The following is a 55,930-nucleotide window of genomic DNA, read 5'->3' on the forward strand; positions in this document are numbered from 1 at the left end:
CCCCCCCCCCCCCCCCCCCCCCCCCCCCCCCCCCCCCCCCCCCCCCCCCCCCCCCCCCCCCCCCCCCCCCCCCCCCCCCCCCCCCCCCCCCCCCCCCCCCCCTCCCCCCCCCCCCCCCCCCCCCCTCCGGTGTGCTGGTGCGGGTGCCGGCCGGCGCCCGCGGGTGTCCTAGCCGGCTTGCGCCGTGCCGTCGTAGAACGGGTAGTCCGTGTATCCCTCGGCGCCGGTCGAGTAGAACGTGGCCGGGTTCGGCTCGTTCTCCGGCAGGTTCTCCTGCCACCGGCGGGCGAGGTCGGGGTTCGCGATGGCGGGACGGCCGACGACGACGGCGTCGCCCACCCCGTCCTCGAGGATGGCGATGGCCTCGTCACGGTTCGTGATCACGCCGAACCCGCTGTTGATCAGGACGGGACCGCCGAAGCGCGTCCGCAGATCCTGGACCAGTTCCCCCGTGGGATCGGCGTGGAGGACGCTGAGGTAGGCGAGCTTCAGCGGGCGGAGGGCGTCGACCAGCGTGCCGTAGGTCGCGTGGACGTCGGCTGCCTCCGTCTCGAGCGCGTCCTGGATGTTGTGCGCCGGCGAGATCCGCAGGCCGACCTTCTCCGCGCCGACCTCTGCCACGACGGCCGTGACGAGCTCGATCAGGAACTGTGCACGCTTCTCGGGTGATCCGCCGTAGGAGTCCTCGCGCAGGTTCGACTCGGGGGAGAGGAACTCGTGCAGCAGGTAGCCGTTGGCCCCGTGCAGTTCGACGCCGTCGAATCCTGCGACGTCGATGGCCTTCCGCGAGGCGGTGACGAACTCGTCGATGATGCCCGGAAGCTCCTCGGTGGTGAGGGCGTGCGGCACCGGGTACGGCTGCTTGCCCGTGCGGGTGCGCGTGACGCCGTCGATGGCGACGGCGCTGGGGGCCACCACCTCGTGCCCGCCGTTCGTGTCGGGATGGGTCACCCGGCCCGCGTGCATGACCTGCGCGACGATCCGCCCGCCGTCCGCGTGGACGGCGTCCGTGACCCGCTTCCAGCCCGCGAGCTGCTCGTCCTCGACCAGGCCCGGCTGGCCCGGGAAGCCCTGGCCGGCGTGGCTGGGGTAGGTTCCCTCGCTGACGATCAGGCCGAGGGAGGCGCGCTGCCGGTAGTGCTCGACGACGAGGTCGCCCGGGATGCCCGCGTCCCCCGAGCGGACCCGGGTGAGCGGCGCCATCACCACGCGGTTCGGGAGTTCGAGCGTGCCGAGCGTGAGGGGGGAGAACAGTTTCACGAGGTCCTACTTTCCGGTCGATGTCTACTGGCGGCAACCGGGGCCCACCGGGGCGTATTCCGGATGTGTGCTGCGTCACGGGCTCCGGATGCGGGGACGACGAAGCCCCGGGGTGTACCCGGGGCTTCGTCGTGCATCGCGCGGTGGGCGCTACTCGCTGTCCTGCTCGTCGATCGCGCTCAGCGGGGAACCTCCGCGGTTCGCGGGATCGTCGCTGGCGTCGACCTCGTCGTCCTCCATCATGCCGAAATCGACGTCGGCGGCGGCCTCGCCGAGCATCGGCTCCTCCGGTGGGTACTGCTCGTCGCCGTGCTCGTACCGGGCCTCGGCGGTCTCGGTGCGGAGGGTCTGGTCGCTGAGGATGCCTTCCTCGCCGACGATGGCGGCGCCGTTCTCATCGGCGACGGCGCCGGTCACCCCGGGTTCGTCCTGCAGCAGGGGGTCCTCCTGCCAGTGGTCGGGGTCGACCTCCGCGGCACCCTCGTAGCTGTCCGGCCGGCCCTCGAGGACCGGATCGAACGCTTCCGGTGCGAGCGCATCGTTCGGCACCTCGGGCTCTTCGTCCAGAATGGTCAGTTCCTCGTCGGGAAGGTTTTCGGTCATCGTCTCTGCCTTTCGTCGGTGCTGCGCATCAAAATCATCAGCCTACTGATGATCGGGTCCGGGCGACAGTTCGCACTGTGGCCCGGACCGTCGAGCACCTGCTGGGGTGGGTCGACCTAGACGTGGTCGCGCCAGCTGTGCCTGGGCTCGTACCCCAACGTCCGCCGGGCCCTGTCGATCGAGAGGAGCGTCTCGTGCTCGCCCACCTCGCGCGTCAGTTCCACCCCTGGGAACACCTCGGCCGCCAGCTCCGCGCTGGCACGGCTCATGACGGTGTCGGCGGCCGCAATGATGAAGCGGTCGAAGCCCGGCGCCGCGTTCTCGAGGGCCTTCGCCACGGCCTGGGCGCCGTCCCGGCCGTCGATGTAGCCCCACAGGTTCCACTTCCTGGCAGTGGCATCCGCGTCGAAGGACGGGAACTCGGCATAGTCCTCCGGGTCCATGACGTTCGAGAAGCGCAGCGCCGTGATGCTCAGCTGCGGATCCCAGCGCGTCAGCTCGATCGCCAGCTGCTCCTCGAGGTGCTTGACGAGGGAGTAGGTGCTCTCGGGCCGGGCCGGGTACTCCTCGTCGACCGGGATGTACGGGGGCGGGGTGTCGAACGGCAGCCCCAGCACGGTCTCACTGGAGGCGTACACGACCCGCTTGATGCCGGCCCGCCTGCAGGCCTGGAAGACGTTGTAGGTGGCGGTCATGTTGTTGTGGAAAGTCGCGGCGTCCGCCTGGAGACCGGGAGCCGGGATGGCCCCGAGGTGCACGACGGCGTCGAGGCCGGAGTGCCGGTCGTCGACACCGAGGAGCGCATCGAGGACCTGGCCGTAGTCCCGCAGGTCGATGCGAAGGAAGGTAGGGGTGCGCTCGCCGTGCTGGTCGAGTTCGAGGACGGAGTGCCCGGCCTCGCGCAGGCCGCGGACGACACTGCGTCCCAGCTTCCCGTTGGAACCCGTGACCGCGATGGTCAGGGGGCCGGTCGCCGCCGCCATCAGACGGGCCGCGTCTCGGGGGAGACGGTCTTCGCCACGTCCGTCTCGGCGAGGTCACCGATCGCGTCGTCGATCGCCGCCAGGACGTCGTCCTCGAGCGTCACGCCCGCGGCGACGGCGTTCGACTTCACCTGCTCGGGCCGGGAGGCGCCGATGATCGCGGAGGCGACGTTCTTGTTCTGCAGCACCCACGCGATCGCCAGCTGCGCCATCGTGAGACCCACACCGTCGGCGATCGGCGCGAGCTTCTGCACACCTGTGAGCACCTCGTCGCTCATCCAGCGCTTGATCATGTCCGCGCCGCCCTTGTCGTCCGAGGCCCGGGTGCCCTGCTCGGGCTGGGCACCCGGCGTGTACTTCCCGGTCAACACGCCCTGGGCGACGGGCGACCAGACGATCTGCGACAGCCCGAGTTCCTCGGACGTGGGGACGACGTCGCCCTCGATGACGCGCCACAGCATCGAGTACTGGGGCTGGTTGGAGATGAACTGGAAGCCCAGGTCCTTCGCGAGGGCGTGGCCGTCGCGGATCTGCTGGGCCGTCCACTCGCTGACCCCGATGTACAGGGCCTTGCCCTGGCGCACGATGTCAGCGAACGCCTGCATCGTCTCCTCGAGCGGCGTCTCGTAGTCGTATCGGTGCGCCTGATAGAGGTCGACGTAGTCCGTCTGCAGGCGCTGCAGGGACCCGTCGATCGACTCCATGATGTGCTTGCGGGACAGCCCGACGTCGTTGTGCCCCTTGGGTCCGGTGGGGCCCCAGACCTTCGTGAAGATCTCGAGCGACTGGCGCCGCTCGCCCCTGAGCGCTTCACCGAGGACGGTCTCCGCCGCGGTGTTCGCGTACACGTCCGCGGTGTCGAAGGTGGTGATGCCGACGTCGAGCGCCGCACGCACGCACTGGGTGGCGACGTCGTTCTCCACCTGCGATCCGTGGGTGAGCCAGTTGCCGTACGTGATTTCCGAGATCTTGAAGCCGCTGTTGCCGAGGTATCTGAAGTCCATAGCGCCGATGCTAGCCACCCCGACGGGGCGAGTACAGGAAAAACGGTTCCCGAGGCAACCAGTGCGTCATGCGACGCGAAGAGGTAGTGCGCAGCCGCTAGACTTGTGCGCGTCCTTCGGTAGCCCCCACCCGTGAATGAGGAATCTTGGTCGACTTCAGCGCTCGCTTCGCCACCGGGACGGAGCAGCGGGATTGGGATTCGCTCGTGACCGGGAACCCCGGCGGGGGCAACATGCTTTCCTCCCTCGCGTTCGCAGAGGTGAAATCCCACCACGGGTGGCGGCCGCGCTTCGTGGTCCTCGACGGTCCGGGATACACCACCCACACCCTCGTCCTGGAGAAGAAGGTCCCCGTCACCGGGGCGCTGTGGTACCTCATCAAGGGCCCGGCGGTCCCCGACGCCGACCATGTGCCCGCCGCGGCACGCGCCGTCGCCGACCTGGCCCGCAGGGAAGGGCACAACGTCTTCGCGATCAAGGTGGAACCGGACCTCGTGGACGGCCCGGAGGTGCGGGACACGCTGCAGGCTGCGGGACTCGTCAAGACCTTCAACCTGCAGCCCAACGACAGCACGGCCATCCTGGACACCACCCCGGACGCGAACCAGCTCCTCCGGAACCTCCACTCGCGCGGTCGCAACGCGGTCCGCAGGGCCATCCGTGAGGGCGTCGAGGTCCGGCGCATGGAGCCCACGCAGGAGACCTTCCAGGCCATGTACTCGCTCATGGCCCACATCGAGGACCGATCGGCCGCGCGCATGCGCTCGTTCGAGTACTACAGCCGCTTCTGGCAGAACTTCGTCGACGCCGGGCAGGGACGCTTCTATTTCGTGTACGAGGACGGGCAGCCCTCGGTCGGCGCGTTCGTGGTCAACTACGGCACGAAGGGCACCTACAAGGACGGCGGGTCCCGCCCGGGGAGGACCCAGTACGGGGACTCCCATCTCGTGCAGTGGCAGGCCATCACGGACCTCAAGGACGAGTTCGGGATCGTCGAGTACGACTTCTGCGGCACTCCGCCGAGCGACCGGCTGAAGGACAAGGACCATCCGCACCACGGCCTGGGACTGTTCAAGACGAGCTTCACCAAGACGGTGACGGATTACGCCGGGTGCTACGACCTCGTGGTCAGCGGGTGGAAATACCGTGTGTGGAACACGATCGGGGAGCGTGTGGCGCGTCAGATCTACTGGCGACGCACGCATCAGCCGTTCTACTGAGCAAGGGCCCGCGGAGGGCGCGGTGATCGACGCATGAAAGGCCGCTGTGAAAGACGGTTCGACCCCGGCGGATGGGCCCCGGCCCCCTGATCCGTCGCCCATGGCGGAGGCGCTCCCGGTGATCCGGCGGCCCTTCGACCCCTCCGACGACGAGAAGCGGCAACTGGCGGCCGGCACGGGAGGGACCGGCCGGAAGGGCAGGCCCGCGGCGCCACCGAAGCGTCCGCCGTCGGAACCCAGACCCCCCCGGGCGTCCCGTCAGCGGCAGCCCGTCACGAGGCCCACGGATGCGCTGCCCACGACGCCGCAGAGCGTACCGTCGTCGAGCCGGTCCAACGCGGCGGCCCGGAATGTGCTCCGCCGCCTCGTGCAGGGCGAGGCTCCGCCAACCCAGGCGATGAGCATCGTGGAGCGGCTGGCCGGCAGCCCCTACGCGAACCCGACGATCCAGGTCGGCGGGCCCGACGCCGGTGCACGCAAGGCCCTCGACTTCGCCCTGAACCTCGCCGAGACCATGTTCCGGTACGGTGCGGGCGCCCTCGAGGTCGAGACGAGCATCATCGCGGTCACGGCCGCTTTCGGCCTCGACCACATCGAGGTGGACATCACCAACCAGTCGGTGATCATCAACTACTCGGCGAAGGACCAGACGCCGACGACGGTGCTGCGGGTGGTCCGTTCGTGGACGAACAACTACGCGGGGCTCACGGCCATCCACCGGCTCGTCTCCGACATCGCCGACGGCGGGGTCTCCCGTACCGAGGCCGCCCAGCGGCTCGACGAGATCACCCACCGGCCCAAACCCTTCCCGCGCTGGATGGTGACCGCCGCGTTCGGCATCTTCTCCGCGGCCATCGTGGCTTTCGTCGGCGGGACCCTGCTCGGCTCGCTCGTCGGCTTCATCAGCTGCATCCTCGTCGACCTGGTCAGCCGCAAGCTGGGGGAGTGGCGCGTCCCGGAGTTCTTCTCCGTGGCCACCTCGGCCGCGCTGGTCACCCTTATCGCGATGCTGTTCTGGTGGCTCCAGGTGCCTATCACCCCCGCCCTGGTGGTGGTGGGCGGCATCCTGCTGCTCCTGCCGACCGGCCGGCTCGTCTCGGCCACCCAGGATGCCATCAACGGATTCCCGGTCACGGCCGCGGGCCGGTACCTCTCGGCGATCCTCGTCTTCGCGGCGCTCGTGGCCGGCATCGCCGTCGCCCTCGTCGCCGGATCGGCGATCGGGATCCCCGCGCTCGACGTCTTCGAGGCGACCGGCAGCCAGTATCCGTGGCCTGTGGTGGCGGTGTTGACGTTCGTTGCCGTGGCCATGATCTGCATTGCCGAGCAGACCGACGTGAAGCTCGTGATCCCCACGTCGCTCGTCGCCGTCGCCGGATACCTCCTCATGATCAGCGCCGTGGCGGCGGGCGTCGGGTACCGGCTGGCGCCCGCTCTCGCGGCCATCCTGATCGGTGGACTCTCGCGTGTCGTGGCCCTCCGGCTCGGCGCCCCGCAGCTCGTGGTCGCGGTTCCCGCCGTGCTGTTCCTCTACCCCGGCCTGTCCATCTTCCGCTCGATGTACATGCTGACCACCGAGTCCGAGATCATGTCCGACGGCGCGCTCGGCCTCTTCAACGCCCTGACGGTGGTGCTGGCGATCGCGGCGGGCGTGGTCCTCGGGGACAACCTGGCACGACCGTTCACGCGCAAGCTCAGCTCCGACGAGCGGCAGCGGAACAGGCGGCGGTAGTCGGGCGCCGCGCCGCCGCGGGGCGCGAGCAGCTGGGTGCGACGACGGCGGTGGCACCTCTGGACGGGCGCGGCGGCACCCGGGTGCGACGACCGGGCGACGCCTGGGTGCGCCCGATGCCCTCTGCGGCCCGACTAGGTACGCGTCCAGTCGATCGGGTCGGCGCCCTGCCGGGCCAGGAGGGCGTTGGTGCGTGTGAAGGGCCGGGAGCCGAAGAACCCGCGGGAGGCCGAGAGCGGGCTGGGATGCACCGACTCGACCGTGGGCGTGGTGCCGAGCAGCGGCTTGAGGCGGAGCGCGTCCTTGCCCCACAGGATGGCCACGAGCGGCCCGCCCCGCGCCACGAGCGCACGGATCGCGGCGTCGGTCACGTCCTCCCACCCCCACCCGCGATGCGACGCCGCCTCGCCGGCGCGGACGGTCAGCACGCGGTTCAGCAGGAGGACACCCTGATCGGCCCAGCCGGACAGATCGCCCGACGCCGGCGGTTGCGCGCCCGTGTCGGAGGCGAGCTCGCGGTAGATGTTCGCGAGGCTGCGGGGAATCGGCCGGGTCCGCGGATCGACGGCGAAGCTGAGCCCCACGGCGTGACCGACGGTCGGGTACGGGTCCTGCCCCACGATGACCACCCGCACGCTGTCCAGCGGAGTGACGAAGGCGCGAAGGATCAATGCCGCGTCCGGCAGGACCCGACGCCCGCCGTCGAGCTCCTCCGTGAGGGACGCCGCGAGGCGGTGGAGGACCGGCTCCACCGGTTCGAGCGCTTCCGCCCAGTCGGCGGACACGAGGTCCCCGATACGGGCGGGAGCAGCGAAGGGGAAGGCGGACATCCCCGGCGCCTGCGGGCCGTCGTTCCCCGGGCCGGTGGTATCGGCGCCGCCACCGGCAGGGTGGTCCGGAAGGTCGAACAGGGTGGGGTCGGCGGGAGTCATGACCCCATTCTCGCCCGGGCGGCCGGACCGTGCCGGTCGAATGACAGTGGTGTCATTCCCTACTACCATGGAGTGACAGTTGTGCCCGCTGAAGGAAGGCGACAGGGGAGATGGCCGAGCCACAGCGGCATTCGGACGACGCGACGTCCGGGACGGACGACCGGCTGGCCCTGGGCGACCGCGAGCAGCGGATGCTCGCCCTCGAACGCGAATGGTGGAAGTACTCCGGCGCCAAGGAACAGGCGATCCGCGATCTCTTCAGCATGTCGGCCACCCACTACTACCAGGCGCTCAACGCCCTCATCGACACCGAAGCGGCCCTCGCGCACGACCCGATGCTCGTCAAGAGGCTGCGACGCCTCCGGTCCACCCGGCAGAAGGCACGCTCGGCCCGCCGGCTCGGCGCGGACATCTAGTACGTCCCGCCATCTCCGACGAGCGAAGGACCACCCACGCCCATGACTGATCACCCGCGGGACGAATTCGACCGCGTCCCCGCATCGTCCGCACGCCAGGGGGTCCACCGCGAGCGGCTCGTCCCGGCACGGTCGAGCGGCCTCGGACTCAAGATCACCGTCGTGGTCCTGGCCCTCCTGATCGGTCTGGGTGCGTTGTTCCTCCTTCCCCGCCTCGGCCTCACGGGAGGGAGCGACGCAGTGACGCCGTCGTCAAGCCCCGCGGTCTCCGCGACGGAGGGCCGAGAGGCGACGACGGAGCCTTCGGGTACAGCCTCCGCCGGTCCGACGGGCGAGCCGAGCGGGACGGCGACCGCCGGAGCGTCCGCCGATCCGGCGGGGACGGCGGACCGGGCCCAGACCGTCAACGTCCTCAACGGCACGGGCTCGCCGGGACTGGCGACGGTGGCGGCAGGGCGGCTTGCCTCGGCCGGTTGGACGTCGGCTCTCCCCGGGAACTGGGCGGGTGCCCCCGTGGACGCTTCCGTCGTCTTCTACAACGGCGAGGATCAGCGAGCCGACGCGGAAGCCGTGGCCGAGGACCTCGACATCACGAATCTCGTCGAGAGCACCGATGTCTCGCCCGCGATCTCCGTGGTCCTCGGCCCCGGGTATCAGTAGCGATAGCGCCTCCGGCCCCGGTCCGGCGTTCTGCAGGGCCGGGGCGACAGGGTTGGTGGCCCCGCCGCCCCTCAGGGCGAACCCTCTGCGGTGCCTTCTGCTGGACCCGCAGTGAGACGCATCATGAGTCGACCGCCTGATGATGCGCCCGGGCCACGGGGCAAAGTCCCCTGACGCCCTCCGCTCGGGTGGCCGTCCGCACAGGTGCCCGTCGGACGCCCGTGATGCGGGTCCGGTCCCGGGGCTGTCCGCAGACGCAGCGGGTGAATCGAGCACCACCGGGCGGCCCGGGCGGGTTGCACTCATAGGGTGGGAGTGCTAATTATTGAGTTAGCACTCGCGCGCGCAGACTGCTAAGACTGTGCGTGGCGCGTGAAGCAGGCAAACCTCTGTGGTGGGGGCGGGGCAGGAGCGTGAAAGAGATCGTTCCGGCGTCGCCCGGCCGTCGCGGGCACCACACGCAGGCAAGCATTCACATGCTGAAATGCAACCGTCCCGAAAGGACCTAAGCCGTTATGGCCAAGATCATTTCTTTTGATGAAGAGGCCCGCCGCGGCCTCGAGCGGGGCCTCAACATCCTCGCTGACGCCGTCAAGGTGACCCTCGGCCCCCGTGGCCGCAATGTCGTGCTCGAGAAGAAATGGGGTGCCCCCACCATCACGAACGACGGCGTGTCCATCGCCAAGGAGATCGAACTCGACGATCCGTTCGAGAAGATCGGCGCGGAGCTCGTCAAGGAGGTCGCCAAGAAGACGGACGACGTCGCAGGCGACGGAACCACCACCGCTACCGTGCTCGCCCAGGCCCTGGTCAAGGAAGGCCTGCGCAACGTCGCGGCCGGTGCCGACCCCCTGAGCCTCAAGCGCGGCATCGAGAAGGCCGTGCAGGCCGTCACCGAGGAGCTGCTCGCTTCCGCCAAGGAGATCGAGACCAAGGAGCAGATCGCTGCCACGGCCTCCATCTCGGCCGGCGACAACGAGATCGGCGCCCTGATCGCCGAAGCCCTCGACAAGGTGGGCAAGGAAGGCGTCATCACCGTCGAGGAGTCCAACACCTTCGGGCTGGAGCTCGAACTCACCGAGGGCATGCGCTTCGACAAGGGCTACATCTCGGGCTACTTCGTCACTGACGCTGAGCGCCAGGAGACGGTCCTCGAGGATCCCTACATCCTCATCGTGAACTCGAAGATCAGCAACGTGAAGGATCTCGTCGCCGTCCTCGAGAAGGTCATGCAGTCGGGCAAGCCGCTGCTCATCATCGCCGAGGACATCGAGGGCGAAGCCCTCGCTACCCTCGTCGTCAACAAGATCCGCGGCACCTTCAAGTCCGTCGCCGTCAAGGCTCCGGGCTTCGGTGACCGTCGCAAGGCGCAGCTCGCCGACATCGCCATCCTCACCGGTGGTCAGGTCATCGCAGAGGAGGTCGGCCTCAAGCTCGAGACCGCCACCCTCGACCTGCTCGGCACGGCCCGCAAGGTCGTCGTCACCAAGGACGAGACCACCATCGTCGAGGGTGCCGGCGACGCCGACGCCATCGCCGGGCGCGTGGCCCAGATCCGTGCCGAGATCGACAACTCCGACTCCGACTACGACCGCGAGAAGCTGCAGGAGCGCCTGGCCAAGCTGGCCGGCGGCGTTGCAGTCATCAAGGCCGGCGCCGCAACGGAGGTCGAGCTCAAGGAGCGCAAGCACCGCATCGAGGACGCCGTCCGCAACGCGAAGGCGGCCGTCGAGGAAGGCATCGTCGCCGGTGGTGGCGTGGCCCTCATCCAGGCCGGCGCCAAGGCGTTCGCGAACCTCAAGCTCACGGGCGACGAGGCGACGGGCGCGAACATCGTCCGCGTCGCCATCGACGCACCGCTCAAGCAGATCGCCTTCAACGCGGGCCTCGAGCCCGGCGTCGTCGTCGACAAGGTCCGCGGCCTGCCCGCCGGCCACGGCCTGAACGCGGCCACCGGCGAGTACGAGGACCTCCTCGCCGCCGGAGTCAACGACCCCGTGAAGGTCACCCGCTCGGCCCTGCAGAACGCGGCGTCGATCGCTGGCCTGTTCCTCACCACCGAGGCCGTCGTGGCCGACAAGCCGGAGAAGGCAGCACCTGCCGGCGGCGGCGACGACATGGGCGGCATGGGCGGTATGGGCGGCTTCTAGTCCCCACCGCCTGCGCGGAACCCGCGCAGAGCACGCACACAGGGCGGCATTCCCGGACACGGGAGTGCCGCCCTCTGCATGCCTGGACACTCTGCAGTACACCGGGCGAAGGCGCCTGCTGCGCGTACCACCGATGCCGCCGTGCCGGTCCGGCGCCACCGGGCTCGGTATCGCCCGTTCGGTTCCGCTCGGTTCGGTTCCGCCCGACTCAGCTATGCCCGACTCAGCTATGCCCGACTCAGCTATGCCCGGCTCGGTTCCGCCCGGCTCAGCTATGCCCGGCTCGGTTCCGCCCGCTCAGGTCCGCCCGGCTCGGTTCCGCCCGGCTCAGCTATGCCCGGCTCGGTTCCGCCCGCTCAGGTCCGCCCGGTTCGGTTCCGCCCGGCTCAGCTCATGAACATCCGGGCGTTGCTCTGCTCGGCGTCGGCGTACTGCTGCGTGGCGACGGTCAGCGCCTGATTGATGCCGGTCAGCGATTCCTCGACCTGCTGCTGCGTGGCCCGCCACTGCAGGATGAGCTGCTGGAAATTGGTGGCCGCCTGCCCGGTCCAGAGGCCCTCGAGTTCACGCAATCCGGCCTGCATCGAGTTCACCTCCGCCTGCAGCCTCCCGATGGTGCCCTGGACCTGGCCGCTCTTGGCGGCCAGGCTGTCGGTGTCTACGTTGAAGAATGCCATGTCGTGCTCCCGTGTTCGCGCTTCCCTGACGTCGTCGACGCTAGGGCACGGAGCCGGACGATCAGCGGGCGTCCCCCCGTTTGTGGACAACGGGCTTCGTCGGCGGAGCCTGGGGAGGAGTGATGGGGTTCGGGGGGTCCTGGTGGTCGGAGTCGGGATTCCGGGGCACGACCGACGCCTCGTCCGCCGTGTCGTCCCGCACCGGTGCGTCCTCGTCGGCGGTCTCCCCCTCCAGGGGGACGTGCGGAAGGCGGATCGACAGGGTCGCGCCGCCGCCCCGCGTCTCCTCGAGCCTCACGGTGCCGTCGTGCTGTGCCACGAGAGCAGCGACGATCGCGAGGCCGAGACCCGTGCCGCCGGTCTCGCGGTGACGGGAGGTGTCTGCCCGGTAGAAGCGCTCGAAGACCTTCGCGGCGTCGTCCTCGGAGATCCCGGGACCGTGGTCGCGCACCTCGAGGACCGAGTCGCTGTGACCGTGCAGCACGGGCGCGACACCCACCGCGATCTCGATCGGCGATCCGGCGGGCGTGTACCGCAGCGCGTTGGTCATCAGGTTCGCGACGACCTGCCGGAGCCGGGCCTCATCGCCCCGGGTGGGGGCGGGGCCGGGGCTGCCGCCGTCGAGCCCGATGACGGAGATGGTGCGATCGGGCGCAGTGGCCCGCGCGTCGAAGGCGGCATCGTGGCCGAGCACCGTGAGGTCCACGGGCTTCACGTCGGGGCGGCGCTGCTCGTCGATCCGTGCGAGCGTCAGCAGGTCCTCGACCAGCTGGCCCATGCGGATCGCCTCGCTCTCGATCCTGCCCATCGCCGCGGCGACGTCCTCGTCCTTCTGCAGGGCGCCGTGCCGGTACAGCTCCGAGTAGCCGCGGATGGTGACGAGTGGCGTCCGCAGTTCGTGGGACGCGTCGGCGACGAACCGCCGCATCTTGGTCTCCGACGCGGTCCGGGCGGCGAAGGCCCGCTCGATGTGCGCGAGCATCGCGTTGAGGGAGCGGGAGAGCCGTCCGATCTCGGAGGCAGGCCGTTCGACGGCGACGCGGCGGGACAGATCGCCGGTCGCGATCGCTGCTGCCGTCCGTTCCACGCGGGCGAGCGGGGCGAGCTGACGTTTCACCGTCACGAAGGCGATGAGTGAGGCAAGCGCCGTCGTGACGAGGCCGGAGGTGAAGATGATCTCCTTCGCCTCCTGCAGGGATTCGTTCACCGTGTTGAGCCGGGAGGCGATCGCCAGGTACCCGTCCGTATTGGCGAACCGGAAGACCCGCACGCGCCACTCCTGGCTGTCGGCGTCGGTGCTGGGCACGTCGAAACCGGCGCCGTCGAGGGCGATGATGCGTTCCTGCGTCATGCCCCCGAGATCGGGCACGTCGACGGCGTCGTCGGACTGGTTGGCCACGACCACGTCGCCGTCGCTGTCGAGCAGGGCGGCGTAGTACCGCAGCACGGCACCGTCCGCCTGGGGCTCGGTCGAGTAGATGTCGTTCGCGACGGTCCTGGCGTTGTTCCACAGGTCCTGGTCGACGCGGTCCACCAGCCCGTTACGCAGGAGGGAGACAGTGGCGAGGCCGGTGATGCCCACCGTGACGATCATCAGGAGCATGATGATCGCCACGAGCTGCGAGCGGAGGGACGCCGCGTTCCAACGCTTGATCAAGTCGCCGGTGCTACCGCTTGTCGGGGGTGCGCAGGAGATAGCCCACGCCGCGCTTGGTCTGGATCAGCGCGACGGCGTCGGGGTTCCGGTCGATCTTGCGCCGCAGGTAGGAGATGTAGGACTCGACGATCGACGCGTCGCCGTTGAAGTCGTACTCCCAGACGTGGTCCAGGATCTGGGCCTTGGACAGGACGCGGTTCGGGTTCATCATGAGGTACCGCAGGAGCTTGAACTCGGTGGGGGAGAGGTCGATCGTCTCTCCGTTGCGCCGGACCTCGTGTGCGTCGTCGTCGAGTTCCAGGTCGGCGACCCGGATCACGGCGTCGTCGTCCTCGAGCGGGTGGGTGCGGCGCAGGACGGCACGAATGCGCGCGACCACCTCGTCGAGGCTGAACGGCTTCGTGACGTAGTCGTCGCCGCCGACCGTGAGGCCCGTGACCTTGTCGTCGGTGTCGTCCCGCGCGGTCAGGAAGACGACGGGGAAGTGGCGGCCGGCGGCGCGGAGCCGCCGCGTGACGGTGAAGCCATCCATGTCGGGGAGCATGACGTCGAGGACGGCGAGGTCGGGATTGTGCGTCTCGGCGGCGGCGAGGGCGTCCCGGCCGTTGGCGGCGGCGACGACGTCGAAGCCGGCGAAGCGCAGCGACGTCGACAGGAGTTCGCGGATGTTCGGTTCGTCGTCGACGACCAGGAGTTTCGCTTCAGGGCCTGTTTTCTTCACTCCCCCAGTATCCTCATGCTGGCTGGGAATAGGCTGGACCGTCCCTGAAAGACTGCTTATCAGTCCCTGGGCTCCTTGTCCCCGATGCCCGCCGCGTCGAGGATGCGGTACGCGTAGCCCTGCTCCGCGAGGAAACGCTGGCGCTTCGCCGCGAAATCCTGGTCGAGGGTGTCCCGCGCCACGACGGTGTAGAACCGCGCCGCCCGGCCGTCGGCCTTCGGGCGGAGCAACCGGCCGAGGCGCTGGGCCTCCTCCTGGCGGGACCCGAACGAACCGGAGACCTGGATCGCGACGGACGCCTCCGGGAGGTCGATCGAGAAGTTCGCGACCTTCGACACGACGAGCACCGCGATCTCGCCGGTCCGGAAGGCGTCGAAGAGCCGTTGCCGCTCCTTCACGGGGGTCTCGCCCTTGATGACGGGGGCGTCCAGGCGTTCCGCGAGGTCGTCGAGCTGGTCGATGTACTGGCCGATGACGAGCAGTTGCTCGCCCTGGTGCACCGCAACGAGTTTCTCCACGACCCCGGACTTGGTGTCCGACGTCGCGCACAGGCGGTACTTGTCGCCGTCGTCGGCCATCGCGTATGCGACCCGCTCGTCCCGCGGCAGGTCGACGCGCACCTCCACGCAGTCTGCGGGGGCGATGTATCCCTGCGCCTCGATGTCCTTCCAGGGGGCGTCGTAGCGCTTGGGTCCGATGAGCGAGAAGACCTCGCCCTCGCGGCCGTCCTCGCGGACGAGCGTCGCGGTGAGGCCGAGCCGGCGGCGTGCCTGGAGGTCCGCCGTCATCTTGAAGATGGGCGCCGGGAGGAGGTGCACCTCGTCGTACACGACCAGGCCCCAGTCGTTGGCGTCGAGCAGTTCGAGGTGCGGGTACAGGCCGCCGCGCCGGGTCGTGAGGACCTGGTACGTCGCGATCGTCACGGGGCGGACCTCCTTCACGGCGCCGGAGTACTCGCCGATCTCCGCCTCCGTCAGGGACGTCCGCTTGATCAGCTCGTCCTTCCACTGCCGCGCGGACACCGTGTTGGTGACGAGGATCAGCGTGGTGGTCTGGCTCGTGGCCATCGCGGCGGCACCGACGAGGGTCTTGCCCGCGCCGCACGGCAGGACGACGACGCCGGAGCCGCCCGACCAGAAGTTCTCGACCGCGAGCCGCTGGTACGGGCGCAGGGTCCAGCCGTCCTCCTCGAGCACGATCGGGTGCGGCGTCCCGTCCACGTAACCCGCGAAGTCCTCCGCCGGCCAGCCCAGCTTGAGCAGGAGCTGCTTGAGCTGTCCGCGCTGGGAGGAGTGCACGACGACGGTCTCGCCGTCGATCCTGGGCCCGAGGAGGGGCTGGATCTTCTTCGCGTGCAGGACCTCCTCGAGGACGGGGTAGTCCGTGGTGCGCAGCACGAGCCCGTGCTGCGGGTCCTTCTCGAGCCGGAGGCGCCCGTAGCGGGACATCGTGTCCTCGATGTCGATCAGGAGGGCGTGCGGCACGGGGAACCGTGAGTACTTCAGGAGGGTGTCGAGGACACGCTCGGCGTCGAGGCCGGCGGCGCGCGCGTTCCAGAGCCCGAGGGGCGTGAGCCGGTAGCTGTGCACGTGCTCGGGTGCGCGCTCGAGCTCGGCGAACGCGGCGATCGCATGGCGCGCCTCGGTGGCCTGCTCATGGTCCACCTCGAGCAGGATGGTCTTGTCGCTCTGGACGATCAGCGGCCCGTCAGCCATCGGCGGCGCTCCCTTCGAGGATCTCCACGTCCATGACGCGGTGTAAGGACACGGTTTTCTCCACCTTTTTCTCGGGATCGAACACGCGCAGGCGTCCTCCCGACACCGAGATGGGAACAAGGACCTCGCGCACGTGATTCCCCTCGCTGTCGGCGGTGCCGAGCCGGATCGGGCTGCGCGACCGGATGGCCGCCCGCAGCGTCTCCAGTCCGAGGAGCGTCTCGCTGTCGGCGGCACCCCCCGGATCGGCGGAGCCCGGGCGGGGAGCGCGGAGGGCGGCCAGTTGCGCCGTGATCTCCTCCTCGGCGACCGACCACGGGTTGAGCCGGGAGCGGAGCTGGTCCGGTGCCACCCTGGCGGGAGGGGGAGTCCCGGCCGTCCCGCCGGGGACGGGCCCGACGGCGGTCGCGGCGTCCGAGGCCGGCGTGAAGCCGAGGTCCCGCAGGAGGCCGGTCAGTTCCTGGGCGGAGGCGGGGGAGACCAGCACGGTCGGCGCGATCTGCACGATGCCGAGCACCGCGGCGCGCGGGTCCGCCAGGACGGTGGCGGCGACGGCGTCATCCTCCGTGCGCAGGTAGCTGCCGGCACGACCGACGCGGAGGCTGCCGTACCGGGATGCCGTGTCCTCGACGAGATACGTCAGGGCCTGCGGGATCCCCGTCGCGGAGTGCGTGCGGAGGAACGCGAGGATGGAGGATGCGTCCTCCCCGGCGTCGAGGGCTGCACGGATGGAATCGGCGGAGAAGCGGTACGTCGTGGCCGGTCCCTGGCCTTCGGGCGTCGACAGGCGCAGGAGGCCCCGCGCCACCTCGGGCTGCAGGTAGCCGGGCGCGACGGCGGTGAGGTCGGCCTGCAGCACCACGTGCGAGACGGCATCGGGCAGGGAGTCCCGCACACCGCGGGTTGCATCCTCGAGGCGTCCCTGGGCGACGAGCCGGCCGGCCTCGGCGAATGCCCCGCCGCCCATCAGGCCGAGGGCGGCGGCCTCCGTCATCATTCCCGGGATCAGCCGGGCGAAGCGCCGGTGCAGGCGCGGCTGGTGCCAGGTGGCGTGCCCGACGACGGCCTCCTCGGTCAGGAGCGGGACGGCGGCCGCGCCGGTGCCCGTCGGAGTGTCGGCGGCCCCGGCAGTGTCCCCGGGGGTGTCCGACAGTTCGAGGGCGACGGCGAGGAACCGCTGGCGCACCATCGGCGCATCGGGCCGGGAAGCCTCCGCGGCGAGGGCGTTGACGGAGGTGCCATCCGGCAGCTTCGATCCGACGAGCGCCGGGGCACGGTCGACGGCGAGCCACCCCTCGACGAGCAGCTGCCACTGGGCGTCCCGGTCCAGGGCCTCCCAGGTGCCAGGTCGGGTTGTCTTCCATCGGGAGTCGTCCGGGTCGAGGACGAGGAGCCCGACGGCGGCCGCGAGTTCGAGCAGCCAGGCGGCCTCGCCGTCGCCGCACTGGACGGCCTCGCGGATGCGCCGCAGCTCGCGTACGCCCACCCCGCCGGAGCGGAGGGTGGAGACGGGGGAACCGGCGACGACGTCGAGCAGGGACCCCATGCGGCGCAGGGTCTCCGCGATCGCGCCGAAGGCCGCGTTGTCGCGCATTGGTGCGCGCGTGGTGCGCGCCACGGCGGTCGGCGGCTCCAGGTCGAGGGAGGCGAAGACGGCGTGGCCGCGGACGGCCCTGCCGACGCCGCGGGGGAGTTCGACGTGGAGGGCGTCCAGCGGTGCCAGCAGGCAGCGGTCCAGGAGCCACTGCACCGCGGGCTGGGCACCGCCGTCGCCCCCGGTCGCGGTCGATCCGACCGGGGTGTCACGGAGGCGCGCGAGCAGGGTCGCGGCTTCCTCGGGGGCGTCGGCCATGACGCGGTCCCACGCGTCCGGGTCCGCGGTGACGGCCTCGAGCACCCGCGCCGCGGCGGCCGACGTCTGCGCCTGGCTCCCGGAGCCGGGGTCGAGGACCGCGGCGGCGCGGACGAGCGCCGGACCGAACCGCGGGACGGACCGGGCAAGGGTCCGGAAGGAGCGGCCGAGACCCGCCGGATAGGGCGCCACGGCGTCGGCCATCGCCCCGACGGGACGAAAGCCCTCCGCCGCGGACCCGACCAGGAGGGCGCGCCGGGTGAGATCGGCGAGGATCGTCTCGACGGCGTCGGTGCTCTCCTGCGACAATGCGGCGGCGAGGCGGGACAGCGGCACCGCGGCGTCGTCGTCCTCGGTGAGGACCACGAGGGCTTCGAGGACCTGGAGCTGGGGCCGCGTGACGTTGTCCAGGGCCCGCTGCAGGCTCATACGCGAGGATGCCCGGGCGGCGAGCGCGGCGAAGTCCGGCACCGGGGGAAGGATGAGGTCGGGCCGGACGGTGAGGAGGCGGCGTACGTCGTCATCGCTCCGGAGGGCCAGCTGGTCGGCCAGTGCTCGGATCGCGGACATCACTCCAAGATTACCCGGCGGCGCCGACACCGGTCCGGGACCCGTGCCCGCCCGGTGTGCAGCGTCCGCCGGGCGTCGTCTCAGGACTTCCGGCGGAAGAGGGCGGACCGGATGAGCAGCGAGACCATGAGGAGGAAGGCGATCGGCAGGCAGAAGTAGCTGACGAGCACGAAACCGGGCCACACCGTGCCCTGCACGAAGGCCGTCGCGAGGATGGCCCCCAGGGACACCAGTCCGACCCCGGCGAAGACGACCGCGAGGACCACGACCAGGAACCACCCACCTGAGAGCCGTCCGTCAGCGCCCTCCGGCCCTGCTGTGATGTCGGGGTGGTCGGAGGCTGGGTTCGAGGCCGGTTCGTCAGGGGTCATAGCCGTCCCAGACTACAAGAACGGCGGGTGGGAGCCGGTGACGCTATACCCTAGGACACACAGACTTCCCGGCGGCAACAGCGCGCCCGGGTGCCAGGCGGCCTGCGTGGACCGGGCCAGGGCCGCCGCTGACACCGCCCGGTACGGCCAAGAAGAGGTAGACGACGTGCCCATCGGCAAAGTGAAGTGGTTCGACGCGGACAAGGGATTCGGATTCCTGGCCACGGACGACGGCAAGGAAGTGTTCCTGCACGCCTCGGCCCTGCCCGCGGGCGTGACCGAGGTCAAGGTGGGGGCGAAGCTGGAGTTTGGCGTCGCCGATGGTCGTCGCGGCCCGCAGGCCCTCTCCGCGCGCATCCTCGAGCAGGCCCCCTCCGTGGCCAAGGCCAGCCGGAAGAGCGCCGACGACATGGCCGTCATCACGGAGGACCTCATCAAGCTGCTCGACGGCGTCTCCAACGGTCTCCGCAAGGGGCGCTATCCGGAGAAGACGCACGCGACGAAGGTCGCGGCCGTCCTCCGCGCGGTTGCCGACGACCTCGACGCGTAGGCTTCGATCATGACCCCGAGCAATCTGGACGCCGTCGACGGTGCACCCTCGACCGCAACCGATGCGACACCCGACGGCGTCGGGACCGGTGCACCCGGCGTCGTCGAGGCCGCCCGCAAGCCGCGCGTGGCCCGACGCATCCCCAAGACCGACTCCGTCCTCGAAGCCGCCGTGGAGCGGGCGCGCCAGGGCGTGCTGGAGGTCGCCCCGGAAGCGCAGGTGGGCCGCCACGTGTCGGCCACGATCGACGGGGAGCGCCTGGTCACCCACCGGTTCGAGGCCTTCGTGCCCGGGTACGGCGGCTGGCAGTGGTACGCGAGCGTGGCCCGCGTGGCGCGGAGCAAGGACGTGACGGTGTGCGAGGTGGGGCTGCTCCCCTCCGAGGCTTCCCTGCTGGCGCCCGAGTGGCTGCCGTGGTCGGAGCGCGTGCGGCCCGAGGACTCGCAGCAGGAGGATGCAGCGCCCCAGGAGGGGGCTTCGCCGTCGGCTGCTGCCGGAGACGCCGCGGCCCCTGGGGGATCCGGCGCGGCCGACGGGGCCGGAAGGGCGGACGCGGGTGCCGGTGCGGGCACGGCCGACGCCGACGAGCCACCGGTGGCCGGGAAGGACGAGTCGGAGACCTCCGCCGCGGACCGGCCCCACGCCGAGTGATACCCCTGGGGTGCCGGACCGGACGGGGAGGCGCATGAGCACCTTCCGATCCCTCGGCATCCACAACTACAGGCTCTGGTTCGTCGGTGCCCTGATCTCGAACATCGGCACGTGGATGCAGCGGACCGCGCAGGACTGGCTGGTCTACGACATCCTCACCGAGCAGAACGCGTCGGCGCTCGGGATCGTCATGGCCCTGCAACTGGGGCCCCAGCTCGTCATCGCCCCGTGGGCGGGCCTCATCGCGGACACGGTCGACCGGCGGAAGCTCCTCGCCACCACGCAGGTGGCCATGGCGCTGCTGGGTGTCGGTCTCGGGCTGATGGTCCTCCTCGACGTGGCTGTCCTGTGGCACGTCTACGCCTTCGCCCTGGCGCTGGGCGTCGTCTCCGCCTTCGATGCCCCGGCCCGGCAGGTGTTCGTGTCGGACCTCGTACGCGACGAGTACCTCCCCAACGCCGTGGCGCTCAACAGTGCCTCCTTCAACGGGGCACGCCTCGTGGGCCCCGCCATCGCGGGGCTGCTCACCGCGGGCGTGGGGCCCGGCTGGGTGTTCATGATCAACGCCCTGACGTTCGGCGCCATGGTCTACGTGCTGCTCGTGATGCGCAGCTCCGAGCTGAACGCGCAACCCCGGCCGGCGCCGGGCAAGGGGCGCATCAGGGCGGGATTCCGCTACGTGCGGCACCGGCCGGACCTGATGATGGTTCTGCTCGCGATCTTCATCGTCGGCACCTTCGGACTGAACTTCGCCGTGTTCATCGCGGCCATGGCGCGCACCGAGTTCGGTCAGGGCGCAGGGGTCTTCGGGGTGCTGTCCTCGGTGATGGCCGTGGGCTCCGTCGCGGGCGCCCTGCTCTCCGCACGGCGCGACAGGCCGCGCCTGCGGTTCATCTTCGGAGCGGCTGCGGCGTTCGGGATCTCGTGCGCGCTGGCCGCGCTGGCCCCCACGCTGGTGCTCTTCGGAGTGGCGCTCGTGCCCGTGGGATTGTTCGCGCTCACGCTCATGACGAGCGCCAACGCCTACGTGCAGACCACCACGGAGCCGGCCATGCGCGGGCGCGTGATGGCCCTGTACTTCGCGATCTTCCTCGGGGGGACACCGCTCGGTGCGCCCGTGGTGGGTTGGGTCTCCGACATGTTCGGCCCGCGGTGGAGCCTCGGGGTCGCGGCGGCCTCGGGTCTGGTCGCCGCAGGTGCGGGGATCTTCTGGGCCTGGCGCTATCACGACGTGCGGCTGCGCTACGACCGCTCGGCGCCCCGGCGCCTGCGCATCGACCACGCGGCCGACACGCCCGACCCCGCTCCATAGGCCGGTGCGCCCGGGCTGGGTCCCGCCGTTCGCGCAGGCCGCTGCGGCGTGCTCCTACAGGAGGTGCTCGACCACGTGGTCGATGCACCCGATGAGGGCGGAGACGTCGTCGGGCTCGATCGCCACGAACGTGGCTACCCGGAGCTGGTTGCGCCCCAGCTTCCGGTACGGCTCGACGTCGACGATCCCGTTCGCGCGGAGGATGGCGGCGATGCGGGCGGCGTCCACGGAGTCGTCGAAGTCCACGGTCACGATCACGTTGGAGCGGTCCTCGGTCCGGGCCACGTACGGGCTCGCCACGGGGGAGGCATCCGCCCAGCGGTACAGCCGCCCCGCCGAGTCCGCCGTCCGCGCCGCGGCGAAGGGCAGGCCGCCCTGCGCGTTGAGCCACTGCACCTGGGCGTCCAGCGTCACGAGGGTCGCCAGCGACGGCGTGTTGTAGGTCTGGTTGAGGCGCGAGTTGTCGACGGCGGTCTGCAGGTTGAGGAAGTCCGGGACCCACCGGTCACTCGCGGCGATGCGTGCGGCACGCTCGAGCGCTGCGGGGGAGAACAGGCCGAGCCACAGTCCGCCGTCGGACGCGAAGTTCTTCTGCGGTGCGAAGTAGTACACGTCCGCCTGGGAGACGTCGACGTCGAGCCCGCCCGCTGCCGAGGTGGCATCGACGAGGACGAGCGCCCCGTCGTCGGCGCCCTCGACCCGCTGGACGGGTGCTGCCACGCCGGTGGAGGTCTCGTTCTGCGGCCAGGCGTAGACGTCGACCCCCGCCTCCGCCGTCGCGTCCGGTCGGGTTCCCGGCTCGCTCGTGAGAACACTGGAGGCGTCGAGGAACGGTGCCTTGGTCGTGGCGGACGCGAACTTGGAGCCGAACTCCCCGAAGGAGAGGTGCTGGGCCTTCCGCTCGACGAGCCCGAAGGTCGCGACATCCCAGAACGCCGTCGATCCGCCCACGCCCAGAACCACCTCGTACCCGTCGGGGGCGGTGAAGAAGCTACTGAGCCCCTCGCGGACGCGGCCCACGAGGTCACGGACCGGGGCCTGCCGGTGGGAGGTCCCGAGAAGGGAGGCGCCGGCGGCGACCAGGGCGTCGACCTGGCCGCTCCGGACCTTCGACGGACCCGCACCGAAGCGCCCGTCCGAGGGGAGGAGGTGTGCGGGAATGCGGGGCGATTCGCTCATGGGGGCTCCAGCTCTGGGGCGGCGGGGTATCGACCTCATTCTGCCCCAGCGGCTGACGGCCCTCCATTTGTTAACGCCGTCCGGGAGGCATGCCCCGGCCGACGGTCCCGACGTATCCAGGAATTGCCGGGCCCACGATGCCATGCGTTAACCTTGGGAGGCGTGGGGCGGAGCCGGGCTGATGGCCGCACCCCTCACCGGCGTGAGGCATCCAGCCGCGCACCCGCACCGCACCAAGGAGCTGAACCGCATGACGGACCTCATCGACACCACCGAGATGTACCTGCGGACCATCCTTGAGCTCGAGGAAGAGAACATCGTCGCGCTCCGTGCGCGCATCGCCGAGCGGCTGCGCCACTCCGGCCCCACCGTGTCCCAGACCATCGGCCGGATGGAACGCGACGGCCTCGTGGTCGTCTCCGGAGACCGGCACCTGGAGCTTACGGAGATCGGCCGACGCCGTGCCACCGGCGTCATGAGGAAGCATCGTCTCGCTGAGCGACTGCTGAGCGACGTGATCGGACTCGACTGGGCGTACGTGCACGACGAGGCATGCCGCTGGGAGCACGTCATGAGCGAGCGGGTGGAGCGCCGGCTGTACGAGCTCCTCGGCAAGCCCTCGGACTCCCCGTACGGTAACCCGATTCCGGGCCTGGCTGCGATCGGTGGCGTGGAGGCGGAGCAGTTCACTGACGGCGTCGTCACGCTGCTGTCCGCGATGGCCACCTATACCCCCGGCAGCCTGGTCACGCTCGCCCGCCTCGCAGAGCCCATCCAGGTGGATCCCGAACTCCTCACCCAGCTCGACGAGGGCGGACTGCGCCCGGGTGCACGACTCAGCCTCGAATCGGTGGGGGGCTACGTCTCGGTGCGCGTCCCCGGCGTCGAGGGGGCCCTCGAACTGCCGCCCGAGGTCGCCGCACACGTCTTCGTGTCACTCGAGGACTGACCGGAACACACGGGTCGTCACCAGAAACACACCATTTCGTGATCGGAATGTGACATACCTCGCGTCGTGCTGTAGCTTTCAACTCGTGCCGGACTCGCTACGAATCGGGCACTCTCCTGCGAATCGCCTAGCTCTGCCATCGCCGGGGGTCCGTCCGCACCATCGCATGGCAGAGGCGGGGGAACCAATTCTGGGTCTCTGACAAGAGATCCTCGGGGTTAAGTCGCTGTTTCCGCAGCGGCCGGGTGACTCCCATCCGAATCCGACAGCTCACCTCGCAGGCGTTGGGAGAGGCAATCCAACGTGTCCACATGCTCTTCACCGGGCCGCCACCGCGCGCCCCGAAACATCAGTCCGCTGTCCGGTCTGTCCGCCGCCGTCGCCTCCAACGCCGGATCCGTCGGCCGGCAGGCCGCCGTCATCGTCGCCGTATCGGGCCTGGTCCTGACCAGTGGGGTCGCTGCCAACGCCGCTGACGTCAAGCCGCAGCGGGATGTCAGGGTCTCCAACGTCTCATTGCCCTCCGCGCGGACCGCCGTCGTCGCCTCGAACACGACCGAGGTGTCCTTCGCCAGGACCCCGGTCAGGGTGAAGGCCAAGCCGGTCGTCGCCCCGAAGGCTCCGGTGCAGAAGGCTCCCGTCGTGGCAGCTCCGGTCGAGAAGGCACCCGTCGTCGAAGCCCCGGTTCCCGCAGCGCCCGTCGTCGCAGCACCCGTGGCCGAGGTCCCGGCGCCCGCCGTCGCAGCACCCGCGGTCGAGGTCCCGGCGCCCGCCGTCGCAGCACCCCCGGTCGTCGCCGCTCCCGCCGCTCCCGCCGCCGTCGCCGCTCCGGCGGTGGCAGCTCCGATCGCGGCGCCCGCCGCGCCCATCGCGCCGGCGCCCGTCGCGAAGACCCGCACGGCAACCGCCGTACCGGCGTCGACGCCCGCTCCCGCACCGTCCTCCGGCGTTGCGGCGACGATCGCCGCCGCGGCCAGGGGCCAGCTCGGCGTCGTGCAGGACTGCACCCGCCTGGCGAGCAACTCCCTCGCCGCAGCCGGGATCAACTTCCACGGCTGGCCGGCCGGCTACCTGTCCCTCGGCCGCACCGTGAGTGCCGGCGAAGCCATCCCCGGCGACCTGATCTACTATGCGGACGGCGGCATGGGCGCGGCCCACATCGCGGTCTACATCGGCGGCGGCCAGGCCGTCCACGGCGGATTCAACGGCAACACCACGGTCATCGCCCCGGCGGAGCTCGGCTCCGGCGGCGTGTACATCCGCGTGGGCGGCTGACCCCGAACGATCCCGCACAGGAGGACCGGCACGTTGTGCCGGTCCTCCTGTGCGTCGACCGCCGCGGGTGGCAGAAGGAGCAGCCCGTCGGCCCGGCGTTACGCGGACGGCCGGGTGCGGTTTACCCTTGCAGTGTCAATCCGAAGCTCTTCTCCCGATCCCCGGGATGGCAACCGGTTGCGGGGAACAGGTCAGCAATGGGGCACGTCGAATGCGCACTCTCGTTCTGAACGCAGGCTATGAACCGCTGGCGGTCGTCACCTTCCGCCGGGCGCTGGTCCTTGTGCTCACCGGGAAGGCGAGCGTCGTGGCGGAGGACGACGACCCGGTGGTCGGTCCTGCCGACGTCTTCGGGAGGCCGTCGGTGATCCTGCTCAACAGATACGTGAAGGTCCCCTATCGCCAGGACGTCGCTGCGACGCGGCGGGGCGTGCTGCGCCGTGACAACCACCTGTGCGCCTACTGCGGAAAGGCGGCATCCACCATCGACCACGTGATGCCGAGGTCGCGCGGCGGCGGCGACACCTGGGAGAACCTCGTGGCCTGCTGCCTCCGATGCAACAACGCCAAGGGCAACAAGACGCTCGCGAGCCTCGGCTGGTCCCTGAGGGTGGTTCCGCGTCCGCCCCGCGGCCCCCAGTGGCAGATCCGCGAACTGGAGAGGCCCGCTCCGCAGTGGAGCGAGTTCCTCGCGGAGACCGCCGCATGAGGGCGGACCGCCCGTCGTTCGACGCCGTGATCCTCGCCGGAGGGCGGTCATCCCGGCTCGGCGGCGTCCCGAAGGCCGGGCTGGTCGTCGACGGCGTGACCCTGCTCGAGCGGACGTGCGCGGCCCTCGCCGACGCCGGGCAGCTGGTGGTCGTAGGCCCCGAGGCCGACGGGTGGCGCGCGCTGCCGGGCTCGCCGTCGTTCGTGCGCGAGGAGCCGGCCTTCGCCGGCCCCGCAGCCGCTCTCGTCGCCGGCCTCCGCGCCGGGACGGGCCTCTGTGCGCCCTGGTGCGCCGTCGTCGCCTGTGACATGCCGCGCGTCGCCGAACTGGTCGACGTGCTGCTCGCCGAGGCCGCCGACGACGGCGACGCGTCGCTCGTGGCCGTGGACGGCGGCCGGGCCCAGCCGCTCGCGGCGCTCTACCGCACCGCTGACCTGGCGGCCGCGGTGGATGTCATCCTCGCCTCCGGGACCGCCGACAACCTGTCGATGCGCAGCCTCCTTGCTAGTGTGGAAACCAGACCTGTCCCGGTAGCACCGGGCACAACGCACGACGTCGACACCTGGGCTGATGCGAGGGTCCTGGGAGTCGACGTCCCCTAGCACCTCCCGGAGGGCTCATGGACGATCGCCAGAAGCTGCTGCACGAATGGACCGGACGGCTGCTCGCCGCCTTCGAGATCGACGGCACGGACGTGGACATCGACGCCGTGCTCGGCCTGGCGGGCAAGGCGGCCCACGGTGTGGTGCGCCCCGCCGCACCCCTGACGACGTTCGTGGTGGGCTATGCCGCCGGTCTGGCCGTCGGCAGCGGGCAGGCCGACGAGGACGTGGCCATGCGCTCGGCGCTGGCCGTCGCGGATGCCCTGTGCGCGGAGGCCGCGGCGGAAGGCGGCGCCGCATGATCGAGGGCGGCGCAGCAACCAATGTCGACTGGGCGACGGCCCGCACCATGGCCTACGGCGCCGGACGTCCCCTGCCGTTCCAGACCGTCCCGCTCGCTGACGCACTCGGGCAGACCCTCGCGGAGCCGGTGCACGCGCTGCAGTCCATCCCGCACTACGCGTCGTCCGCGATGGACGGCTGGGCGGTCAACGGCGAACCGCCCTGGACGCTCGTGACCCGCCCCGAACCGGAGGACCACCCGCGCGGCAGGCCGTCCCCGCACAGCGATTCGGGCGAGATCTCGCTCGCGCCGGGCGAGGCGACCTTCATCCTCACCGGGGGCGTGGTCCCGCAGGACACCGTCGGCATCCTCCGGACCGAACACGGCGCCGTTCGCGGAGCCATGCTCGACCGCAACGGGTCCGCGCGACCCGACGAGCCGTCACCCGGCGAGCACATCAGGCCCGCCGGTGAGGAAGCGGACGAGGGGTCCCTGGCGATCCCCGTCGGCGTCGTCCTCAACCCGGCCCAGATAGCCCTCGCCGCCGTCTGCGGCCACGACACCCTCGCCGTCCTGCGGGCCCCGCGCGTGTCGTTGCTGATGACCGGCGACGAGGTGATCGAGCACGGCCTGCCGCATGCGGGCCAGGTGCGTGACACCTTCGGCCCCCAGCTGCCCGGGTTCGTCGCGATGCTGGGCGGCCACGTCGACGTCGCAGGCCGCGCGAAGGACGACCTCGACGACGTCGTCGCGGCCATCAGCGCCGAGCCCACCGACGAGTTCTCCCTCGCCCGGGCGTCCGGCGACATACTCATCACGACGGGCGGGACCGGCAACTCGATGGCCGACCACATCCGCCGGGCACTCATGGAGGTCGGCGCAGAAATGCTCATCGACGGGATCGCCATGCGGCCCGGACACCCGACGCTGCTCGCCAGGCTGCCCGACGGGCGCTTCCTCGTGGGGCTCCCCGGCAACCCGCTGGCCGCGATGATGGCGATGATCACGGTTGCAGGCCCCCTGCTCGCGGGGCTTCGCGGATCGTCCCTGGACGAGCCCTCACCGGTGGCGACGGCCGACGCCTTCGATCCCCTGCCGGGAAGGAGCCGTCTTGTGCCTTACCGGATGGAGTCCGGACAGGCCGTGCCGAGCACCCACCAGCGCTCCGGGATGCTCCGCGGGCTCGCCTCGGCCGACGGCGTCATGGTGGTCCCGCCCGAAGGCTGCCGGGCCGGCGACCCGGTGCCGGCCCTGTCACTGCCCTGGGCGCCCGCAGGCCCACGGACATAGCCGGACGGCGTCCACGTTCCCGTGTCGAAGCCGACACACCAGTCACAGCCCGGGCCGACCAGCCTCTTCCCGGGGCCGAGGTAAGGAGAACCCGATGAACCGGGTCACGCAGCGCCGCCGCATCACCAAGTTCCGGGTAGGCGCGCAGACGGGACGTCGCGAGGACGTGCTCGCGGGCGAGGAGCCACTGGAGATCCGCCTCGACGGGAGGGCCTTCACCGTGACGATGCGTACGCCCGGCGACGACTTCGACCTCGTGGCGGGTTTCCTCGTCTCCGAGGGCGTGGTCTGGGAGCCGGGCCAGCTGCCGAGCCTGCGGTACTGCGCGGGCGTGGACGACAACGGGCAGCAGACCTTCAACGTGGTCGAGGCACAGCTGCGCCCCGGCGTCGAACTGCCGGATACCGCCATGGAGCGCCACGTCTACACCTCGAGCTCGTGCGGGATCTGCGGCACCGCGTCGATCGACGCCGTCAGGAAGTCCTCCCGGTTCGACCTGCACACCGACGCATCCCCGGTGGACCTCGGGATCCTCGCCTCCCTGCCGGACCGCCTGCGCGAGAGCCAGAAGCTGTTCGACCGCACCGGCGGCGTACACGCCGCCGGGCTCTTCACCGCAGAGGGGGAGCTCCTGTGCCTCCGGGAGGACGTGGGACGGCACAACGCCGTCGACAAGGTGGTGGGCTGGGCCCTGCGCGAGGGCATGCTGCCGCTGCGCGGAACCATTCTGCAGGTCTCCGGGCGGGCCTCCTTCGAGCTCGTGCAGAAGGCGCAGCTCGCCGGCATCCCGGTCCTCGCAGCGGTGAGCGCGCCGTCGTCGCTCGCGGCCGACCTCGCGGACGACGCCGGGCTCACGCTCGTGGGCTTCAGCCGCGGCACGACGCTGAACTGCTACTCCCACCCGGACCGTATCGCGGCCTGACCACGGGTGCGGCGTCGTGCCCGCGTCAGCCGTCGACGCCGCATGCCGGGGCGCGACACCCCGGCATCTCCGGTGCCGGCGGCATCGCGCTGAGCAGGATACCGCCGAACACCGACCTAGAAGGGGTGAAGCAGGCGCTGCACGAACCGGCGCGTCCGCTCCTCGCGGGGGTTGCGTAGCACCTGATCGGGATGGCCGTGCTCGACGACGACCCCGCCGTCCATGAACACGACCTCGTCCGCGACCTCACGGGCGAAGGCCAGTTCGTGGGTCACGATCACCATGGTCCACTTCTCCTCGGCGAGTTCCTTGATGACGGCGAGTACCTCGCCGACCAGTTCGGGATCCAGGGCGGACGTGGGCTCGTCGAACAGGAGCAGGTCCGGTTGCAGGGCCAGGGCCCGGACGATCCCGACGCGCTGCTGCTGCCCGCCGGACAGGTTGAACGGGTAGTCGTCCCGCTTCTCCGCGAGTCCCACGCGGGCGAGCAGCCGTTCGGCATCCGCGACGGCTTCCCTCCGGGGCCGTTTCTGTACCTGCACGGGACCCTCGATGATGTTCTCCAGCACGGTCATGTGCGGGAACAGGTTGTAGTTCTGGAAGACCATCGCGCTCCGGTCGCGCAGCGACAGGGCCGCCTTCGCCGGGACCTTGGCGCCGAAGTCGACCGAGGGGCCGCCGCGGAAGGCGACCCTGCCGCCGTCGGGCGTCTCCAGCCCGTTCAGGCAGCGCAGCACGGTGGTCTTGCCGGATCCGGAGGGGCCCACGAGGGCCACGACCTGCCCACTGTCGACGCGCAGGTCGATCGAGGAGAGCACCCGGTTGGTCCCGAAGGACTTCTCCAGGTCCGTGACCTGCAACAGGGGGCCCTCGGTGGCAGGCCGATGCAGGGGATCAGCGGGCGACATAGCGGTCCAATCGCTTCTCGAGTGCGGACTGGCCGCCGGACAGGACGAGGCAGAACACCCAGTAGATCGCCGCGGCCTCGAGATAGAGCAGCATGAACTGCTGCGAGTAGGCGGCGATCTGCTGTGCTTCGCGGAACAGTTCCGTCACGAGGATCAGTGATGCCAGGGAGGTGTCCTTGACGAGGCTGATGAACGTGTTGGACAGCGGCGGCACGGAGACGCGCGCCGCCTGCGGCAGGATGACACGGCGCAGGGTCAGCGTGCGGGACATGCCGATGGTGTGGCCCGCCTCCCACTGGCCCTTGGGCACGGACAGGATGGCGGCGCGGAGGATCTCTGCGGCGTAGCCTGCCACGTTCAGCGAGAACGCGATGATGGCGCTGGGCCACGGATCGATGGTCAACCCGATCGAGGGCAGGCCGTAGAAGATGACGAACAGCTGCACCAGCAGGGGCGTGCCCCGGATGACCGACACGTAGAAGCGCGCGATCCCGGACAGGACGGGATTCCCGCTGATCCGCATGAGTGCGACCACGAGCGCGAGCACGAGTCCGATCGCGAAGGACGCGAGCGAGAGCGGGATTGTGCCCGTCAGACCACCCGAGAGCATGGGCCAGAACGAGGTGCGCAGCAGCTCCCAGTCCATCAGGACGTGCTCCGGGTCGGTGCGGACCGCCTATCCGGCCGTGGTGCCGGGGTCACTGGCTGACGTCGGAGCCGAAGTACTTCCCGGAGATCTCGGCCAGGGTCCCGTCGGCGCGCAGCTCCTCGAGCGCCGCATCGATGGCGTCCACCAGCTCGGTGCTGCCCTTGCGCACGGCGACGGCGCTCTGCGAGGTCTCATCCGTGGTGGCGGCGACCTTGATGCCCTCGTTGTTGTTGGTGTTCTGGTAGTCGAGGTACGTCAGCTCGTCATTGATCGTCGCGTCCACGCGGCCCTGCTCGAGGAGCGTGACGGCCTGGGCCCAGCCTTCCACCGCCTCGACGTTCGCGCCGCTCTCCTTGGCGAGCTCGTTCCAGTTGCTGGTCAGCGACTGCGCCGTGGTCTTGCCGGCCAGGTCCTCGAAGGACGTGATGTCGCCGTTGTCCGCGGTGGTGACGATGACGCCGGAGCTGACCGTGTAGGGCGTGGAGAAGTCGTAGGTCTCCTTGCGATCGTCCGTGATGGACACCTGGTTGGCGATGACGTCGAACCTGCCGGCCTCGAGGCCGGCGAAGATCGCATCCCACTGCGTCTCCTCGAACTCGGCCTCGACGCCCATCTTCTCCGCGACCGCGGTGATGACCTCGACGTCGTAGCCGGTGAGGTCGCCGCTGCCGTCCTCGTGGTAGCTGAAGGGCTTGTAGGTGCCTTCGGTGCCGACGGTCAGGACGCCTGCGTCCTGGATCTCCTGGAGGGAGGTCGGCTCCGCCGGACCGGAGGAAGCACCGTCGCCGGCGGGTGCTGATGACGAGCAGCCGGCAAGCGCGAGCGTAAGGGCTGCGGCGGCACCGAGGACGGACAGGCGGTGATTCATGGGATGCTTCCTTGGGGTGGGGGATGCGCGGGCGGGCGCCGGAAATAGAAGGGCTCGTGAACAGCTTGAACCTAGGTGCATACGCTTCGCCCGCTTGCGGCCGGAATCGGAACACTACCGGGGTGAACACCGGGACCTCCACTTATTGTTCCGAAGCATGACGGGCGGGGCAGGAACGCCCACGAACCCGAGCCGGAACCGGCATCCACGGAAGGAACGGCCATGAGCATGGAAGGCGCGGCGTGGAGCTCGCTGTACAAGATCTCGACGGCGAAGGACAACAAGCACGGCTTCTCCCGGGAGTCGGTCCGCCGGATCCTGACCTTCGCGGTGCCCTACCGGACGAAACTGGTGCTCTTCATCCTGCTGTCCGTGGCCGGGGCGTTCCTGGCGGTCGCGACGCCGGTCCTGGCCGGGCAGGTGGTCGATGTCATCGTCGCCGACGGCGAGGTCCGGACGATCGTCTGGCTCGCCTCCATCATCGCCCTGGTCGCGATCGTGGACGCCGGGGTGTCCCTGCTCACCCGCTGGTACTCGTCGCGCATCGGCGAGGGCGTCATCCTGGATCTCCGCACCGCCGTGTTCAACCACGTGCAGAAGATGCCCATCGCCTTCTTCACCCGGACACGGACCGGAGCATTGGTCAGCCGCCTCAACAATGACGTGATCGGCGCGCAGCAGGCCTTCAGCGGCACGCTATCGGGCGTGGTCACGAACCTGGTGGCCCTGGTCCTCACCCTCGCCGTCATGCTGAGCACCTCCTGGCTCGTGACCGTCCTCGCCGTCCTCATGCTGCCCATCTTCCTGGTGCCCGCCCGCCGCATGGGCAGCCGCCTCGCCGCGCTCCGCCGGGAGGCCGCCGACCACAACTCGGCCATGAGCACCCAGATGACCGAGCGCTTCTCGGCGCCCGGCGCCACGCTGGTCAAGCTCTTCGGTCGGCCCGACGAGGAGGCCGAGGAGTTCCGCGTCCGCGCCGCGCGCGTGCGGGACATCGGGGTGCGCACCGCAATGCTGCAGTTCGTCTTCTTCACCGCCCTCATGCTCGTCTCCGCGCTGGCGCTCGCCCTCGTCTACGGACTCGGCGGAACCCTCGCGCTCGCGGGCCGGCTCGACACCGGCGAGGTCGTCACGCTCGCCCTGCTCCTCACCCGCCTGTACGCGCCGCTGACCAGCCTCGCGAACGCGCGCGTCGAGATCATGAGCGCCATCGTCAGCTTCGAGCGCGTCTTCGAGGTCCTGGACCTCGAACCGCTGATCCGGGAGAAGCCTGACGCGGCCGTCGTCCCCGCCGGCCCGGTGTCCGTCGAGTTCGACGACGTCCGCTTCGCCTACCCTTCCGCCGACAAGGTCTCCCTCGCCTCCCTCGAGGAGGTCTCGACGCTGGACACCCGGGGCGGCGAGGAGGTGCTGCACGGGGTGTCCTTCCGCATCGATCCCGGCCAGACCGTGGCACTCGTCGGCACCTCGGGCGCCGGGAAGTCGACCATCGCGCAGCTCCTGGCGCGGCTGTACGACGTCGACAGCGGCGCGGTGCGCCTGGCCGGTGCCGACGTCCGGGACGTCACGTTCGCCTCGATGCGCCACACCCTCGGCATGGTGACGCAGGACGGACACCTGTTCCACGAGACCATCCTCGCGAACCTCCGCCTCGCGCGCCCGGACGCCACGGAGGACGAGGTGTGGGACGCCGTCCGGCGGGCCCGCCTGGAGCCGTTGGTCCGTTCCCTACCCGACCAGCTCGACACCATGGTGGGCGAGCGCGGGTACCGGCTGTCCGGGGGCGAGCGCCAGCGCATGACCATCGCGCGACTCCTGCTCGCCCAGCCCCGCGTCGTAATCCTCGACGAGGCCACGGCGGCCCTGGATTCGACGTCGGAGGCCGCCGTGCAGGCGGCCCTGAGCGAGGCGCTCGAGGGGCGGACCGCCATGGTCATCGCCCACCGGCTCTCGACGATCCGCAGCGCCGACCTGATCCTCGTGGTCGAGGACGGGGCAATCGTGGAACGGGGGACGCACGACGAGCTGCTGGCGATCGGCGGACGGTACGAGGAACTTCACCGGACGCAGTTCGCCGTGCAGAAGAACGTCGCCGTGGACGAGGACCCCGAAGCCCTGACCGGTCTCTCATCAGGACGACCGTGACGAGCGCAGAGCGGACCTGAGCCATGCGGGGTGCTCACCCCGGCACCGACGGATCCACCCGCTCAGGGGGCGGGACTTTCCTCAGGGCACGGCCCGGTTCCCCGACCGCTCGGGGTCCCGGAGCAGCCGGGGGACGACGTAGTCGGTCAGCAGGGGAGCGAGGTCCGAGCGTCCGGCTGCGTCCCGGAGATCGAGCCAGGTGAGCTCCTCGATCTCCGCGGCGGGGGACGGCCGGGCGGTGAGGGGGCAGCGGAAGACCGTGGCCACGAGCCGGGTGTCCGCCTCGTTCGCGGCCGGCCCTTCCCAGGTGCCGAGCAGGCGGAGGTCTTCGGGGTGGACGGTCAGGCCCAGCTCTTCGGACAGTTCGCGTGCGCCGGTCTCCGCCGGCGTCTCGCCGGGTTCCGGCTTGCCGCCGGGCTGCATGAACATGGCGGTGCCGCGCTTGCGGACGAGCAGCAAGCGTCCGGCGTCGTCGAGCAGGCACAGGGCCGTGACGGTGATCGTCGGGGTCGCAGCCATGACCGCCACCTTCCCCGTCCCGAGCGCTGTCCGCTCCCCGTGTGGCCCGCGATGGTGCCCCTGGCCGGAATCGAACCGACGACCTTCCCTTTAGGAGAGGGACGCTCTATCCTACTGAGCTACAGAGGCGCGGATCGGCTGGTGGAGCCGATCCGGCGGTCCCAGCTTACCTGCTCTTCGTTCCGGGTCCGGCGCCCGCCGTACGGAGTGTCCGCGGCAGGAACACGGAGACGGCACCGGCTACGAGGCTCAGCGCGAGCAGTACCCAGCGCAGGACCGTCAACGTCGAGGCCGGCCCCACGTCCCCGGTGCCGGCGAGCATCGCGTCGATCGCGATGTTCTCCCACAGGTCGACGACGACGAACAGGATCACGGGGGACCACAGGAGCCAGCGCAGCCAGCGGGGCCCGGCGTTGAGCTGGATCAGCAGGAGCCAGGCGAACGCGAAGATCAGCGGGAACAGGGTGCCGGCCGTGCGGTGGAGATAGCTCAGCTGGCCGCGCGCGTCGTCGTCCATGGCACCGCGGAGTTGATCCGCGTAGCCGGCGTCGTAGCCGCCGATCATCATGTCGGGCATGGCGAGCCCTCCCGAGAGCTGGGTCATCTGCCCGAGCGTGAGCAGGTGGAAGTACCAGAAGAGGAAGAGGGAGGCCACGGCGGCGGCGATGACGACCAGGCTGCCGTTGGAGTGCCGGCGGTCCGTTTGGAGCGCTTCGGGCCCGGGGCCGGTGCCGGTGGAATGCTTGCGTGCGATCTGAGCCCGGGTGCGTGCCATGAGAAAAGTATGGGTGACGATCGGCGTCCACGGGCATCTCACGACCACGCTGGAGGCCGTCCTGCCACCCTGACTTATTCCTCCCCGACGGGGCTTGTGATTGCGCTCACGCGCGAAGAGCGGTTTTCTATAGAGATGTCCATTTCAACAGCACTGCCCATGACCACTGTGACCGAGGAGGTGGGCTGGCTCGCGGAGATCGACGCCGCCATCAATGCGGTGTTCGAACCCATCACCGAGACCTTCTCGACGATCGTGTTCTTCCCCATCACCATCGGTGACGTGAGTTTCCCGTTCGTCGTCCTGTGGCTCATCGCGGCGGGCGTGATTTTCACGGTCTACTTCGGCTTCATCCAGTTCGGGGGCTGAAGGTCGGGTACGAAGTGGTCCGCGGCCGATACTCGTCGAAGGAAGACCCCGGGGAGGTGCCGCACTTCCAGGCCCTCACGTCCGCGTTGTCGGGGACGGTCGGGCTCGGTAACATCGCCGGCGTCGGAGCGGCCATGGCGCTCGGCGGCCCCGGTGCGACCTTCTGGATGGTCCTCGCCGGCCTGCTGGGCATGGCGACGAAATTCGCCGAGTGCACCCTCGGCGTCAAGTACCGCGAGGTCCACGAGGACGGAAGCGTCAGCGGTGGACCGTTCCGGTATCTGCCCATCGCGTTCAGCAAGTTCGGAAGTATCCCGGCGAAGATCCTGACCGGTATCTTCGCGGTCGCCATCCTGATCTTCGGTGTGGCCGGCGGCAACATGTTCCAGGCGAACCAGACCTTCGCCCAGGTCCAGAACGTCACGGGCGGCGCCGACGGACTCCTCGGCAGCCCCGGCGCTGCACTGATCTTCGGGCTCGTGCTCGCAGGACTGGTAGCGGTCGTGATCCTCGGCGGCATCAAGTCCATCGGCGCCACCACCAGCCGGCTCGTGCCGGCCATGGGCATCGTGTACGTGGTCTCCTGCCTCCTCGTCATCCTCGTGAACCTCGGACAGGTTCCGGCTGCCATCGCGTCGATCTTCGCCGGGGCGTTCAATCCCCAGGGCATCGCCGGCGGTATCCTCGGCGTCATGATCGTCGGGTTCACCCGTGCAGCGTTCTCCAACGAGGCGGGACTCGGGTCGGCAGCGATCGCGCACTCCGCGGTGAAGACCCGCCGACCGGTCAGCGAGGGTTTCGTCGCCCTGTACGAGCCGCTCGTCGACACGGTCCTCATCTGCACCATGACGGCGCTCGCCATCATCATCGCGGGCGCGCCCAGCCTGCAGGCCGGCATCGACCAGGTCCAGGCAGGCGAAGGAACACCCGACGGCGTCATCCTCACCTCGGACGCCTTCGCCACGGTCTTCCCCTGGTTCCCCGTGGTCCTCGCCATCGCGGTGTCGCTCTTCGCCTACTCCACGCTCATCACGTGGTCCTACTACGGGCTCAAGTCATGGCAGTACCTGTTCGGCCGCGGCAAGACCACGGAAGTCATCTACAAGGTCATCTTCCTGTTCTTCACCGTCGCCGGGACCGTGCTGACCTTCAGCCAGGTCATCGGCTTCGCGGACGCGGCGCTGTTCGTCTGCGGTTTCGTCAACCTGCTCGGCGTGTACTTCCTGCTCCCCGTCATCAAGCGGGAGATGCGTGCATACCTCGCCGACCGCAAGAGCGGCAAGCTGTCGATCCTCGGCATCGAAGCGGACGAACTGGAGGCCGAGAAGTAGTACCGCACCCCTGCACCACTGCCCCCGCCGGTCCTCCGGCGGGGGCATTCCCGTACCCGGGAGGGTGCCCCGTGCGTGTCGGGGGCACGCCCTAGACTTGATGCACCATGGACATGCTCTTCGATCCCTACGTCTCCCCGCCCACGCCCGCCGAGAAGAAGCGCGCCCGGGACGCAGCGATGGCAACGGCGTCCGACGCGGCCGACCCGGCCACGGAACACGTCCCCTCCCGCGCCGGCGTGGACGAGCACCGGGCCCGGGAACTCCTGCTCGGGCTGAACCCGGAGCAGGAGGAAGCCGTGAAACACGGCGGGTCGCCGCTGCTGATCGTCGCCGGCGCCGGCTCGGGCAAGACCCGCGTGCTCAGCCACCGCATCGCCCACTTGCTGGCCACCGGCCGCTCCCACCCCGGGCAGATCCTCGCGATCACGTTCACGAACAAGGCCGCAGCCGAGATGCGCGAACGGATCGAGGGCCTGGTGGGCGACGTCGCGAAGCGCATGTGGATCTCCACGTTCCACTCCTCCTGCGTGCGGATCCTCCGCCGCGAGGCCGCCTCCGTGGGCCTGAACTCGAACTTTTCCATCTACGACTCCGCCGATACGCTGCGCCTCATCACGCTCGTGGCCAAGGGGCTCGACCTCGACCCCAAGAAGTTCGTGCCCAAGGCCATCCAACACAAGATCAGCGCCCTGAAGAACGAGCTCGTCGACGAGGAGACGTTCGCCTCTACGGCGAGCCTGTCCGATCCCTTCGAGCAGGCCGTCGCGGAGGTCTACACGGGGTACGCCCAGCGCATGCGCCAGGCGAACGCCATGGACTTCGACGACCTGATCGCCCAGACGGTCTACATGTTCCGGGCCTTCCCCGGCGTGGCCGACTACTACCGACGGCGTTTCCGCCACGTCCTCGTCGACGAGTACCAGGACACCAACCACGCGCAGTACGCCCTGGTCCGGGAGATCGTCGGCGTGCCGGGCGAATCCACGGACGACCCCGCGGAACTGACCGTCGTCGGTGATTCCGACCAGTCGATCTACGCGTTCCGCGGCGCCGACGTGCGCAACATCGTCGAGTTCGAGAACGACTACCCGAGCGCGCGCACCATCCTGCTCGAGCAGAACTACCGCTCCACCCAGAACATCCTCACCGCCGCGAACGCGGTGATCTCCCGCAACCCCGACCGGCCCGAGAAGCGGCTCTGGACGGCCGAGGGCAGTGGGGAGAAGATCGTCGGCTACGTGGGCGAGAACGAGCACGAGGAGGCCCGCTTCATCGCCGAGGAGATCGACCGACTCCAGGACGAGGACGGCATCCGGCCCGGCGACGTCGCCATCTTCTACCGCACCAACGCCCAGTCACGCTCCGTCGAGGAGATCCTGCTGCGCGTCGGCCTGCCCTACAAGGTGGTCGGCGGGACCCGCTTCTACGAGCGCAAGGAGATCAAGGACGCGCTGGCGTACCTGCGCGTCCTCGTGAACCAGGACGACGTCGTGAACCTGCGCCGGATCCTCAACGAACCCAAGCGCGGCATCGGCGACCGCGCCGAGTACGCCGTCGCGTCCCTCAGCGAGCGCGAACGGATCAGCTTCATGGCCGCCCTGCGGCGGGCCGACCACGCGCCCGGCATGGCCACGCGCTCCGTCAACGCCGTGGCCGGGTTCGTGAAGCTCATCGACGACCTCGCGGAGGTCGCGAACGGCTCGGGAGCCTCGGCAGCCCTCGAGGCCGTCCTGGAACAGACCGGCTATCTGGAGCAGCTGCGCACCAGCAACGACCCCCAGGACGAGTCACGGGTGGAGAACCTGGCCGAACTCGTCGCCGTCGTGCGCGAGTTCGAGCGGGACAACCCGGAGGGGACGCTGGGCGACTTCCTCGAGCAGGTGGCCCTCGTGGCCGACGCCGACCAGATCCCCGACGCCCCCGACGGCTCGGCCGCGGACGTGCAGCGTGCCGTCGAGGAGGCGCGCGCCCAGGGCGTGGTCACCCTCATGACCCTGCACACCGCCAAGGGCCTCGAGTTCCCCGTGGTGTTCCTCACCGGCATGGAGCAGGGCATCTTCCCGCACCAGCGCTCCGCGACGGATCCGAAGGAACTCGCGGAGGAGCGGCGCCTCGCCTACGTGGGCCTCACCCGCGCCCGGCAGCGGCTGTACATCACGCGCTCCGAGGTGCGCAGCATGTGGGGCCAGAGCCAGTACAACCCGGCGAGCCAGTTCGTCAGTGAGATCCCCGAGGAGCTCATCCACTGGAAGCGCGAGGGCGCGGCGAAGCCCGCCTGGACCTCCGGCGGCGGCACCAGTGGCCCACGGTTCAGCGGGTCCTACTGGGGTGCGAGCGGCGGCGGATTCACCGGGGGCGCCGCGCCGTCGTCGAAGAGCGTGGGACGCGTGCAGCCCCAGAAGGAAGTCGTGTCCGTCACCGTCGGCGACCACGTGAATCACACGAGCTTCGGCAACGGTACGGTGCTGTCCGTCGAGGGAGCGGGCGACAAGACCGTGGCCAAGGTGCGGTTCGACGTCGGCGAGAAGCGGCTGCTCCTGCGCTACGCGCCCCTCACCAAGGTCGCCTGACACCGACGGATCATCGCCGGAATGCGCATAGCAGTCCACGACACGTCCGGGCAAATTTCTACACGAGATAGAACTGTGGCCTTCCTCACGAAACAGATAGTCTGGGGAAGGCCTCGGGCCCGAGGGGCTACAGTTCCCTCTTGTAAACCTACTTCGACGTAGAAGGACACTAGCTAAGTGGACCTGTTTGAATATCAGGCGCGCGATCTCTTCGAGTCACACGGGGTTCCCGTGCTGGCCGGCATCGTGGCGCAGACTCCAGAAGAAGCAAAGGCAGCAGCCGAGAAGATCGGCGGTGTCGTGGTCGTCAAGGCCCAGGTCAAGGTGGGCGGTCGCGGCAAAGCCGGCGGCGTCAAGGTCGCCAAGACCCCCGATGAGGCCTTCACCTATGCGTCGGACATCCTCGGGATGGACATCAAGGGGCACACGGTCCACAAGGTGATGATCGCCCAGGGTGCGGACATCGCCGAGGAGTACTACTTCTCCGTGCTGCTCGACCGCTCCAACCGGAACTACCTGGCCATGTGCTCGGTGGAAGGCGGCGTGGAGATCGAGCAGCTCGCCGTCGAGCGACCCGATGCGCTCGCGCGCATCGCCGTCGACCCCGGCACGGGCATCGACCAGGCCAAGGCCGAGGAGATCGTCGACGCCGCCGGGTTCGCGCCCGAACTCCGTGAGGGCGTCGTCCACACCATCCTCAAGCTGTGGGACGTCTTCGTGAAGGAGGACGCCACACTCGTGGAGGTCAACCCGCTCGTGAAGACCGGCAGCGGCGAGATCCTCGCTCTGGACGGCAAGGTCACGATCGACGAGAACGCCGGATTCCGCCAGGCCGGCCATGCCGCGCTCGAGGACTCCGCCGAGACCGATCCCCTCGAGGCCAAGGCCAAGGAACACGACCTCAACTACGTCAAGCTCGACGGCCAGGTCGGCATCATCGGGAACGGCGCGGGGCTCGTCATGTCGACCCTCGACGTCGTCGCGTACGCCGGTGAGGCACACGGCGGCGTGCTGCCCGCCAACTTCCTCGACATCGGCGGCGGCGCCTCCGCCGAGGTGATGGCCTCCGGCCTCGACGTCATCCTGAACGACTCGCAGGTCAAGAGCGTCTTCGTGAACGTCTTCGGTGGCATCACGGCATGCGACGCCGTCGCCAACGGGATCGTGAAGGCCCTCGAGATGCTCGGCGACGAAGCCAACAAGCCCCTCGTGGTGCGCCTCGACGGCAACAACGTCGACGAGGGCCGCCGCATCCTCGCCGCCGCCAACCACCCGCTGGTCACGCTCGCCAACACCATGGACGAAGGCGCCGACAAGGCTGCCGCGTTGGCCAACGGAAAGTAAGGGAACACCCGTATGTCTATCTACCTCAACAAGGATTCCAAGGTCATCGTCCAGGGCATCACCGGCGGCGAGGGCACCAAGCACACCGCCCTCATGCTGAACGCCGGGACCCAGGTCGTCGGCGGCGTCAACGCGCGCAAGGCCGGCACCACGGTCACCCACGGCGACGTCACCCTCCCCGTGTACGGCACGGTGGAGGAAGCCATGAAGGAGACCGGCGCCGACGTGTCGATCGTCTTCGTCCCGCCGGCCTTCACGAAGGACGCCGTCGTCGAGGCCATCGAGGCCGGCATCGGCCTCGTGGTGGTCATCACCGAAGGTGTCCCCGTGCAGGACTCGGCCGCGTTCTGGGCCCTCGCCCAGTCGACGGTCGACGCCGACGGCAAGCAGATCACCCGCATCATCGGACCTAACTGCCCGGGCATCATCACGCCCGGCGAGTCCCTCGTGGGCATCACCCCCGCGAACATCACGGGCAAGGGCGGAGTGGGCCTCGTCTCGAAATCCGGCACGCTGACCTACCAGATGATGTTCGAGCTCCGTGACCTCGGCTTCTCGACGGCCATCGGCATCGGCGGCGACCCCGTGATCGGGACCACGCACATCGACGCCCTTGCGGCCTTCGAAGCGGATCCCGAAACCAAGGCCATCGTCATGATCGGCGAGATCGGCGGAGATGCCGAAGAGCGCGCCGCCGAGTTCATCAAGGCGAACGTGACCAAGCCCGTGGTCGGCTACGTCGCGGGCTTCACGGCCCCCGAGGGCAAGACCATGGGCCACGCGGGCGCGATCGTCTCGGGGTCCGCCGGGACCGCGCAGGCCAAGAAGGAAGCCCTCGAGGCGGCCGGCGTCAAGGTCGGCAAGACGCCGTCCGAGACCGCCAGGCTCCTCCGCGAGGTCTACGCGACCCTCTGATCCCGGTCAGCCGACAAGCCTCCTCCGCACCCGTGCGGGGGAGGCTTTCGCGTGGGAGGGACCGAGGCCCGGCAGCCGGAGCAGGGCACGGCCGCGGCTCGATTCCCGACACCCGCGGGAGACCCCGGAGGAACTCGAGCACCGGCTCGACGGGGCGGTGGGGAGCGGCGGCGGTAGAGCCTCCCCGCACGCGGCTTGTAAGGTGACGGGAGGGGACAATCGATTGCGTCAAGCAAGCTTCTAGGAGATCACCATGCGCGCGACCATCATCCACGGGCCCGGCGACATCCGGGTCGAGGACCGGGACTACCCGAGCATCATCCGTCCGACCGACGCCGTCGTGAAGGTCACGGCGTCCTGTGTCTGCGGCTCCGACCTCTGGCCCTACCGGGGCGTCCGGCCCACCAAGGAGCCGAAGGCGATCGGCCACGAGTTCGTCGGCGTCGTCGAGTCCGTGGGCGACGACGTCCGCGACATCGCCGTGGGTGACTTCGTGATCGCGCCCTTCGTCGACAGCTGCGGAACCTGCCCGCAGTGCGTCAACGGTGTGACCGTGGCGTGCGACCACCTGGTCGGCTGGGGCAGCACCGACGAGCACGGCGACGTCGTGCAGGGTGCGCAGGGCGAAGCCGTCCGCGTCCCGCAGGCCGACGGTACGCTGCGGAAAGTGGACGGCGTGACCGAGCCCGACGCCGCCCTGACGGCCAGCCTGCTGACCCTCTCCGATGTGATGTCCACCGGCCACCACGCCGCGGTGTCCGCGAACGTCGGCCCGGGCAGCACCGTCGTCGTCGTGGGCGACGGCGCCGTGGGCCTGTGCGGGGTCCTCGCGGCGAAGCGCCTAGGCGCCGGACGCATCATCGCGATGTCCCGCCACGCCGACCGCCAGGCGCTCGCCCGCGAGTTCGGCGCCACCGACATCGTCGCCGAGCGCGGTGACGAGGGCGTGGCCAAGGTGCGCGAACTGCTCGGGGGAGTCCTCGCGGACTCCGTCCTCGAGTGCGTGGGCACGAAGGAGTCGATGGACCAGGCGCTGCGCAGCACGCGCCCCGGCGGACACCTGGGCTTCGTCGGTGTCCCCGCCGGCGGGCCGGAGCTGCCCATCGGCGTGCTGTTCGCGAAGAACATCACCGTCGGCGGCGGCATGGCACCGGCGCACACCTACATCCCGGAGCTGCTGAAGGACGTCCTCGACGGGACGATCAACCCCGGACGCGTCTTCGACGTCGAGATGCCCCTCGAGGACGCCGCGGACGCATACAAGGCCATGGACGAGCGGCGCGCCATCAAGGTGCTCCTGCGGCCCTGACCACGGCTCGCTCCGACACCGAAGGGCCCCTCATCGCGGGGGCCCTTCGGCGTCCCACCCGGGCGCTGCCGACAGCGGACCGCCGGAGCAGGCAGAATGAAGGCATGACGACGACGCCCGGCACGGACTCCGCGTACCTCATCTCCAGGGAACGCCTCATCGCGGCACCCGCCGACCGCATCTTCGAGGTCCTCGCGACACCGGCGCTGCACAGCGTCATCGACGGGTCGGGAACGGTCCGCGGTGAGCAGCCCAACGGCCCGGCCCGCCTGTCGCTGGGCGCGAAGTTCGGGATGGACATGAAGATGGGACCGTCCTACAAGATACTCAACCGCGTGGTCGAGTTCGAGGAGGGACGCCGGATCGCGTGGCGGCACTTCTCCGCCCACGTCTGGCGCTACACGCTCGAACCCCGGGACGGCGGGACGCTCGTGCGTGAGGAGTGGGACGGCCGTGCCGTGCGGTGGCGGTTCCTGTTCAGGCTCACCGGGTTCACGCGCCGCCATCCGGCGAGCATCGAGGCGACCCTCGGCAAGCTCGAGGACCACGTCCTGCAGCAGCGCGACCCCGCCTAGGCCCGGGCCGGAGGACGGCCGGTGCCTCCGTCACGACGTGCGCAGCTCCTCGGGGTGCAGGACCATGTCCACCAGGGCGCCGTTGCGCCACACCGTCATCTCCATCCGGCGGCCGATCGCCGTCTCGACCATGAGCCGCTGGACGCCCGTCGCGCTGCGGACCGCGGAATGATCGAGGGACACGACGACGTCCCCGGCCCGTGCCCCGGCGCCCGCGGCGGGGCTGCCCGCGACGACGGAGGCCACCTGCATCCCGGTACGCGACCCGACGCGGGCCGCGAGCTCGGGGGAGAGCGTGATCTGGGCTCCGACCAGGCCCAGCCACGCCCGCCGCACGCGGCCCCTGGTGATGAGCGCGTCGATGATCTCGCGGGTGATCGGGGTGATCGGGACGGCCAGACCGAGCGGGTTGCCGAGTGCGACCACGAGCTGCCCGACACGCAGGCCGGTGGCATCCCCCAGGGCACGGGCGGGGGAGTGCTGCCCTCCGCCGACAGGACGGCGAGGTCCGACAGCGGGTCGCTGCCGACGATGCGCGCAGCTGCACGCCCGGCTGGTCCGGCATCCCCGCGGCCCGCAGGGACGGCCTGCCGGATCAGGCCACGGACGTGCCGAACAGCAGGCCGAGCCCGTACGTCACGGCCGCGGCACCGAGTCCGATGCCCAGCTGCCGGAGAGCCAGCCGCAGCGGTGAGGCGCCGGACAGGAGAGCGACGACGGCCCCGGTCGCCAGCAGGGCCAGTCCCACGAGGAGGCAGGCGACGACGACGGCGAGGATGCCGCTGAGCCCCAGCAGGTACGGCAGGACCGGGATGATCGCCCCGGAGGCGAAGAAGCAGAAGCTCGAGGCGGCAGCCCCGAAACCCGTGCCGACCGCCTCGTGCTCGTCGACGGCGTCGTCCTCCTCGGGTTGCAGCGAGAAGCTCGGATCGCAGTCACAGCTGAACAGGCCCAGCCGTTCGGCCGCGCGGTGCTCCGCCGCGGCGGGCGTCATGCCCCTGGCGCGATACACCAGCACCAGCTCGTTGGCGTCGATGTCGAGTTCCTTGGCCGCCGTCAGCGTGATCTGCGTGGGGCGCGTCGCGGACAGGAGTTCGCGCTGGGACCGGACGGAGACGTACTCGCCGGCGCCCATCGACAGGGCGCCCGCCAGCAGGCCGGCCAGCCCGCTGAACAGGATGAACGACGTCGGGACGCCGGTCGCCCCGATGCCCATGACCAGCGCGAGGTTGCTGACGAGGCCGTCGTTCGCGCCGAACACGGCGGCGCGGAAGTTGCCGGAGAGCCGGTTGCGGCCGCGGGTCGCGAGGCCGCGCACCACCTCCTCGTGGATCAGTTCGTCGGCGGCCATCGCATTCGTGGCCGAGGGATCGGCCGCGTAGGGGGAGCGGCCCTCGGCCCGCTGCGCGAGGGCGAGGACGAAGACGGAGCCGAAGCGCCGCGCGAGCACGCCCAGGAGCCGGTTGCGGACGGAGGGCTGCAGGGGCCGCCCGGCCTGGTCGCCGAGGAGCGCCAGCCAGTGCGCCTCGTGGCGGCCCTCGGCCTCCGCGAGGCCGAGGAGGATCTCGCGTTCCTCGCCGGTCCTGCGCCGGGCGAGATGCCGGTAGGTGGCAGCCTCCGCACGCTCGTCGGCGAGGTACTGGCGCCAGCGCCTCACGTCGTCGCGGGAGGGGGGCTGTACAGGGGTGTTCTCGGGACTGTCCAAAAAATGCTCCGGTTGCTGGGGGCGGGTGCGCACCCCGGTCCGAAGCAGGACACTCCGGCCGGGGACCACAGCTGCGTCATATCGGCCGAAGGTCTCGCTCGCCGGTTCCACCGGTGGACTGCCGGGCGCCGATGGCGCCAGTATGTCGACAGGCCGCGCACACCGGGTGCGGAGCTACTCCCCTTCGGCAGACCATGCTACCGGACGGGGCGGTGTCCGTCGTGGCCGGTCTCTCGGGAGCCGGCGGTATGTTCGAGTACCGGAACGCACCGGCTGCGCGATACAGTCGAACGGATAACAGAAAGCAGGCTTATGGATTTGGCAGCCCGTCCCTGGGTCGAGAGTTACGCTCCCGGTGTGCCCCGGTCCTTCAGCGTGCCCGAGGGCACGCTGTCCGACCTCCTCGACGCGTCGGTGGAAGCCCACGGTCCCGGCGCAGCCCTCGAGTTCTTCGGCGCCACGACGACCTACGGGGCGCTGGGTGCGGCAGTCGATCGGGCGGCGGCCGGCCTGCTGGCCCTCGGCGTCGGGGCGGGGGACCGCGTGGCCCTCGTGCTGCCGAACTGCCCCCAGCACATCGTCGCGTTCTACGCCGTCCTCCGGCTCGGCGCGATCGTCGTCGAGCACAACCCCCTCTACACGGACCGCGAACTGCGGCACCAGTTCGAGGACCACGGCGCGAAGGTAGCGGTCGTGTGGGACAGGGTGGTGCCGAGCGTGCAGCAGCTGCCGGCCGACATCCCCGTCACCACGGTCGTGTCGGTGGACCTCATCGGGGCGATGCCCGTCTCGCGCCGGCTCGCGCTGAAGCTCCCCGTCCGTCGTGCACGCGACGCCAGGGCCGCGCTCACGACCCGCGAGAAACTGACCGGTCCCCGCAGGCTGGTCTCCTGGCGGGACCTGCTGCACCACCGGCCGCTGCCGGACCGGCACCCGAGGCCCACCGCGGAGGACACTGCGGTCCTGCAGTACACGAGCGGCACCACGGGTGTCCCCAAGGGCGCCGTCCTCACCCACCGGAACCTGCTGGCGAACGCTGCGCAGGGGCGGGCCTGGGTGCCGGGCCTCGACGTCGGGCGCGAGACGGTCTACGCCGTGCTGCCCATGTTCCACGCCTACGGGCTGACGCTGTGCGTGACCTTCGCGGTGAGCATCGGCGCGAAGCTCGTCCTGTTCCCGCGCTTCGACGTCGCGCTGGTGCTCGACGCCATCCCGAACAGCCCGCCCACCTTCCTGCCGGCGGTGCCCCCCATCTACGACCGGCTCGCAGCCGGTGCGGCCGAGCGTGGGGTGGACCTCAGGAGCATCCGGTTCGCGATCTCCGGAGCCATGAACCTTCCCCAGGCGACGGTCGAGACCTGGGAGGCGGCGACGGGCGGTTACCTCATCGAGGGCTACGGACTCACCGAGACGTCCCCGGTCTCGGCCGGCAACCCGATCGGCCCCACGCGGCGGCCCGGCACGATCGGCGTGCCGTTCCCCGGCACCGACGTGCGCATCGTCGACCCGGAGGATCCGAGCCGGAATCGCGCCCCGGGCGAGGCGGGAGAGCTGCTCCTCAAGGGGCCCCAGGTGTTCCAGGGCTACTGGCGGCGGCCCGACGAGACCGAGGACGCCCTGCTCGACGGCGGCTGGTTCCGGACCGGCGACATCGTCACGATGGACGACGACGGTTTCCTGACGATCGTGGACCGCATCAAGGAACTCATCATCACCGGTGGGTTCAACGTCTCGCCGAGCGAGGTGGAGGGCGTCCTGCGGGCCCAGCCCGGCGTCGTGGACACCGCCGTGGTGGGGCTCCCGCGCGCCGGCGGCGGCGAGGACGTGGCTGCCGCCGTCGTCGTCGCGCCCGGCGCAGCCCTCGACGTCGAGGCGCTGCGCGCTTCATGTCGCGGCGCTCTCGCCGCCTACAAGGTCCCACGCACTATCGTGCAGGTGGAGGACCTGCCCCGATCACTGATCGGCAAGGTCCTCCGCCGCGAGGTGCGCTCCCAACTGATCAACGATGGCCATCCGGCCGAAGGAAAAGGTGACGGTCGATGACCGAGTCGAGCGACGTGCGGGCCGCGATGCCCGCTGTGAAGGGCCCGTGGCGTGACAGTCTCGGTACCGCCAGCATCCGGTCGGCGCAGGTGCTCCTGCTGCTGGTCCTGGGCGTGGTGGCCGTGTACGCGCTGATCCAGGTGAGGCTCGTGGTGATCCCGATCCTGCTGGCGATCATCCTCGCGGCCGCGATCGGGCCCTTCGTGAACTGGCTGCGGCGGAAGGGCCTCGGCGCCTCCACCGCCACCGCCGTGTCCTTCCTGCTCCTGTTGCTGGTCTTCGGCGGGCTCATCACCGGCATCGTCTTCGCCGTCGTGGGCCAGGCCGACGAGCTGATCGCCAGCGCCACGGAGGGCTTCGACCAGCTCTACGCGTACGCGCAGAACGGTCCCATCCCGATCGACGACACGCAGATCCAGGAAGCCCGCAACTGGGCGATCGACTTCGCCACCAGCAGCACGGCGAGTGCCGGGGCGATCTCGGGGCTCAGCGCGGCGGGGAACTTCTTCGCGGGCGCCCTGCTCATGGTGGTCATCCTGTTCTTCTTCCTCAAGGACGGCGAGAAGATCTGGGCCTTCATGCTGCGTGCCTTCAAGGGCAAGCGCCTCGTCAAGGCACGACGCGTCGGTTACAGCAGCATGGCCGTCCTCGGCGGTTACGTCCGCGGAACGTCGATCGTGGCCCTGGTGGACTCGTTCTTCATCGGCCTCGCACTCTTCCTCCTCGATGTCCCCCTGGCGCTTCCCCTGGCGGCCATCGTCTTCGTCGGCGCCTTCATCCCCCTCGTCGGGGCGACGCTGGCCGGTGTCCTCGCAGCCCTGATCGCGCTCGTGGCGAACGGGCCGTTCACCGCGCTCATGGTCATCATCGTGGTCATCGTGGTCAACCAGCTCGAAGGCAACTTCCTGCAGCCCGTGGTCATGGGTCGCACGCTGCAGGTCCACGCGCTCGTCATTCTCTTCGCCCTGACCGCCGGCACCATCCTGGCCGGTATCATCGGCGCGATCCTCTCCGTCCCGGTCGCCGCGGTCACCTGGGCGGCCATCAAGGCCTGGAACGGGGAGAAGGACGAGAACATCACCCCGAAGGAGATCGAGGAGGCCGAGATGCAGACGGCCCTCGACGAGACGGGCCACGGCCTGAGCTCGACTCCGCCGGACGAGCAGGAGGCCAAGAAGGCGGTGGCCATGGCGGCCGTCGACGACGCCGACGAGCGCCGGGCCCTGCAGGAGCGGACGGTCGAGGAGCTCGACGACGACAGCGACGACGACGACCTCCCGGCCGGACCGGCGGGGCCGGCGGGCGCCGGCGGTCGTTCCGGGGGATCGTCCTCCGTCGACCGCTAGGACTGCAGGCTTCCGCCTCGACGACGAAGGGCTCCCGGCTGCTGCCGGGAGCCCTTCGTCGTCCGACCGTCAGGGAGCCTCGGTCACCGGGACGTCCGTCGGGACGTCCTCCGGCACGTCGCCGGCGACCCTGCGGTCCCATGCGTCCATGACGGCCGTCTCCGTGGGTCGCGTGCCCAGCGAGACCGCCACGTAGACGATCGCCGACACGGCCAGCCCCCAGTAGATCGGATCGTTCGCATAGATACCGTCGTACTGGTTCTCCGCGGTGAGCTCGAGGTAGGTCATGACGCCCAGGGTGACGAGCGTCCCGGCCGCCATGGAGGCGCCAGCGCCGAGCCCGTTGCCGCGGCGCCAGACGAGGCCGCCGAGGATCGCGACGAGGAGCCCGCCGACGAGGATGTCGTACGCGATGGTCAAGGCGGCCACCACGTCCTGGACGATCACGGCGAGGGCGATCGCGACGAGGCCGAGGCCGAGGACCCACCAGCGGCTCGAGGCGACGTCGTGCTCCGACGACGACCGTTCGCCGCCGCCTTTCCCGAACCAGCCGGCCACGAACGGCACGACGTCGGTCCGGGCCACGGTGGCGGCGGCGATCAGCGCGCCCGACGCCGTCGACATCATCGCGGCGACGGCCGCCGCGAGGACGAGACCGCCGACACCGATCGGCAGGACGTTCAGGGCGATGTCCGCGTACACGTCGTCCGTCGACTCGATCGCGGGCAGGATGACGCTGGCGCTCATGCCGATCACGGCGCCCGCGATGCCGTAGAGGATGCAGTAGATGCCGGCGGTCGCCCCGCCCCAGCGGGCGATCTCCGGCGTCCGGGAGGTGAAGACGCGCTGCCAGATGTCCTGACCGATCAGCAGGCCCAGCGTGTAGACCACGAAGTAGGTGATGATGCTCTGCGCGCCGATCCCGGTGATGCTGAAGAACTCGTCGCCCGCGCGTTCGGCGATGCCGTCGAAGCCGCCGGCCGCGGCGAGGGAGAAGGGCAGCATGAGGGCGAAGACGCCGATGGTCTTGATGACGAACTGGGCCATGTCGGCCAGGGTGATGGACCACATGCCGCCGATCGTGGAGTAGACCAGGACGATCGCGCCGCCCACGGCGATCGACAGCGCGCGGTCCCAGCCGAACAGCACCACGAAGATCGTGGCGTAGGCGCCCGTCGACGTCGCGCAGAGCATGAGGGTGTAGGCGAGCATGACGATCCCGGACACCCTCGTGGCGCGGTGCCCGTACCGCAGGGTGAGCATCTGCGAGACGGTGTAGATCTTCAGCTTCTGGATGGTGGGGGCGAAGAGGAGGCTGAGCAGCAGGACGCCGGTGCCGATGGCCACGACGAGCCACATGCCGGAGATGCCGTACCGGTAGCCCAGACCCACCCCGCCCACCGTGGACGCGCCGCCCAGGACGACGGCAGCCATGGTGCCGGTATAAAGGAGGGGGCCGAGGCGGCGCCCGGCGACGAGATAGTCGCTGGCGTTCCGGGTGCGGGACTTCCCCCACCACCCGAAGCCCAGCATGGCCACGAGATAGGCCACCACGATGGCGATGTTGACTGCTTGCATGAGGAAATCCTTCGGGGAACGTCGCGGTCTGGTGTCTATAAGGCAACTATTGTTGCCATATAGGCTACGGGTGACGCAGGTCACGCGTCAACCGTGACATGTTAGTGTGACGTCCGCCCCGCAGTGGAGCGCACGCGATCGTCGTAGGAGAGGACACGCATGAAGGCTCTGCCCGTCGAACCCACCAACGCTCCGGTGGCCATCGGATCGCGGATCCGTGCTGCGCGGCAGGCCCAGCGCATGACCATCGAGCAGGTCGCCGACTCCACCGGCCTCACGAAGGGGTTCCTGAGCAGGGTGGAACGGGACCTGACCTCGCCGTCCGTGGCCTCGCTCGTGACGCTGTGCCAGGTGCTGTCGATCTCCGTGGGGGACCTGTTCCTGGTGCCGGAGACCCACCTGACCCGGCTCGCCGACGCGCCCCGGGTCAGCCTGGGCGGGCAGGGCATCGCCGAGAGGCTCCTGACGGCGCGCTCGGAGCGGAGGCTCCAGGTGATCCGTGCCGTCGTCGAACCCCATGGGCGGGGTGAGGACGAGCTGTACTCGGTGGACTGCGAGGTGGAGACCGTGCACGTGATCGAGGGGCGCCTGGTGCTGGTCTTCTCGAGCGGCCGCTACGACCTCGGCGCCGGGGACACCCTCACCTTCCCGGGGCGGGAGCCCCACACGTGGATCAACCCGGACGGCCGGGAGGCCGTGGTGCTGTGGACGCTCGTCCCGGCGGCCTCCGGCAGGTGACGCCGGCCCGGTCCGTCCGGTTCGCCGCGTCCGGACCTCTCCTTCCCGTCATGCCGACATTCCTTGACCGGGCCGCACCACCGCAATAGCCTGATACAAAACCTTTGATGCATATTGGGCAACTTTTCGGGCCCGGATCGGACGGACACTGTGGAAGAACTGCGCGTCACGGGAGGCGGCCGGCTCGGCCCCATCGACTCCTCCCGCATCCCCCGCTACGCAGGAGCGGCCACCTTCGCGCGCCTGCCCCGCCTGGACCAGGTGGACCGCGCGGACATCGCCGTCGTCGGCGTCCCGTTCGACTCCGGCGTGTCCTACCGCCCCGGCGCCCGGTTCGGCGGCAACCACATCCGCGAGGCCTCGCGCCTGCTGCGGCCCTACAACCCCGCACTCGACGTCTCGCCGTTCGAGCGCGTCCAGGTGGCCGACGCCGGGGACATGGCCGTCAATCCGTTCAACATCAACGAGGCCATCGAGACGGTGCAGCAGAACGCACTGGACCTGACCGCCGACGGGGCGCGCCTCGTCACGCTCGGCGGCGACCACACGATCGCGCTGCCCCTCCTCCGTGCGGCCGCCGAGCGTGCGGGGTCGCCCGTGGCCATGCTGCACTTCGACGCCCACCTGGACACGTGGGACACCTACTTCGGCGCCGAGTACACGCACGGCACCCCGTTCCGGCGCGCCGTCGAGGAAGGGATCCTCGACACCGAGGCCATCTCCCACGTCGGGACCCGCGGGCCCCTCTACGGCGTCCGGGACCTCGAGGACGACCGCCGGTTCGGCTTCGGCATCGTGACCTCCTCGGACGTCTACCGGCAGGGCGTCGACGAGGTGGTGGACAAGCTGCGGCAGCGCATCGGGAACCGCCCGCTCTACGTCTCGGTGGACATCGACGTCCTCGACCCGGCCCACGCCCCCGGCACCGGGACACCCGAGGCCGGCGGCATCACGAGCCGTGAACTGCTCGAGATCCTCCGCGGTCTGCGCGGGCTGAACCTGGTCGGCGCCGACGTCGTCGAGGTGGCGCCCGCCTACGACCACGCGGAGCTCACCGGGGTCGCGGCGTCCCACGTCGCCTACGACCTCGTGACCCTCATGGCCGACACCCTCACCCCCGCAGCCCCGACGACCGAGGAGCAGTAGATGGACATCACCGCCGGCGCCGCCTCCGCGCCCCCCGCCCCCCTCACCGGCCAGCGCAACGGCGGTGACCTCGTGGTCGAGACGCTCACCGCACTCGGGGCGACGACCGTCTTCGGCATCCCCGGCCAGCACGCTCTCGGCCTGTTCGACGCGCTGTCCCGCTCCGACCTCCGGTTCGTCTCCTCGCGCGTGGAGAACAACTCGGCCTTCGCCGCCGACGGCTTCTCCCGGGCGACCGGCGACGTCGGCGTCCTGTTCCTGTCGACCGGCCCCGGCGCGCTGACCTCCCTCGCCGGACTGCAGGAGGCGTACGCCACCGGTGTGCCCATGGTGGTCGTCGCAAGCCAGATCCCGCTCGAGGGCCTGGGTGCACGGCGCAAGGGCATGCTGCACCAGCTGGACGACCAGAAGGCATCCGCGGCGAACGTCACGAAGAGCCAGCGGCTGATCCAGCACGCCTCCGGCATCCCGTCCGCCATCCAGGACGCGTGGACCGAGGCGGTGTCCTCGCCGCAGGGCCCCGTCTGGGTCGAGGTACCGCAGAACGTGCTGCTGGACCCCGTGATGGTCCCCCAGGTGGAGGACGCGCTCGCGGAGCCCTTCGACAACCCCCCGCGCATCGAGCTGGTGCGCGAGGCCGTCGCCTGGCTGAAGGACTCCACGCGGCCCGCGATCGTCGCCGGTGGTGGCGCGCGCCGCGGCCGGGCCGAGAAGTGGCTGCTCTCCCTCGCCGAGAAGCTCGGGGCGCCGGTCGTCTGCTCGCCGGGCGGCAACGGGGCCTTCCCCTGGAACCACGAACTCTCCCTCCAGTCCTGGGTGGAGGACCGCTACGTGACGGAGGTCCTCGAGGACGCCGATGTGCTGCTGGTGATCGGCTCGTCCCTCGGCGAGGTGACCTCCAACTACTTCACGCTGGAGCCGCGCGGCCGCATCATCCAGATCGACGCCGAACCCCGCGTCCTCGAGTCCAACCGGCCTGCGCTCGGCATCCGCGCCGACGCCGGCCAGGCGCTCGCCGCGCTCGACGAGGCGCTCGAGCCGCTGGAGCGCGACCGCCTGCCCGGGTACGACGCCGCCGCGCTCGTCGCCGAGACCCTCGGACGCGTCGGCGCGCGGCTCGACACGCAGGACCTCGGCAAGGAACGCGCGTTCATGCAGGACATCCGCGACGCCGTACCGTCCGGCATGCAAACCTTCTGGGACATGACGATCTCCGCCTACTGGGCCTGGAGCTGCTGGGACGCCCGGGAGGGCCAGTTCCACTCGGCCCAGGGGGCCGGCGGCCTCGGCTTCGGCTTCCCGGGCGCGATCGGCGGGTCCGTCGGGCTGGAATCGCACGGACGTCCCGCGCGTGTCCTCGCCGTCTCCGGCGACGGCTCCGCGATGTACTCCATCGCCGAGCTTGCCACCGCGCGGCAGCACGACATCCCCGTCACCTGGCTGATCGTCGACGACGGCGGCTACGGCATCCTCCGCGAGTACATGGAGGGGGCCTTCGGCCAGGCCACGGCCACCGAGCTCGCCCGGCCGGACTTCGTGGCGCTCGCGGAATCCTTCGGGGTGCCTGCACGCAGGGTGGCACCCGGGGACGTCGGCGAGGCGCTCCGTGAGAGCCTCGCAGCGGACGGCCCGAACGTCGTCGTGGTGGAGACGCTCCTGCGACTGTTCGCTCCCACGCACCTCGATCAGTAGGCTTTCCTTTTCCCCCACGGGGTGAGAGTGTCGGGAGAACCGCGCGACCCCGTACACCGAGGAAGGAATCCCATGGCATTCAGCAAGGGCGACAAGGTCACCTGGAACACACCGCAGGGCACCACCGAGGGCAAGGTCGTGGAGAAGCACGTCAAGGAATTCAGCTTCGCCGACCAGACGTTCAAGGCCTCGAAGGACGAGCCCTACTACACCGTGGAGAGCGCGAAGTCGGGCAAGCAGGCCGCGCACAAGGAAAGCGCGCTGTCGAAGAAGTAGCAGTTCGGAAGACGAGGGGACGCTCCCTACGGGGCGTCCCCTCGTCGCATCCGCTACGTCAGCGGATCATGGCCCCAGTTCATCAGGGAGTACCGCCACTTCGAGGTCTCGATGTCCTTCGAGGGCTTCTGGGCGAGATGGCGGTGGACGTATCCCACGACCTTGCGCATGTGCTCCACGTCTCCGCTCGTGAGGTCGTCCCGTTTGGTACGCAGGATGTCGATGATCTTCCGGCCGGACCGGTGGCCGACGGACTCACCGCCGTCCTCCTCCTTCTGGCCCACCGATCGGGATTCCTCGGTGTCGAGCCACGACTCCAGCTCGGACGGGCTCATGGTCACCGCGTCCTTCCACTGCGGCCAGATCTCGTCGAGGTCGTGCTGGTTCTCAGGCATGGAGGACCTTTCGTAGCAGGTTCGGGCCAGGATGCGAACCCCGGGGAAAATCCGGGGCGCGCCATGGACTAATCCTAAGCAGGCTGATAGTTGTTGGGTGTAGGTCGAACCAACCTCGAAGGAGCTTTACATCATGGCAGGAAATCTTTTGGCACGATCCGCCCACGATCTCGGCGCGGCAGCCTGGTTCGGCGGAACCCTGATGGGCGCCGTCGGCCTCAACGGAGCCACCGGCAAGGCGAAGGACCCCAAGGAGCGTACGCGCCTGTCCTCGCTCGGCTGGGCGAAGTGGACCCCGGTCCAGGTCGCGGCATTCGCAGCTCACGCCGCCGGAGGTATCGGCCTGATCCTCGGCAACAAGGGTCGCGTCGCGGCCCAGGACTCCGTCGGATCCAACACCGTCCTGAAGTCCGTCGTGACCGTGCTCGGCATGGTCCTCTCGCTGTACTCGGGCATGCTCGGCAAGAAGGTCGGCGAGCTCGCCGAGCAGGGCAGCGCGGGCGCCACCGAGCCCCGCCCCGGCGCGAGCGACGAACTCACCAAGGCGCAGTCCCAGCTCAAGATCACGCAGTGGCTCCTGCCCGTCATCAGCGGCATCGTCGTCGTGATGGGTGCGAAGCAGGGCGAGATGCAGCGCCCCGAGAACGTCAAGAAGGGCCTGCTCCGGAAGTAGCTTCCGACGCACCACGGAACCCCGCAGCGACCACCGCCCCGCGCCATCCGGCGCCCGGCAGTGGTTCCTGCGGGGTTCTGCCGTGCCACCGGGAGGGCAGCTACTGCATGGTGAACGCGCGGGCCACGCCGGCGTGGACGGTGCTGTTCCTGATCAGCGCCCCGAGGAGCGCGTTGCGGGGGCGCAGGATCGGACCGGGCAGGGGCCGCCCGAGGGCCATGTTGATGGCGGCCTTCCGGCGGGCCAGGGCCGCCTGCGCGCGCCGGTCCTTCTCGTACCGGGCCAGCCGGGCGGCGACGTCCTGCCCGTCCCGCAGGGACGCCGCGATGATGGGGACCAGGTCGACGGCGTCGAGCCAGCCCAGGTTCATGCCCTGCCCACCGATGGGGGACACCTCGTGGGCGGCGTCGCCCACGAGCACGATGCGCCCCGACACCAGGCGACGGGCGAGCCGCGATCGCACCTCGAACGCACTCAGCATCGAGTTGGTCCCGGGGTCGACGCCGACCCCCGTCCGCTCCCGGATGAGCCGGGTGAGGTCCGCGGCCGTAGGGCGCTCGACCGGGCAGCCCACCCGCACCACCCAGCGCCGGACGCCTCCGGGAAGGGGGAACGATTCGACGATCCCGCCGGCCTCCAGGTACAGCACGGCGTCGTCGCCGTCACCCGTGGCGTCCTGGAAGTCGCCCATGACATAGCAGTCCGGGTAGCGGTGCAGGGGCGCACGGATTCCGGCGTCGTCGCGGATGGAACTCCGGGCGCCGTCCGCCGCGATGACCAGTCCCGCCCGGAGTACGGTGTCCTCACCCTGCTCCCGGGTGACGGCCAGGACGTGGTCCCCGGCGTCGTGCGTGCTGACGACGGCGACGCCCCGGCGCAGCGTGCCCGGGAAGCCGTCCTCGAGGTGGCGCTCGAGGATCTCCTCGGTGACGGCCTGCGGCACGGCGAGGACGTACGTCTCCTTGCCCGGCAGGGCGGCGAAGGACACGGTGCCCACGTGCCGGCCCGCGCTCCGGGCGATCCCGTCCCGGATCCGCACCCCCCGCGCGCGCAGGTCGTCGGCGATGCCGCCCGTGTCGAGCGCCCGCAGTGCCGGCGGGTGGATGCCGATGGCCCGCGAATGGCTGCTGCGCTCCGTGCGGCGTTCCAGGACGACGGCGTCGAGCCCCGCCTGGCGCAGCAGCAGGGCCGTGTAGAGGCCGACGGGCCCGCCGCCGACGACGATCACGTCATGCATCGCGGACTCCCGCCGGAGCGCTCCGGTCGAGGACGAGCAGGTTGATGAACGGGACGGCTGTGCGGACCGTCCACTGCCCGTGTCCGTCCGCCGCTGCGCGCAACTCGACCGGCGTGTAGCTGCGGCGGATGGAGGTCAGCCCGTCCTGCCGGATGTACGAGCCCGGCAGGGGGAGGGTGCCCACGGAGAACAGGGCGTAGCCGAGCGGGTGCCGTGCGATATCGCTGTGCACCGCAACCGTGCGCGCCAGGCGTTCGGAGTCCCGGAGCAGGCCGTCGAACGCGCCGGGGTCCAGATGGTGGAGCACGTGGTTGGAGATCACGGCGTCGAATGTCGCCCCCTCGGCCACGAGCTCCTCGCTCAGCGCCCTGCGGAAGGACAGGCCCGCCACGGGAGGGCGCGAGGTCGCGAAGGCGTGCGCGCGCTCATCGGGGTCGATCGCGGTCACCTCGAGCGGGAATCCGTCCCGCCGCGCCCAGCGGGCCAGCGCGCGGGGGACGTCGCCACCGCCGGCGCCGATGTCCAGGAGCGTGTTGGTGCGGTCCCGCGAGAACGCGGGACGGAGCAGCGCGGTGT

Annotated in this window: 53 protein-coding genes, 1 tRNA gene and 1 riboswitch (1 of these 55 cut by a window edge); of the genes, 30 read left to right on the forward strand and 24 right to left on the reverse strand. The window is 70.2% G+C overall.

From position 1 onward, the window contains the following. Positions 1 to 168: 168 nt before the first annotated feature. The 4 genes from ACX80F_RS11275 to ACX80F_RS11290 form a co-directional block, all read right to left on the reverse strand. Positions 169 to 1,260: an alkene reductase gene (locus tag ACX80F_RS11275; RefSeq protein ID WP_459336489.1), complete on the reverse strand. Its 1,092-nt coding sequence runs from the start codon at positions 1,258 to 1,260 to the stop codon at positions 169 to 171. A gap of 150 nt (positions 1,261 to 1,410) precedes the next feature. Then, positions 1,411 to 1,863, reverse strand: coding sequence for a hypothetical protein (locus ACX80F_RS11280; protein WP_459336490.1), 453 nt, complete (start codon positions 1,861 to 1,863; stop codon positions 1,411 to 1,413). A 116-nt stretch (positions 1,864 to 1,979) separates the two neighbouring features. Then, on the reverse strand, positions 1,980 to 2,825 hold the full coding sequence (locus ACX80F_RS11285) for an NAD-dependent epimerase/dehydratase family protein (RefSeq protein WP_459336653.1): 846 nt from the start codon (positions 2,823 to 2,825) through the stop codon (positions 1,980 to 1,982). Between the two features lie 20 nt (positions 2,826 to 2,845). Further along, positions 2,846 to 3,850: an aldo/keto reductase family protein gene (locus ACX80F_RS11290; protein ID WP_459336491.1), complete on the reverse strand. Its 1,005-nt coding sequence runs from the start codon at positions 3,848 to 3,850 to the stop codon at positions 2,846 to 2,848. A 146-nt stretch (positions 3,851 to 3,996) separates the two neighbouring features. Here ACX80F_RS11290 and ACX80F_RS11295 point away from each other — a divergent pair, with 146 nt between their 5' ends. Together ACX80F_RS11295 and ACX80F_RS11300 are read left to right on the forward strand one after the other, a co-directional pair. Continuing rightward, entirely contained in the window at positions 3,997 to 5,070 is a 1,074-nt protein-coding gene (locus tag ACX80F_RS11295) for a lipid II:glycine glycyltransferase FemX (RefSeq protein ID WP_459336492.1), read from the forward strand. Positions 5,071 to 5,170: 100 nt separating this feature from the next. Continuing rightward, complete coding sequence (locus tag ACX80F_RS11300) at positions 5,171 to 6,802, forward strand: threonine/serine exporter family protein (RefSeq protein ID WP_459336493.1); 1,632 nt, start codon at positions 5,171 to 5,173, stop codon at positions 6,800 to 6,802. A 134-nt stretch (positions 6,803 to 6,936) separates the two neighbouring features. Here ACX80F_RS11300 and ACX80F_RS11305 read toward each other — a convergent pair whose 3' ends face one another. Further along, positions 6,937 to 7,632 (reverse strand): uracil-DNA glycosylase, encoded by a 696-nt coding sequence (locus ACX80F_RS11305; protein ID WP_459336654.1) that lies wholly within the window; start codon positions 7,630 to 7,632, stop codon positions 6,937 to 6,939. A gap of 212 nt (positions 7,633 to 7,844) precedes the next feature. On the opposite strand from ACX80F_RS11305, the gene ACX80F_RS11310 reads away from it, so the two are divergent. The 3 genes from ACX80F_RS11310 (at position 7,845) to groL (ending at position 10,960) form a co-directional block, all read left to right on the forward strand. Next, positions 7,845 to 8,150 (forward strand): DUF3263 domain-containing protein, encoded by a 306-nt coding sequence (locus tag ACX80F_RS11310; protein WP_199278340.1) that lies wholly within the window; start codon positions 7,845 to 7,847, stop codon positions 8,148 to 8,150. 42 nt (positions 8,151 to 8,192) lie between these two features. Next, complete coding sequence (locus ACX80F_RS11315; protein ID WP_459336494.1) at positions 8,193 to 8,810, forward strand: LytR C-terminal domain-containing protein; 618 nt, start codon at positions 8,193 to 8,195, stop codon at positions 8,808 to 8,810. A gap of 515 nt (positions 8,811 to 9,325) precedes the next feature. Beyond that, positions 9,326 to 10,960, forward strand: a complete 1,635-nt coding sequence (gene groL / locus ACX80F_RS11320) for a chaperonin GroEL (protein WP_459336495.1) — start codon at positions 9,326 to 9,328, stop codon at positions 10,958 to 10,960. A gap of 386 nt (positions 10,961 to 11,346) precedes the next feature. On the opposite strand, the gene ACX80F_RS11325 is transcribed toward groL, so the two are convergent. From ACX80F_RS11325 to ACX80F_RS11350, 6 genes are all read right to left on the reverse strand, one after another. Beyond that, positions 11,347 to 11,637, reverse strand: a complete 291-nt coding sequence (locus tag ACX80F_RS11325; protein WP_459336496.1) for a WXG100 family type VII secretion target — start codon at positions 11,635 to 11,637, stop codon at positions 11,347 to 11,349. A gap of 61 nt (positions 11,638 to 11,698) precedes the next feature. Further along, positions 11,699 to 13,294: a sensor histidine kinase gene (locus tag ACX80F_RS11330; protein WP_459336497.1), complete on the reverse strand. Its 1,596-nt coding sequence runs from the start codon at positions 13,292 to 13,294 to the stop codon at positions 11,699 to 11,701. Between the two features lie 10 nt (positions 13,295 to 13,304). Beyond that, on the reverse strand, positions 13,305 to 14,015 hold the full coding sequence (locus tag ACX80F_RS11335) for a response regulator transcription factor (protein ID WP_459336498.1): 711 nt from the start codon (positions 14,013 to 14,015) through the stop codon (positions 13,305 to 13,307). A gap of 59 nt (positions 14,016 to 14,074) precedes the next feature. Beyond that, positions 14,075 to 15,730 (reverse strand): DNA repair helicase XPB, encoded by a 1,656-nt coding sequence (locus ACX80F_RS11340; protein WP_459336499.1) that lies wholly within the window; start codon positions 15,728 to 15,730, stop codon positions 14,075 to 14,077. Continuing rightward, positions 15,723 to 18,152 carry a helicase-associated domain-containing protein gene (locus ACX80F_RS11345; protein WP_459336500.1) on the reverse strand — a complete coding sequence of 810 codons (2,430 nt, stop codon included), beginning with the start codon at positions 18,150 to 18,152 and terminating at the stop codon, positions 15,723 to 15,725. The genes ACX80F_RS11340 and ACX80F_RS11345 overlap by 8 nt, the downstream gene beginning before the upstream one ends. An 80-nt stretch (positions 18,153 to 18,232) precedes the next feature. Beyond that, positions 18,233 to 18,523 (reverse strand): hypothetical protein, encoded by a 291-nt coding sequence (locus ACX80F_RS11350; protein WP_459336501.1) that lies wholly within the window; start codon positions 18,521 to 18,523, stop codon positions 18,233 to 18,235. 166 nt (positions 18,524 to 18,689) lie between these two features. Here ACX80F_RS11350 and ACX80F_RS11355 point away from each other — a divergent pair, with 166 nt between their 5' ends. The 3 genes from ACX80F_RS11355 to ACX80F_RS11365 are packed head-to-tail and all read left to right on the forward strand — an operon-like array spanning position 18,690 to position 21,036. Further along, a complete protein-coding gene (locus tag ACX80F_RS11355; protein WP_459336502.1) occupies positions 18,690 to 19,073 on the forward strand; it encodes a cold-shock protein in 384 nt (127 codons plus the stop codon). A gap of 9 nt (positions 19,074 to 19,082) precedes the next feature. Continuing rightward, positions 19,083 to 19,724, forward strand: a complete 642-nt coding sequence (locus ACX80F_RS11360) for a DUF3027 domain-containing protein (RefSeq protein WP_459336503.1) — start codon at positions 19,083 to 19,085, stop codon at positions 19,722 to 19,724. 34 nt (positions 19,725 to 19,758) lie between these two features. Further along, positions 19,759 to 21,036: an MFS transporter gene (locus ACX80F_RS11365; protein WP_459336504.1), complete on the forward strand. Its 1,278-nt coding sequence runs from the start codon at positions 19,759 to 19,761 to the stop codon at positions 21,034 to 21,036. Between the two features lie 54 nt (positions 21,037 to 21,090). Here the strand turns inward: ACX80F_RS11365 and serC are convergent, their stop codons facing one another. Next, entirely contained in the window at positions 21,091 to 22,215 is a 1,125-nt protein-coding gene (gene serC / locus ACX80F_RS11370; RefSeq protein ID WP_459336505.1) for a phosphoserine transaminase, read from the reverse strand. Positions 22,216 to 22,465: 250 nt separating this feature from the next. On the opposite strand from serC, the gene ACX80F_RS11375 reads away from it, so the two are divergent. The 7 genes from ACX80F_RS11375 to fdhD all read left to right on the forward strand — a co-directional run bounded on the left by ACX80F_RS11375 (position 22,466) and on the right by fdhD (position 28,245). Next, the gene (locus tag ACX80F_RS11375; RefSeq protein ID WP_459336655.1) at positions 22,466 to 23,164 is read left to right on the forward strand and encodes a metal-dependent transcriptional regulator; all 699 of its coding nucleotides are present in this window, start codon (positions 22,466 to 22,468) and stop codon (positions 23,162 to 23,164) included. Positions 23,165 to 23,294: 130 nt separating this feature from the next. Next, a riboswitch (cyclic di-AMP (ydaO/yuaA leader) is annotated at positions 23,295 to 23,462 on the forward strand. Positions 23,463 to 23,467: 5 nt separating this feature from the next. Then, positions 23,468 to 24,439, forward strand: a complete 972-nt coding sequence (locus ACX80F_RS11380) for an NlpC/P60 family protein (RefSeq protein ID WP_459336506.1) — start codon at positions 23,468 to 23,470, stop codon at positions 24,437 to 24,439. Positions 24,440 to 24,650: 211 nt separating this feature from the next. After that, positions 24,651 to 25,148, forward strand: a complete 498-nt coding sequence (locus tag ACX80F_RS11385) for an HNH endonuclease (RefSeq protein ID WP_459336507.1) — start codon at positions 24,651 to 24,653, stop codon at positions 25,146 to 25,148. Continuing rightward, entirely contained in the window at positions 25,145 to 25,750 is a 606-nt protein-coding gene (gene mobA / locus ACX80F_RS11390) for a molybdenum cofactor guanylyltransferase (protein WP_459336508.1), read from the forward strand. Before ACX80F_RS11385 ends, mobA begins: the two co-directional genes overlap by 4 nt. 17 nt (positions 25,751 to 25,767) lie before the next feature. Beyond that, positions 25,768 to 26,052, forward strand: coding sequence for a DUF6457 domain-containing protein (locus tag ACX80F_RS11395; protein WP_459336509.1), 285 nt, complete (start codon positions 25,768 to 25,770; stop codon positions 26,050 to 26,052). Then, positions 26,049 to 27,323, forward strand: coding sequence for a molybdopterin molybdotransferase MoeA (locus ACX80F_RS11400; protein ID WP_459336510.1), 1,275 nt, complete (start codon positions 26,049 to 26,051; stop codon positions 27,321 to 27,323). The genes ACX80F_RS11395 and ACX80F_RS11400 overlap by 4 nt, the downstream gene beginning before the upstream one ends. A gap of 94 nt (positions 27,324 to 27,417) precedes the next feature. Then, entirely contained in the window at positions 27,418 to 28,245 is an 828-nt protein-coding gene (gene fdhD, locus ACX80F_RS11405) for a formate dehydrogenase accessory sulfurtransferase FdhD (protein ID WP_459336511.1), read from the forward strand. Positions 28,246 to 28,361: 116 nt separating this feature from the next. On the opposite strand, the gene ACX80F_RS11410 is transcribed toward fdhD, so the two are convergent. Genes ACX80F_RS11410 through ACX80F_RS11420 form a run of 3 tightly spaced genes read right to left on the reverse strand, consistent with a single transcriptional unit; the run spans position 28,362 to position 30,670 of the window. Beyond that, positions 28,362 to 29,153: an amino acid ABC transporter ATP-binding protein gene (locus ACX80F_RS11410; protein WP_459336512.1), complete on the reverse strand. Its 792-nt coding sequence runs from the start codon at positions 29,151 to 29,153 to the stop codon at positions 28,362 to 28,364. After that, positions 29,140 to 29,799, reverse strand: a complete 660-nt coding sequence (locus ACX80F_RS11415) for an amino acid ABC transporter permease (protein WP_459336513.1) — start codon at positions 29,797 to 29,799, stop codon at positions 29,140 to 29,142. Before ACX80F_RS11415 ends, ACX80F_RS11410 begins: the two co-directional genes overlap by 14 nt. Positions 29,800 to 29,851: 52 nt before the next feature. Then, positions 29,852 to 30,670 carry an amino acid ABC transporter substrate-binding protein gene (locus ACX80F_RS11420; RefSeq protein WP_459336514.1) on the reverse strand — a complete coding sequence of 273 codons (819 nt, stop codon included), beginning with the start codon at positions 30,668 to 30,670 and terminating at the stop codon, positions 29,852 to 29,854. Between the two features lie 222 nt (positions 30,671 to 30,892). On the opposite strand from ACX80F_RS11420, the gene ACX80F_RS11425 reads away from it, so the two are divergent. Beyond that, complete coding sequence (locus tag ACX80F_RS11425; protein WP_459336515.1) at positions 30,893 to 32,815, forward strand: ABC transporter ATP-binding protein; 1,923 nt, start codon at positions 30,893 to 30,895, stop codon at positions 32,813 to 32,815. Positions 32,816 to 32,896: 81 nt separating this feature from the next. On the opposite strand, the gene ACX80F_RS11430 is transcribed toward ACX80F_RS11425, so the two are convergent. From ACX80F_RS11430 to ACX80F_RS11440, 3 genes are all read right to left on the reverse strand, one after another. Next, positions 32,897 to 33,334 (reverse strand): NUDIX hydrolase, encoded by a 438-nt coding sequence (locus tag ACX80F_RS11430; RefSeq protein WP_459336516.1) that lies wholly within the window; start codon positions 33,332 to 33,334, stop codon positions 32,897 to 32,899. A gap of 52 nt (positions 33,335 to 33,386) precedes the next feature. Further along, positions 33,387 to 33,463 (reverse strand) — tRNA-Arg (locus ACX80F_RS11435). Positions 33,464 to 33,500: 37 nt separating this feature from the next. Next, positions 33,501 to 34,109, reverse strand: coding sequence for a hypothetical protein (locus ACX80F_RS11440; protein ID WP_459336517.1), 609 nt, complete (start codon positions 34,107 to 34,109; stop codon positions 33,501 to 33,503). A 159-nt stretch (positions 34,110 to 34,268) separates the two neighbouring features. Here ACX80F_RS11440 and ACX80F_RS11445 point away from each other — a divergent pair, with 159 nt between their 5' ends. The 7 genes from ACX80F_RS11445 to ACX80F_RS11475 all read left to right on the forward strand — a co-directional run bounded on the left by ACX80F_RS11445 (position 34,269) and on the right by ACX80F_RS11475 (position 42,525). Next, entirely contained in the window at positions 34,269 to 34,478 is a 210-nt protein-coding gene (locus tag ACX80F_RS11445) for a hypothetical protein (RefSeq protein ID WP_459336518.1), read from the forward strand. A 14-nt stretch (positions 34,479 to 34,492) separates the two neighbouring features. After that, complete coding sequence (locus ACX80F_RS11450; protein WP_459336519.1) at positions 34,493 to 35,809, forward strand: alanine/glycine:cation symporter family protein; 1,317 nt, start codon at positions 34,493 to 34,495, stop codon at positions 35,807 to 35,809. A 107-nt stretch (positions 35,810 to 35,916) separates the two neighbouring features. After that, positions 35,917 to 38,382 carry a DNA helicase PcrA gene (pcrA, locus tag ACX80F_RS11455; protein WP_459336520.1) on the forward strand — a complete coding sequence of 822 codons (2,466 nt, stop codon included), beginning with the start codon at positions 35,917 to 35,919 and terminating at the stop codon, positions 38,380 to 38,382. A 177-nt stretch (positions 38,383 to 38,559) separates the two neighbouring features. Then, positions 38,560 to 39,726 carry an ADP-forming succinate--CoA ligase subunit beta gene (gene sucC / locus ACX80F_RS11460; protein WP_459336521.1) on the forward strand — a complete coding sequence of 389 codons (1,167 nt, stop codon included), beginning with the start codon at positions 38,560 to 38,562 and terminating at the stop codon, positions 39,724 to 39,726. A gap of 12 nt (positions 39,727 to 39,738) precedes the next feature. After that, positions 39,739 to 40,641, forward strand: coding sequence for a succinate--CoA ligase subunit alpha (gene sucD / locus ACX80F_RS11465; RefSeq protein ID WP_459336522.1), 903 nt, complete (start codon positions 39,739 to 39,741; stop codon positions 40,639 to 40,641). A 253-nt stretch (positions 40,642 to 40,894) separates the two neighbouring features. After that, the gene (locus tag ACX80F_RS11470; RefSeq protein ID WP_459336523.1) at positions 40,895 to 41,950 is read left to right on the forward strand and encodes a zinc-dependent alcohol dehydrogenase family protein; all 1,056 of its coding nucleotides are present in this window, start codon (positions 40,895 to 40,897) and stop codon (positions 41,948 to 41,950) included. Positions 41,951 to 42,054: 104 nt separating this feature from the next. Beyond that, positions 42,055 to 42,525: an SRPBCC family protein gene (locus ACX80F_RS11475; RefSeq protein WP_459336524.1), complete on the forward strand. Its 471-nt coding sequence runs from the start codon at positions 42,055 to 42,057 to the stop codon at positions 42,523 to 42,525. Between the two features lie 30 nt (positions 42,526 to 42,555). Here the strand turns inward: ACX80F_RS11475 and ACX80F_RS11480 are convergent, their stop codons facing one another. Further along, positions 42,556 to 42,951 (reverse strand): PDZ domain-containing protein, encoded by a 396-nt coding sequence (locus tag ACX80F_RS11480; RefSeq protein ID WP_459336525.1) that lies wholly within the window; start codon positions 42,949 to 42,951, stop codon positions 42,556 to 42,558. Between the two features lie 169 nt (positions 42,952 to 43,120). Next, a complete protein-coding gene (locus tag ACX80F_RS11485) occupies positions 43,121 to 44,230 on the reverse strand; it encodes a VIT1/CCC1 transporter family protein (protein ID WP_459336526.1) in 1,110 nt (369 codons plus the stop codon). A gap of 312 nt (positions 44,231 to 44,542) precedes the next feature. On the opposite strand from ACX80F_RS11485, the gene ACX80F_RS11490 reads away from it, so the two are divergent. Both ACX80F_RS11490 and ACX80F_RS11495 read left to right on the forward strand, forming a co-directional pair. Next, positions 44,543 to 46,273: a long-chain-fatty-acid--CoA ligase gene (locus ACX80F_RS11490; RefSeq protein WP_459336527.1), complete on the forward strand. Its 1,731-nt coding sequence runs from the start codon at positions 44,543 to 44,545 to the stop codon at positions 46,271 to 46,273. Beyond that, the gene (locus tag ACX80F_RS11495) at positions 46,270 to 47,619 is read left to right on the forward strand and encodes an AI-2E family transporter (RefSeq protein ID WP_459336528.1); all 1,350 of its coding nucleotides are present in this window, start codon (positions 46,270 to 46,272) and stop codon (positions 47,617 to 47,619) included. Before ACX80F_RS11490 ends, ACX80F_RS11495 begins: the two co-directional genes overlap by 4 nt. A 69-nt stretch (positions 47,620 to 47,688) precedes the next feature. On the opposite strand, the gene ACX80F_RS11500 is transcribed toward ACX80F_RS11495, so the two are convergent. Then, complete coding sequence (locus tag ACX80F_RS11500; protein WP_459336529.1) at positions 47,689 to 49,197, reverse strand: sodium:solute symporter family protein; 1,509 nt, start codon at positions 49,195 to 49,197, stop codon at positions 47,689 to 47,691. 159 nt (positions 49,198 to 49,356) lie between these two features. Between ACX80F_RS11500 and ACX80F_RS11505 the strand changes: the two genes are divergently transcribed. The 4 genes from ACX80F_RS11505 (at position 49,357) to ACX80F_RS11520 (ending at position 53,049) form a co-directional block, all read left to right on the forward strand. Next, positions 49,357 to 49,935 carry a helix-turn-helix domain-containing protein gene (locus tag ACX80F_RS11505; RefSeq protein ID WP_459336530.1) on the forward strand — a complete coding sequence of 193 codons (579 nt, stop codon included), beginning with the start codon at positions 49,357 to 49,359 and terminating at the stop codon, positions 49,933 to 49,935. A gap of 150 nt (positions 49,936 to 50,085) precedes the next feature. Continuing rightward, positions 50,086 to 51,081 carry an agmatinase gene (gene speB / locus ACX80F_RS11510; RefSeq protein ID WP_459336531.1) on the forward strand — a complete coding sequence of 332 codons (996 nt, stop codon included), beginning with the start codon at positions 50,086 to 50,088 and terminating at the stop codon, positions 51,079 to 51,081. Beyond that, positions 51,082 to 52,773: a thiamine pyrophosphate-binding protein gene (locus ACX80F_RS11515; RefSeq protein WP_459336532.1), complete on the forward strand. Its 1,692-nt coding sequence runs from the start codon at positions 51,082 to 51,084 to the stop codon at positions 52,771 to 52,773. 72 nt (positions 52,774 to 52,845) lie between these two features. Next, entirely contained in the window at positions 52,846 to 53,049 is a 204-nt protein-coding gene (locus ACX80F_RS11520; protein ID WP_459336533.1) for a hypervirulence associated TUDOR domain-containing protein, read from the forward strand. A 53-nt stretch (positions 53,050 to 53,102) separates the two neighbouring features. Here ACX80F_RS11520 and ACX80F_RS11525 read toward each other — a convergent pair whose 3' ends face one another. Beyond that, on the reverse strand, positions 53,103 to 53,444 hold the full coding sequence (locus ACX80F_RS11525) for a DUF3140 domain-containing protein (RefSeq protein WP_459336534.1): 342 nt from the start codon (positions 53,442 to 53,444) through the stop codon (positions 53,103 to 53,105). Positions 53,445 to 53,577: 133 nt separating this feature from the next. Between ACX80F_RS11525 and ACX80F_RS11530 the strand changes: the two genes are divergently transcribed. Continuing rightward, positions 53,578 to 54,117 carry a hypothetical protein gene (locus ACX80F_RS11530; protein WP_459336535.1) on the forward strand — a complete coding sequence of 180 codons (540 nt, stop codon included), beginning with the start codon at positions 53,578 to 53,580 and terminating at the stop codon, positions 54,115 to 54,117. A gap of 100 nt (positions 54,118 to 54,217) precedes the next feature. On the opposite strand, the gene ACX80F_RS11535 is transcribed toward ACX80F_RS11530, so the two are convergent. Both ACX80F_RS11535 and ACX80F_RS11540 read right to left on the reverse strand, forming a co-directional pair. Then, entirely contained in the window at positions 54,218 to 55,354 is a 1,137-nt protein-coding gene (locus tag ACX80F_RS11535; protein ID WP_459336536.1) for an FAD-dependent oxidoreductase, read from the reverse strand. Further along, positions 55,347 to 55,930, reverse strand: partial view of a class I SAM-dependent methyltransferase gene (locus ACX80F_RS11540; RefSeq protein WP_459336537.1) — the 3' portion only. It continues 145 nt past the right edge of the window; 584 of the gene's 729 nt are visible here — the last part of the coding sequence; its start codon lies beyond the right edge, outside the window; the stop codon is at positions 55,347 to 55,349. The genes ACX80F_RS11535 and ACX80F_RS11540 overlap by 8 nt, the downstream gene beginning before the upstream one ends.

It is taken from the genome of Arthrobacter sp. TMS2-4 (assembly GCF_054511075.1).

Coding starts and splice junctions, on each gene's coding strand:
- ACX80F_RS11280 (WP_459336490.1), bottom strand. CDS start 1,863: ATGACCGAAAACCTTCCCGACGAGGAACTGACCATTCTGGACGAAGAG.
- ACX80F_RS11290 (WP_459336491.1), bottom strand. CDS start 3,850: ATGGACTTCAGATACCTCGGCAACAGCGGCTTCAAGATCTCGGAAATC.
- ACX80F_RS11300 (WP_459336493.1), top strand. CDS start 5,171: ATGGCGGAGGCGCTCCCGGTGATCCGGCGGCCCTTCGACCCCTCCGAC.
- ACX80F_RS11305 (WP_459336654.1), bottom strand. CDS start 7,632: ATGTCCGCCTTCCCCTTCGCTGCTCCCGCCCGTATCGGGGACCTCGTG.
- ACX80F_RS11310 (WP_199278340.1), top strand. CDS start 7,845: ATGGCCGAGCCACAGCGGCATTCGGACGACGCGACGTCCGGGACGGAC.
- ACX80F_RS11315 (WP_459336494.1), top strand. CDS start 8,193: ATGACTGATCACCCGCGGGACGAATTCGACCGCGTCCCCGCATCGTCC.
- groL (WP_459336495.1), top strand. CDS start 9,326: ATGGCCAAGATCATTTCTTTTGATGAAGAGGCCCGCCGCGGCCTCGAG.
- ACX80F_RS11325 (WP_459336496.1), bottom strand. CDS start 11,637: ATGGCATTCTTCAACGTAGACACCGACAGCCTGGCCGCCAAGAGCGGC.
- ACX80F_RS11340 (WP_459336499.1), bottom strand. CDS start 15,730: ATGGCTGACGGGCCGCTGATCGTCCAGAGCGACAAGACCATCCTGCTC.
- ACX80F_RS11345 (WP_459336500.1), bottom strand. CDS start 18,152: ATGTCCGCGATCCGAGCACTGGCCGACCAGCTGGCCCTCCGGAGCGAT.
- ACX80F_RS11350 (WP_459336501.1), bottom strand. CDS start 18,523: ATGACCCCTGACGAACCGGCCTCGAACCCAGCCTCCGACCACCCCGAC.
- ACX80F_RS11360 (WP_459336503.1), top strand. CDS start 19,083: ATGACCCCGAGCAATCTGGACGCCGTCGACGGTGCACCCTCGACCGCA.
- ACX80F_RS11365 (WP_459336504.1), top strand. CDS start 19,759: ATGAGCACCTTCCGATCCCTCGGCATCCACAACTACAGGCTCTGGTTC.
- serC (WP_459336505.1), bottom strand. CDS start 22,215: ATGAGCGAATCGCCCCGCATTCCCGCACACCTCCTCCCCTCGGACGGG.
- ACX80F_RS11375 (WP_459336655.1), top strand. CDS start 22,466: ATGACGGACCTCATCGACACCACCGAGATGTACCTGCGGACCATCCTT.
- ACX80F_RS11385 (WP_459336507.1), top strand. CDS start 24,651: ATGCGCACTCTCGTTCTGAACGCAGGCTATGAACCGCTGGCGGTCGTC.
- mobA (WP_459336508.1), top strand. CDS start 25,145: ATGAGGGCGGACCGCCCGTCGTTCGACGCCGTGATCCTCGCCGGAGGG.
- ACX80F_RS11395 (WP_459336509.1), top strand. CDS start 25,768: ATGGACGATCGCCAGAAGCTGCTGCACGAATGGACCGGACGGCTGCTC.
- ACX80F_RS11400 (WP_459336510.1), top strand. CDS start 26,049: ATGATCGAGGGCGGCGCAGCAACCAATGTCGACTGGGCGACGGCCCGC.
- fdhD (WP_459336511.1), top strand. CDS start 27,418: ATGAACCGGGTCACGCAGCGCCGCCGCATCACCAAGTTCCGGGTAGGC.
- ACX80F_RS11410 (WP_459336512.1), bottom strand. CDS start 29,153: ATGTCGCCCGCTGATCCCCTGCATCGGCCTGCCACCGAGGGCCCCCTG.
- ACX80F_RS11415 (WP_459336513.1), bottom strand. CDS start 29,799: ATGGACTGGGAGCTGCTGCGCACCTCGTTCTGGCCCATGCTCTCGGGT.
- ACX80F_RS11420 (WP_459336514.1), bottom strand. CDS start 30,670: ATGAATCACCGCCTGTCCGTCCTCGGTGCCGCCGCAGCCCTTACGCTC.
- ACX80F_RS11425 (WP_459336515.1), top strand. CDS start 30,893: ATGAGCATGGAAGGCGCGGCGTGGAGCTCGCTGTACAAGATCTCGACG.
- ACX80F_RS11430 (WP_459336516.1), bottom strand. CDS start 33,334: ATGGCTGCGACCCCGACGATCACCGTCACGGCCCTGTGCCTGCTCGAC.
- ACX80F_RS11440 (WP_459336517.1), bottom strand. CDS start 34,109: ATGGCACGCACCCGGGCTCAGATCGCACGCAAGCATTCCACCGGCACC.
- ACX80F_RS11445 (WP_459336518.1), top strand. CDS start 34,269: ATGACCACTGTGACCGAGGAGGTGGGCTGGCTCGCGGAGATCGACGCC.
- pcrA (WP_459336520.1), top strand. CDS start 35,917: ATGGACATGCTCTTCGATCCCTACGTCTCCCCGCCCACGCCCGCCGAG.
- sucD (WP_459336522.1), top strand. CDS start 39,739: ATGTCTATCTACCTCAACAAGGATTCCAAGGTCATCGTCCAGGGCATC.
- ACX80F_RS11470 (WP_459336523.1), top strand. CDS start 40,895: ATGCGCGCGACCATCATCCACGGGCCCGGCGACATCCGGGTCGAGGAC.
- ACX80F_RS11475 (WP_459336524.1), top strand. CDS start 42,055: ATGACGACGACGCCCGGCACGGACTCCGCGTACCTCATCTCCAGGGAA.
- ACX80F_RS11490 (WP_459336527.1), top strand. CDS start 44,543: ATGGATTTGGCAGCCCGTCCCTGGGTCGAGAGTTACGCTCCCGGTGTG.
- ACX80F_RS11495 (WP_459336528.1), top strand. CDS start 46,270: ATGACCGAGTCGAGCGACGTGCGGGCCGCGATGCCCGCTGTGAAGGGC.
- ACX80F_RS11500 (WP_459336529.1), bottom strand. CDS start 49,197: ATGCAAGCAGTCAACATCGCCATCGTGGTGGCCTATCTCGTGGCCATG.
- ACX80F_RS11505 (WP_459336530.1), top strand. CDS start 49,357: ATGAAGGCTCTGCCCGTCGAACCCACCAACGCTCCGGTGGCCATCGGA.
- ACX80F_RS11515 (WP_459336532.1), top strand. CDS start 51,082: ATGGACATCACCGCCGGCGCCGCCTCCGCGCCCCCCGCCCCCCTCACC.
- ACX80F_RS11520 (WP_459336533.1), top strand. CDS start 52,846: ATGGCATTCAGCAAGGGCGACAAGGTCACCTGGAACACACCGCAGGGC.
- ACX80F_RS11525 (WP_459336534.1), bottom strand. CDS start 53,444: ATGCCTGAGAACCAGCACGACCTCGACGAGATCTGGCCGCAGTGGAAG.
- ACX80F_RS11530 (WP_459336535.1), top strand. CDS start 53,578: ATGGCAGGAAATCTTTTGGCACGATCCGCCCACGATCTCGGCGCGGCA.
- ACX80F_RS11535 (WP_459336536.1), bottom strand. CDS start 55,354: ATGCATGACGTGATCGTCGTCGGCGGCGGGCCCGTCGGCCTCTACACG.